This window comes from Pseudomonas sp. NBRC 111127 (genome assembly GCF_001320345.1).
Taxonomy (GTDB): Bacteria; Pseudomonadota; Gammaproteobacteria; order Pseudomonadales; family Pseudomonadaceae; genus Aquipseudomonas; species Aquipseudomonas juntendi.
The window spans coordinates 1-57,538 of the sequence record NZ_BCBD01000004.1 but is presented as its reverse complement, the minus strand read 5'-3'; the positions used below and the strand labels follow the sequence as shown (position 1 = coordinate 57,538).

Below are 57,538 nucleotides of genomic sequence, written 5' to 3'. Positions count from 1 at the left end.
CGACAACATGGCCAGCCGCCTGCGCTTGTGGGTGGACATCATCTGGCTCAAGGCACGCCCCTTGGGCCTGGGCGCCCGCCGTTATCTGGACGTCATGCGCCAGTGCTTCGAGGCAGAGCCGCCCAGGGCCTGAACGGCGGTCGCCCAGCGCCGGGCAGGCCAAGGGGTGCCGGCGGCACGGTGCGGCCTGATTCAAAAAAAAGAAAATTCTTACAGCCCGCTAAGACTCCAGTAACTGCCCACTGAAGCGATTCCTCGCTAGATTCGCGCTCGCCATCCAGAAGAAAAGGAACTTCTCATGTCGAGCCAAGCCGCACGCGGCTACCAGCAGTCGGTGGATGACTTCGCGCACCGGCACCGCCACCCCGATGAAGCCTTTTACCTGCTGCTGGCCCCCTTCGCTGGCTGCCAGAGCGGGCACCCGCTGGACATCGCCATGCTGGCCAAGGCGCTGGGCAGTGACGCCGTAACGCGCATCGACAGCAGCGGCCTGGTGCAGGCCCCTGAACGCTGGCCTGCGCTGGTGCGGCTGGCCCGCCCCGGCCAGGCATGCGGCGCTCTGGCCGCATTGAGCGCAACCTACGCCGCCCGTGAGGCTACGGCCACCTGGCACTACGTGTGTGCCTGGCTGCTCAGCGATCAACCCGCCGAAGCCATTGCCCGGCATATCAGCCAGCAGTGCCATGTGCTGCATCAGCCCGCCCCGCATGGCATCACGGCCTGGTACGAACCCGTGAGGCTGGCGTTGCTGCGCGTCACCCTGAACAATGCTGGCGCAGTACTCGGGCCGATTCGCAGCTGGCTGCATCCCGATGGTTGCGGCAGTTGCACGGTGCTCGAACGGCCATCGCCGGCTGGCGAGCTGCGCATCACCCGTGAAGTCCGCGCAACCCAGAACGTCGCGCCACAGATCATTCAGTTGCTCAGTGCCTGGCATCGCCTGGCGACCGCGCAAACTGGCGCCACCCGTGGCCAATGCCCAGGCTCATCCGGCTTGCCGGCCAACGCGCCGGTCCATGTCATGAACCTGATGATCAGGGCCTTCAGGCAGGGCCTGCGCGACCGTGGCGATATCCAGTGCATGTGCCTGCACCTGCTCATGGTCCACCCCTTGCTGCTGCAGCACCCGACCATCCAGCGCGACGTGGCACAGGCGGTGGCTGGCCAGCAACGCCTGGCCGCCTGCTTCGCCCGCTACGGCGACAGTGCCTGGGCACGCATCGTTGCCGACCTGCCGCAGGCAGGAGGCTACTCATGAGCATCAGTGCAACCATCCATGCCGCCATGCAGGAAGAAATTCCCAACAGCCACGGCGGCTGCAACGCCTGCGGGCGTATTGGCCTGCCCATCCTGCTGCTGCGCGAGGCCTATGCCCCGCGCCCCGATGCCGGGCACCTGTTTCGCTGGGCCAGTGACAGCGAAATCACCTACCACCCGATGCACACCGACCAGCTCCGACTGTTGCGCCAGGGCTACGTTTACGTACTGCTCGACCAGGCCACCTGGCAGGCCTACGCAGTGGCGGCCGATGCCACCTTGCAGCGGTTTCCGGTATCGCAGATGCCGCTGGGGCCGCCCAGGCCATTGCCCAAATGGTGTGCCACCGCAGGCCATGACGTCATCGCCTCGTTCATCAACATCGACACGTCGCTGTACCGCACCGCTTGGGTTGCCTTCGCCAACGATCCGTGGCCGCGCACCGTGCTCGACCGCTACCGCAAAGGCATCGCCCAGTCAGACCCGGCCACCCTCGCCCGCTTCGTCGAAGTCGACCTGCACCGTGCACGCAACGACCCCGCCAGCCTCGGCATCGCCATGACCGACAGTTTCCGCTTCGGCATGGAGGGTGTGCTCGAGTTCTCCACCTTTTCATCGGCCCGGTTCACGAGTGCTCACGGCTTCTACAGCCGTTTGGGTCGGTGGTCCGAAACCCACAACTATCTGCGTACCGTCATTGCCCGGGAACAATTGCCAAACGGTGTGCTGGCGCTGACCTTGCCCGACCCCGTCGGCATGGTGGTGGAACTGAACGCCCAGCGCACAGGTTGGGTCCAGGCCATGCAGGCATGGCGCGCGCAGCCACAGCGGCACTTCGAGTACTTCACCTCCCAGGCGTTGCTGGGCATCCAGCAACTGCACGCGGCCACGGCAGCCGCACAGGGCGCCGAGGCGGCTGAGCGTGAGGCACGCCAGGTCGAACAGTGGAACGACAGCCCCGTCGGCATCAAGGCGCACCTGCCGCCAGTGGATATCGCAAGGCAGACCCGCCGCAACACCGCCCGCAACCAGGAGCAGGCCCGGGACCGCTTGCAAGCGCGCTACGACGAAAGCGCCCGCGCGGCGTTCCAGGCTGGCTACGACCGTGAACTGAACCACTGGCAGTCGATGATCGACCAGGTTGGCCAGCTGTACGCGCTGCACTACGCCCAGCCGGCGTTTCACCAGATCGGTCGCTTCGACTACGACGCTGCCGACCCGGTCTCGGTCGAGTACTTCATCCAGATGATGGCCGACTGCCTGGCCGGGGGCCCTAGCGAACTGATGCCCGAGGAAGGTCAGCCGCTGGGTATGACGCAGCTCGTCTGGCAGCAACTGCTGGAAGACGAGCACAGCTTGTTGTACCAGGCGCTGATGGCCAGGAACCAGACGCTGCTGCAGCGCGTGATCGGCGGCTTGTCAGGCGACGACTTCGGCAAGGTCTACGACATCATCAAAGCCATCGCAGGCACCCCCGAGGGCCAGTTGCTGATGGTCAAGCCGCTGCAGGATGCCATCGGTCAACTGCTGGCCGCGACCACCAGCGCAGGGAATACGCTCGCCCAGCACCTCAGCGAACGCAGCCGCACCCTGGTCGGCCATGTGCACCGTGCGGCTTTCGCGCTGTATGCCGGGCAGCACGTAACCCCGCTGCGGGTTTCATTGACCGTCGGCGAGTACCTGAGCGTGCTCGACGAGGCCCTGCAAATCCGCACCGATGCATTTATGCAGCAGGTCGACCAGCAGTTCCGCGACCCCGTGGGGCGCAAGGTCCGCGCCATGGTGCTGAGCGGCGCAATCAATATCGCCGCGGTCGGTAACCGCAACCAGATGATCGACGTGGTGCTCTGGACCTTCGAAAGCGCCGAGCAATTACAGGCACGGTTGGTCCAGCTGAAAACGTCGACGGCCGAAGGTTTCGGCGCGCTGGTGCGCAATGTGGCGATCGGTGCAGCCTCGGTAAAGGCACAGGTGTCTGCCGGGCTGCAGATCAGTTCGATGGCGGCGCAAAGCGTGGCCAGCGATGCAATGCGTAGCCTGCGGGATGCGGCGACCGGTACGGGCAGCGTAGGCCTGCTGCTTGCGCTGGGCGGGCTGTGGTTTCAGCAGGACAGCCTGCGCAGAAATTACCGGGCGTTACAGCAGACCCATCAGCACAACCCCGAGGCGCAGGCGGCGGTCTGGTCTTCATCGCTGGGGGTGCTGGGTGCCAGTGTTGAGGCCGCAGGACTGGTTGTTGCGCAGGTATTCGCACGTACACAGCACCCTGGGCAGATACTAACGGCGGGTTTGGGCATCAGTATTGCGCGGTACGGCGGCGGCATCGCGGCGATTGCTGGTGTTATGGATGCCGTGCAGTATTGGAATGCCGGCCTTCGAACTGGCCGTGAAGGTGATGAGTCAGCGAACTTCTTATACAAAGGCGCTGCCTGGGTATCAGTAGCCTCTGCGGGCTTTGGCATTGCTTTCTTGGGAGCATCGCTCATAGCGCTAGGCTTTATCGTTTTTTTGGGACTGGCGGCCTACACGCTGGCGACGATCGCCAACAACCATGAGTCCTCATTGCTGGAGTTGTGGGCCCGACATAGTAAATGGGGAAAGCCAGAGGGGCATCGACGCTGGATCGACGAACAGGACCTTAGCAACGCGGTAAGTGCATTCAATGCAGCAGTCATTGGTCTACATGCTTACGTGTCGATCAGAACGAGGTTCCAATCCTCTCACACCGCACAAATGCCACATTCAGCAGGGGCACTGCTCAATGACGGAAATTCTGTTGCAACGGGTTTTTATCTCGACGTAGATCTTAGGCTGCCGAGTGCCACCTCCGAACTTACGAAGTACGAATGGCATCTCGCAATTATCCCGGCAGGTATTGATCGACAACGCTGTATCGCTGCTTATAGCTCGGATACTGGTAAAATCGAACACATCCCAATTGATTTGGGCGGCGTTCTCGCCGACTCTGCAAGCCTTGATAAATACTTTACTCTCAAATCCCTCGAAAGAACAATTCACATTACTGGCTCACTCCCACTTCTGGACAACCACAACATAGAGAAAGTTGAGTTGACGCTCGCCTACTGGCCCAACAGAAACGATAAATCGAGCTACGCTAAAGTGGTGATAATCGAGAACAAAATGAATTCAGCCTGGAGCATATTTTAATGTCTCGCCCGCTGCTGAACCCTCCTTGCAAAGGCTGGAAGGAAGACCTTCCATTGCCAGATACCTCAAACACAACTGCGCCTGGTTTAGGTTATCAATCTCCTAATCACCAAGATATGATCTATCTCGAAATAGCTAGGCCTTTGGGCGGAGCCAGGGAATTGATGTTATTTTTTTCACTTCCTATGATTATCTTCACTGCCACTTTACCTCTTAATATAATACAGATTTCTGAACTTCTTGATTCTGAGCTCATACTTATTAGCGTCTTGCTGCTAGCCGGCGGAATATGGGCATCTGCCTTCTTCATTCGCATTAGCCTATCCCCCCCTCGCGACGAGCCTATTCGCTTTAACCGTAAACGAAAAAAGATCTATGCCTACAACTTCAAACACTGTTGGTGGAATCCCTTCGGAACTTGGAAGGTCGAGACAGTCTGCTACGACTGGTCGCAAGTCCGTGCCGAGCGATGGTTTCAGCGCGGCATGCTTCCAAACGGTGCCCCCATTTTCAAATGGGGGGTCATGCTGTCCATCGTCGCACCCGGAACGAACAACGTCATCGACCGGTTTCCCCTGAGTACCATGGGGGCGGATCAACATGCCTGGGCTTACATCTGCACTTACATGCAGCATGGCCCCAGCGCCTTGCCCCCACCTGGGGAGCCCAAGAATCACAACGACGTACTCTGGTGTGAACTCGCTTTGCGGCTAGCCCCTAAAGTCGAGTGGCCGGCCGAAATGGATCGGGAGTCGAGAACAGCATCTCGAGGCAATTAGGCAATGAGTTAACTCGATGCTGGGATAACAACAACCTGGAGGGCATTGAGCGCTTGCTTGTGTATTCACCCTGCAGATACGACCAATCGAGCTTTGTAAAAATCGATAAAAAATTAATCGCTTCTGGAGCATCTTTCAATGTCTCGCCCGCTGCTTAATCCTCCCTGCACTTTCTGGAAGGAGGACCTCCCTCTTCCTGATGACCCGTGTACAACTGAGCCAGGCTTAGGTGACAAATCTCCAAATCATCAAGATTCAATCTATCTTGAATTATCTAGAGCTATAAGCTGGGCTAGGGAACTAGTAATCCTCTTTACATTACCTGCAATTTTCATCATTTCAACACTTCCTTTCGACATGATAAAAAGTTTTGCATACCTCGATTCTGAGCAAGTATTCATTGGCACTCTTTCGCTGATCCTCGAAACATGGGCGTGTGTTTTTTTAATTCGAAGGTGCATATGCCCCCCTCGCGACGAACCCATTCGTTTCAACCGGAAACGAAAAAAAATCTATGCCTACAACTTCAAAGACTGTTGGTGGAAGCCTTTCGGAACCTGGAAAGTCGAGCCAGTCTGCTACGACTGGTCGCAAGTGCGCGCCGAGCGCTGGCTTTACCGTGGCGTGCCGGGAAACGGTGCGCCCAGTTTCAAATGTGGGGTGGTGCTGTCCATCGTCGCACCCGGAACAAACAACGTCATCGACCGGTTTCCCCTGAGTACCATGGGGGCGGATCAACATGCCTGGGCTTACATCTGCACTTACATGCAGCATGGCCCCAGCGCCTTACCCCCACCTGGGGAGCCGAAGGATCACAACGACGTGCTCTGGTGTGAGTTCGCCCTGCGTCTTGCCCCTAAAGTGGAATGGCCAGCCGAAATGGACCTGGAGTCAAGAACAGCCCCTTGAAGTCACCCGATGCTCAATTCACCGGGCGAAGAACCTGTTCCACCCCAGGCAGCCGCGTGGTCGGCGCTGCGTGGTCCAGCCGCAACCAGCGCGACTTTCCGCTAGGCAACAGGCGCCACCAGCCTGTAACCCACACCCGCCTCGGTGATGATGAAGCGTGGCGCCGTAGGGTCATCGCCTAGTTTCTGGCGCAGGTGCCCGACCACGATGCGCAGGTAATGGGTATCCTCCACATGGCTGGGCCCCCAGATATCCTTGAGCAGTTGCTGCTGGGTCATCACTCGCCCCGGGTGCCCGGCCAATAACGCCAGCAGCGCGTACTCCTTGCGTGTCAGCGCCACCTCCACGCCCTCCAGGGTTACCCGGCGAAAGGCGAAGTCCACCGTCAACGGCCCGAAGCTGGCCTTCACTTCCGAGCCCCCGGCTTGCGGCACCTGGCGCAATAACGCACGGACCCGGGCGAGAAATTCCTGGATACCGAACGGCTTGGTCACATAGTCGTTGGCCCCACCATCCAGCGCATCGACCTTCTGCAGCTCACTGGCACGTACTGACAGCACTAACACCGGAACCGAGCTCCATTCCCGCAGCTCCCGCAACACCTGCTGGCCGTCCATGTCAGGCAGGCCAAGGTCCAGCACGACCAGGTCCGGCTTGCCCAGGGCCGCCTGGGCCAAGCCTTCGGCACCGGTAGCCGCCTCGAGCACCTTGTAGCCTTGCGAGGCCAGGCTGATACGCAGGAATTTGCGGATCTGCGGTTCATCGTCGATAACCAACAGGGTGGCGGGCTGGCTCATGGGCTTTCACTTTCGGCTGCAGGTTGCGGGGGCAGCGGCAAGCATAAAGTGATGCCGGTGCCCTGGCCATCAATGCCTTCGCCCACCAGAATCTGCCCGCCATGGGCACCGATCATGCCCTGGCAGATGGCCAGGCCCAGGCCGGTCCCCTGCCCGCCGCGATCGCCACGGGCGGCGGTGTAGAACATGTCGAAGATCTTTTCGCGGTCGCCCACGGGAATGCCCGGCCCCTGGTCGCTCACGGTCAGGCACAGCCGCTCGTCCTGCACCGCCACCCGCAATTCCAGCCGACCATTGGCCGGCGAGAAGCGCGCAGCATTCTCCAGCACATTGACCAATGCCTGCTCGATCAATGCCGCATGCACGAACAGCAGCGGCAGATCGCCGGGCACGTCGGTGTGCACGCGAAGCGGCGCCAACACCACGCGCAGGCGGTTGAGCGCACTGCCGACAATATCGGCTGGCGCCACCCAGTCGCGGGCCAGCTTGAGGCCACCGTGCCCCAGGCGTGTCATGTCCAACAGGTTCTGGATGTAGCGGTCCAGACGCTCGGCCTCGTCGCGGGTGCCCTCCAACAGCTCGCGGCGGTCGTCGAGCGGAATCGCTTCGCCCAGCGCCAGCAAGCTGTCGATGCTGCCGCGCATGGCCGTCAATGGGGTGCGCAGGTCGTGGGACACCGAAGCCAGCAAGGCACTGCGCAGCTGCTCGGTCTCGCCGTGCAAGCGCGCGGCTTCGAGTTGTTCGGCAAGGCGGGCACGGGCCAGGGCCTGGGCCAGCGGCTGGCCAAGGGCGATCAGCAGGCGCCGACGCGGGTCACTCAGCGGCTGGCCTGAACGTGGGCGCACGCCCAGCAGCGCCAGCGGTTGCTCATCCACCGCCAGTGGCCACCACCACCAGCGCCCCTCCGGCAGGGTGTCGCTGCCGTGCCCGGCGGCCTGCCCGTGTTGCCAGGCCCAATCGGCGGCGGCCCGCTCGGTGGCGCTGAAACCCTGGTGCTCGCCGCTGGCCACCTGCAGCTGGCCATCGGCAGTGCGCTGCAGCAGGCACACTTGCAGGTCGCACCAGCCGCCCAGGTGCTGCCCGGCGGCGTTGAACACGGCCTGGCGGTCAGTCGCCACCGTCAGCCTGCGCGACAGGTCGAGCAGTTGGCTGGTCTGCGCCTGGGTTTCGCGCAGCGCCTGCAACTGGCGGCGCTGGCGGGCGGCCAGGTTGCCGGTAAGGGCGGCCATCAGCAGGAAGAACACCAGCGTCAGCACATCTTCTTCGCGCTGGATGCTGAACGAGAAATTGGGCGGAATGAACAGAAAGTCATACACCAGGAACGACAGTGCCGCGCAGGCCAGGGCCGGCCCCAGGCTACTGCGTACCGCCACCAGCAGCACCGCGGCCAGAAACACCAGCGAGATGTTCGGCAGTGCCAGCACGCTCGACACGGCCCAAGCCAGGCCTGCGGCCATCCCGGTGGCCAGCAACGCCAGCAGGTAGTGCCGCCAGACCCACACCCGGCGCACCGCCGAACGCGGCGCCGAGGGCTGTACATCGCGGTCTAGCACGTTGATTTCCAGCCCATGGCTTTCACGCAACAGCCGGGCAGCCACCCCTGCACCGAACCAGCGCCGGTGCACACGGTCGCGCGACTGGCCGACCAGTACCAGGCTGGCGCGCCGCTCGGCCGCATGCTGGATCAGCGTGCGCGCCACTTCACCGGCACGCAGCAACACCACTTCGCCTCCCAGGCGCTCGGCCAGTTGCTGGGCCGCCTGCAGGCGCTGGCGGGCTGCCTCGTCACGCAAACGGCCGTTGTCCACGTGCACCAGGCTCCACGGCAAGTGGCGGCGCTGGGCCACGCGGCTGGCGTGACGCACCAGGCGCTCGGCCTGGTCATCGCCAGCCACACCGACCAGCAGCCGGCCGCGCAACGCGGGGGCTGCCTGCCCGCGCTGGCGGTAGCCGTGGGCCAGGTCGGCATCGACCTGGGCGGCGGCCGTCTGCATGGCCAGTTCGCGCAGAGCGGTGAGGTTGGTTTGCGAGAAAAACGCATCGATGGCGGCCCGCGCCTGCTCGGGTACGTACACCTTGCCTTCACGCAAGCGCTCCAGCAGCTCACGCGGTGGCAGGTCGATCAGCACCAGCTCGAAGGCTTCCTGCAGCACCCAGTCAGGCAAGGTTTCGCGCACGTGCACGCCGGTGATGTCGCGCACCTTGTCGTTGAGGCTTTCCAGGTGCTGCACATTGACCGTGGTGTACACGTCGATGCCCGCGGCCAGCAGCTCCTGCACGTCCTGCCAGCGCTTGGCGTGGCGGCTGCCGGGGGCGTTGGTGTGCGCCAGCTCATCGACCAGTGCCAAGGCTGGCGCACACGCGAGCAGGCCGTCGAGGTCCATTTCCTCAAGGGTGACCCCCCGGTACTGGCTGCGCAGCATGGGCTGCTGCAGCAAACCGGCAAGCAGCGCCTCGGTTTCGCCACGGCCATGGGTTTCGACCACCCCGGCCACTACCTGCACGCCCTGGCGTTGCTGGGCATGCGCGGCCTGCAGCATGGCGAAGGTCTTGCCCACCCCCGGCGCAGCACCGAGGAACACCTTCAGCCGGCCACGGCCGGTGCGCGGCAGGGTAGCCAACAACGCGTCTGCACGCGCGGAATCACTCATGTTTCATCCTTTGCTCTTGCTGGCGAGTTTTTCCAGGGCCCGGTTCAACGCCAGCACATTGACCACCGGCGGGCCGATCAATGGTCTGAGGGTGGCCTCTTCCTGCAAGGCTTGCAAGCGCGCCACAGGCAACTGTCGCGCCGCTGCGACCCGGGGAATCTGATAGGCCACCGCCGCCGGTGGCAGGTGCGGGTCCAGGCCGCTGCCCGAGGTGGTCAGCAGCGCCTGCGGTACCGGCCCTTGCTGGGCCTGGTACAGCAGCGCCGCATCGCCCTGGACCCGCGCCACCAGCGCCGGGTTGCTCGGCGCAAGGTTGCTGGCGCTGCTGGCCACGGTGGCGTAGGCGCCTGCCGAAGGCCGTGAATGGAACCAGCCATCGCCCTGGAAGTTCTGGGCAATCAGGGCCGAACCCCGCACCTGGCCCTGGTCATCGCGCACCAGGCTGCCGTTGGCCTGTACCGGGAAAGCCACCTGGGCGACGCCGGTCACCACCAGCGGGTATAGCGCGCCAGTGATCAAGGTCATCGTCAAGGCCAGGCTCAAGGCAGGGCGTAGATAAGCGTTCATGGTGGCCTCCTCAGACCAGGTGCAGGGCGTTGAGCAACAGATCGATCAGCTTGATGCCGGCAAACGGCACCACGATGCCGCCCAGCCCGTAGATCAACAGGTTGCGCCGCAACAAGTGGGCAGCGCTGGCCGCCTGGACCCGCACACCCCGTAGCGCCAAAGGAATCAGCACGACGATGATCAGGGCATTGAACACGATGGCCGAAAGGATCGCGCTTTGCGGGCTGGCCAGGTGCATCAGGTTGAGCACCCCCAACTGCGGGTAGATGGCAGCGAACAGCGCCGGCAGGATGGCGAAGTACTTGGCCACGTCATTGGCGATGGAAAAGGTGGTCAGCGCCCCCCGGGTCACCAGCAACTGCTTGCCGACCTGCACCACGTCCAGCAGCTTGGTCGGGTCGCTGTCCAGGTCGACCATGTTGGCCGCCTCGCGCGCCGCCTGGGTGCCGTCATTCATGGCCATGCCCACGTCGGCCTGGGCCAGCGCCGGGGCGTCGTTGGCACCGTCGCCGCACATGGCCACCAGGCGGCCGTCGTTCTGCTCCTGGCGAATGCGCGCCAGCTTTTTCTCCGGCGTGGCCTCGGCCAGCACATCATCCACCCCGGCCTCCGCTGCGATGGCAGCAGCCGTCAACGGGTTGTCACCGGTCACCATCACGGTGCGGATACCCAGCTTGCGCAATTCGGCGAAGCGTTCGCGGATGCCAGGCTTGACCACATCCTTGAGGTGGATCACCCCAAGCAGGCGCTTGTCCAGGCACACCAGCAAGGGCGTGCCACCGCTCTGGGCGATGCGTTCAACCTCACGGGCCAGCGCTGGCGGCATGTCCAGGCGCTGCATGCCGACGAATGCCAGCACCGCATCGACGGCCCCCTTGCGGTAGCGGCGCTGCTGGAAGTCGATGCCCGACAGGCGCGTTTCGGCACTGAACGCCACGGCTTCGTAGTGCCCGGCAGGGGGCTCGACAACGTCATGCAACTGACGCAGGTACTCGACGATCGACTTGCCTTCTGCGGTGTCGTCGGCCAGCGAGGCCAGCAGGGCGCCCTCCCCCAGTTCCCGCGCGGTTACCCCCGGTGCAGCGTGCAGCGCGCTGCAACGGCGGTTGCCGAAGGTAATGGTGCCGGTCTTGTCGAGCATCAGGGTATGCACGTCCCCGGCCGCTTCCACGGCACGGCCCGAGCGGGCGATCACGTTCAACCGTACAAGCCGGTCCATACCGGCAATGCCGATGGCCGACAACAGGCCACCGATGGTGGTGGGGATCAACGTCACCAGCAAGGCAGCGAGAAAGATCAGCGGCAGGCTGCCGCCGACGAAGTGGGCGAATGGCTGCAAGGTCACCACCACGATCAGGAAGATCAGCGTCAGCCCGATCAGCAGGATGTCGAGGGCGACTTCATTGGGGGTTTTCTGCCGCTTGGCACCTTCGACCAGGGCAATCATGCGGTCCAGGGTGGACTCGCCCGGGTTGCTGGTGATGCGGATCAGCAGCCAGTCGGAAACCAGCCGGGTGTTACCGGTGACGGCCGAGCGGTCGCCACCGGATTCACGAATGACCGGCGCCGACTCACCCGTGATCGCTGCCTCGTTGACCGCTGCGATCCCTTCGAGCACCTCACCATCGGCGGGGATCATTTCACCGGCCACCACACGCACCACATCGTCTTTGCGCAAGGCGCCGGCAGCTACCGTTTCATAGTGGCCGTCACGCTGACGGCGCTGGGCGGTCAAGCCTTGGCTGCCGGCCTTGAGGCTGTCGGCGCGGGCTTTGCCGCGCCCTTCGGCAAGGGCTTCGGCAAAGTTGGCGAACAACACGGTGAACCACAGCCACAGGGCAATCTGCACGGCCACGCCGCGGCTGACGCCACTGCCAGGGGCAAAACACAGTACTGTGGTCAGCAGCGCAGTCACCGCCACCACCAGCATGACCGGCGAGCGTTGCAACTGGCGTGGGTCGAGCTTGACCAACGCCTGTACCAGCGCTGGGCGCCACAGCGCCGCAAACCGGGTCTGGTCTTTGGCACTGTGCCGGGCTTTCATTTCAGGAATGGGCATATTCATGGTCGATCCTCAAAAACCCAGGCTCAAATGTTCGGCGATCGGCCCAAGGGCCAAGGTCGGCAAAAATGTCAGGCCACCGACCAGCAGGATGGTCACCAGCAGCAGGCCGGTGAACAGCGGGCCGTGGGTGGGGAAGCTGTTGACTCCAAGGGGCGCGGTCTTCTTGGCCGCCAGGCTGCCGGCCAAGGCCAGTACCGGCAGGATGTAGCCGAAGCGGCCGATCAGCATGGCCAAGCCGATCATCAGGTTGTGGTACACAGTGTTGGCACCGAACCCGGCGAACGCCGAGCCGTTGTTGGCGGCACCCGAGGTGTAGGCGTACAGCAGTTGGCTGAAACCATGCGCCCCCGGGTTGCTGACCGCCCCTGCCGGGCCCGGCAGGCTGGCAGCGATGGCGCCAAGCACCAGCACACCCAGCGGCATCACCAGCAGCGTGGCCACCAGCAGCTGCACCTCACGGGCCTGCAGCTTCTTGCCCAGGTACTCCGGCGTACGACCAATCATCAGCCCGGCCAGGAACACGGCGATCAACACGAACAGCAACATGCCGTACAGCCCCGCGCCGACACCGCCAAAAATCACCTCACCGACCATCATGTTGACCATCGCCACCATGCCAGTCAGCGGGTTGAGGCTGTCGTGCATGGCATTGACCGAGCCATTGGATGCGGCAGTGGTGGTCACGGTCCACAGCACCGAAGCGGTAGTCCCGAAGCGGCTTTCCTTGCCTTCCATGGGGCCGCTCTGCTGGACCTGTTCGCCTGCAAGCGCCGGGTTGGGCTGGTGCTCGGCCCACAGCGCCGTGCTGCCGCCAATCAGGAACAATGTGAGCATGCACGCAAGGATGGAGCGGCTCTGGCGCAGGTCCTTGACGTAGTGGCCGAAGGTGAACACCAGGGCCGCCGGAATGAGGATGATCGATGCCACCTCGAACAGGTTGCTCCAGGCCGTGGGGTTTTCGAACGGGTGCGCCGAGTTGACGCCGAAAAAACCGCCGCCGTTGGTGCCCAGCTGCTTGATGGCGATCTGGCTGGCGGCCGGGCCCAACGGGATGCTCTGGTCGGCACCTTGCAGGGTCAACGCGTGGGCATAGTCGGCAAAGGTCTGCGGCACGCCCTGCCCTACCAGCAGCAGCGCCAGCAACAGGCACAGCGGCAGCAAGCCGTAAAGGGTGGCGCGGGTCATGTCGGCCCAGAAGTTGCCCAGCGTTGCGCTGCTACGCCGGGCAATACCGCGGCACAGCGCGACCAGCACGGCCAGGCCCGTGGCGGCGCTGACGAAGTTTTGCACCGTCAGGCCAAGCATCTGGCTCAGGTAGCTGACCGACGCCTCGCCGCTGTAAGCCTGCCAGTTGGTATTGGTGACGAAGCTGACGGCGGTGTTGAATGCCAGCGACCATTGCTGGCCAGGCAGGTGCTGCGGGTTGAGGGGCAGGTAGCCCTGCAACAGCAATACCGTGAACAAAAGCAGGAAGCCGGCCAGGTTGAAGCTCAGCAACGCCAGGGTGTACTGGCGCCAGTTCTGCTCTTGGCGGGCATCCACCCCTGCCAGCCGATAGCAAGCCTGCTCGACCGGGCCGAGTACGGGTGACAGCCAGGTACGCTGGCCTTCCATGACCTTGAAATAGAAACGCCCTAGCCAGGGTGCCGGCAGTAGCACCAGGGCGAAGAATGCCAGGAGCAAGGCGTAGTCGTAACTGTGCATGGCCGCTCCTTAGCCGCGATCGGCGCGCAAAAGCGCCACCAGCAGATAAAACGCCAAGGCCACTGCCAGTAGCAGTGACAGCCCGTCGAGCATGTTCATGTGTGGTTCTCCCCGAGATGCGGCTTGGGCCGCTTTGGGGAATTGTCCGGGGAAGGGGTGTAAAGGAACGAGATGGAGGGGCAGCGAGGGGTATAAAGAATGCGTAAAGATCAGGGTGTCGAGGCGGCGGCGCGGCCCGCTTCGCGCACGCCTGCGCGAAGCGGGCCCGTACAGGCTAGTGCTGGGGCGGTTGCTCTACGGCGTTACGGCTCCAGTCCAGCAACAGGCTGTAGCCGACCGCCAGCAAGGTAGGCCCGATGAACAGGCCAATGAAGCCGAACGCCAGCAGGCCGCCGAACACGCCCAGCAGTACGATGACCAGCGGCAGGTTGCCGCCCCGGCTGATCAGGTAGGGCTTGAGCACGTTGTCCACGCCACTGATGACGAACGTGCCCCAGATACCGAGGAACACCGCCATGCCGTACTCGCCCTTCCACACCAGCCAGGCGGTGGCCGGGATCCAGGCCAGTGGCGGCCCCATGGGAATCAGGCTGAGCATGAAGGTCACCAGGCCGAGCACAATGGCCCCCGGCACGCCGGCGATCAGAAAACCGATCAACGCCAACAGCGCTTGCGCCGCGGCGGTACCAATCACCCCGTTGACCACCCGCTGCACGGTGGCGGCCACCAGCTCCAGGTAGTACGCGGCACGCTCGCCCATCAAGCGGTGCAGCAGGCGCAGCACGAACGCCGACAAACGCGGCCCGTCACGGTAGAAGAAGAACACGAACACCAGGCTGAGTGTGAGTTCCAGCACGCCGCTGCCGATTTGCGCACTGCGCGCCAGCAACCAGTTGCCAACCTGCCCCAGGTGCGGTTTGACCGAGGCCAGCAAGGCTGCCCCCTGCTGGTCCAGCGACTGCCACCAGCTGACCAGGCGCTCGCCCACGAACGGCAGGCCCCCCAGCCAGGCCGGGGCATCTGGCAGGCCGTCGACCTGCACGTCACGGACGAACGCGGTGGCATCACGGATGTGGTCGGCCAGGTTGAAACCCAGCCACACCAGCGGTAGCGCCACGATCAGGATCCAGGCCATGGTCAGCAGGCTGGCCGCCAGGGTCTCGCGCCCCCCCAGTACCCGTGTGAGCAGGCGCATCAACGGCCAGCTGGCAAAGGCCAGGATAGCGCCCCACAGCAATGCCGATATGAACGGCGCCATCACCCAAAGGCCGGCCCCCAGCAACGCCAGCAACAGAATCTGGACCAGCAGGCGATCATTGTTGACCATCGCAGCACCCGCTCAACGAATCAGTTCAAGGTGCAAGCCAGTGGTAGGCGCAGTGCCCACTTCAAGGCGACCGTTGCGCACCCCGGCCTTGATCAGCGCCTCGCGCCAGGCTTCGGCCTGAACGCCGCTGAGGCTGGCACGCAGGGTACTGTCGAGGTTCAGGCTGCGTGCCAGCAGGTGGGCCCAGGCAGGCTGGGGTGCCGCCAGGTCCGGGTAGTCGAGCTTGCCGGTATCGCGCATTTCACGCAGCACCGTGGCCGCCGTGGGCAGCAAGTCGCCCAACGGGCTGTCGGCGACGAACTCTTCCACATGCAAATACGCACGGCGGTTGCCGCGGGTAACGCTGTACAGCGCAACCAGGGTGTCGGCCTGTTCTGCCGAACGGCGCAGCAGAATGAACGCCTGTTGTTCGTCGCCCCCGTTGAGGCGGGCATTGGCAAACACCTCGTTGGCCCACAGGCTGGCCTCGCCGCAATCGCGGCCCTGGCACCAGAACAGCGGGTAGCCACCGTCGCGCTGCAGCGCTTCGCGGGCGCTGGTGAAGGCTTCGCGGGCGGTGCGTTCGACCGGCAGCTCGTAGGTGACCGAGCTGACCTGGCCACGGCTTTCGACCTTGTCGTCAACCCGCAGGCGGCCGCTGATCTTGCGCAATGGGCCCAGCGGGTAGACGCGCTCCTGCTCCACGGCCGGGCGCTGGTCGACCACGTTGGCGTCTGCAGGCACCGGCAGGCTGCCAGCCCACAGCAGCGGGCTGGCCAATGCCAGGCAGGCAGCTGCAACGGTGCGGATGGACAGGGGCGCGCTCATCGGCGACCCAGGCGGCGCCGTGCGCCGAGGTGAAGCTCCAGGTTGTCTGGCAATTGCATGGTTGTCTCCCTTTCAACCCGCCAAGCCTCGACACTTGTCCGGTGCAAGTCAAGCAAAGCCAAAGAAGCGATTGAAACAGTCTGCGACAAGGGCCGCGCCCTGCTCATCGTTCAAGTGCAGGTGGTGGCCACCCGGCAGTGTCATTTGCTCGAAGGGTAGCTGCTCCAGCAATGCGGTATGGCGCACCAGCATCCCGTCGGCGGCAATCACCAGTTGCGCCGGGCAATTCACCCGGCGCACGTAGGCCATGGCCTGGGCGTCGCTCAGGCGCAACGGCGAAGGCAGGGTCAGGCGGCTGTCGCTGCGCCAGCTGTAGCCCCCGGGCACCGGCATCAGCCCGCGCTGCGCCAGCAGTTCGGCCGCTTCCCGGCTTACCGCGACCATGCCCTTCATGCGCGCCTGCACACCTTGCTCGAGGGTGGTGTACACCGATTTGCGCTTGCCATCCAGGCGCAGCTGCGCCAGCAACGCCATGCCCAGGCGCTCACCGGCATCCTGCTCGGCGCCGGTGGGTGGGATAACGCCGTCGATCAAGGCCAGGTGGCTGACCCGCTCCGGCAACGCACCGGCCACTTGCACCGCAATGATGGCGCCGAGCGAATGGCCCAGCAGGGCGAAACGCTGCCAGCCCAGTTGCTCGGCCACCCGCAGTACATCGTGAGCGTAGTCGGCCAGGGCATAGCTGGCCCCTGGCGGGCGGTGCTCCGAATAGCCATGCCCGGCCAGGTCCAGGGCAACGATGCGCAAGCCGCGCAACAGCGGCGCCAGGCGGGCGAAGCTGTTGGCGTTGTCCAGCCAGCCATGCAGGGCGATCACCGGCAGACCGTCCACAGGCCCGAACAGATGCGCGGCCAGTTCGATGTGGCCCAAACTCAGGCGAACTTCCTCGACCTGCGCGCTCATGCCTGGCCCCAGCGGTCGAACAGGCCCTTGAGCAGGCTGGCGGTATCGGCAGGCCGCTCCAACGGGAACATGTGGCCCCCTGGCACACTGTGGTACTCCCCTTGCGGCATGCCACGCACCGCCAGGGCATGGTGGCGCCGGATGACCTTGCTGCGGTCACCGCGCACCATGGCCAGCGGCACCTGCAACTGTCGCGCCGGGGCGGGGCTGGTATGCGGGATACTGCGGTAGATGCTGATCTCGGTGGCCGGGTCGAAGCGCAGTTGCAGGCCCTGCTCCATCGCCTGCAGGCCATGCTCTATGTAAGCGTCCAGGCAGTCGGGGTCGAATTGGCGAAACAGGGACTTGCCGGCGAAGTACTCACGGGCACTGTCGCGGTCCGTGAAAAGCTGACGGCGCCCCAAGGTGCGCCCGGCCGGGGTAATGCGGTCGATGAAGCCGAAGCGCTTGGCGGTGCGCAGCAACCATTGGTCTGCACGGGTCAGCACCGGCGAGTCGAGCATGACTACCCCACGGTAGTACTCGGGGCAGCGCAACGCCGCGTGCAGGTGCAAAACCCCACCCAGCGAATGGCCTACGCCCCACACCGGCTGCTCCTGCTGCGCTAGGTGGTGCAGCAATTCATCGACCAGGCTCTGCCAATTGTCATCCACCGGAAAGCGCGGGTCATGGCCGTGCTGAGCCAGGTGCCGGACCTGATAGTCCGGCGCCAACGCGGCGAACAGCTTGCCGTAGGTGGCCGAGGGAAAACCGTTGGCATGGGCGAAAAAGATCTGCTGCGACATGGCGCCTGATCCGGACGGGAATGATGGCCCATTGTCGGCATGGCGAGCCGGTTCGGCAATGCCCGGAAAGGTCATCGGCGGCGGCTATCAGGCCATGAAGCGTGGTCGAAACTCTCCAGTGAACGGCGAAGGCAGGCCTGCATGTAGGCCAGTTGGCTCTGCAGCGCTTCACGGGCCAGGCGCTGGTCCTGGTGATCCAGCTGCAGCCGGCGCAGGGCCAGGCAGCTGGACTGCAGCAGATGGGATACCCGCAGGCAGGCATCCTGCAGGGTCTGCAGGTCGTGCTCGCTCTGTGGCCGGGCGATTGGCCCCGGCACCGTATAACCCTCGACCTTGCGCATCAGCTGGTAGAACTTGGCGTCGGCAGCCTCGCGCAGCAGGCTGTACTGGGCGAAGTCCAACGAAACGCCTTGGTCAACCTGGTCTATGGTGGGTTGCAGGTCCAGGGAGCACAGCAGCTCCCACATCGCACCGCTCATGCATCGCTCCCTGACTGCTGGTTTTCGGGCAACGCTATCAAGCAGTCGAGGCGCGCGACAACTGGCAAAAATGTCAGTTGCCATCTCGGAATGTGCGGGGGCCCCAGGCCCCCACACACTCAGGCAGGGGCGTTGAGCGCCTTCAGGGTCATCAGCCCGGCCAGGGGCCACTCCCCTTCCAGCTGGGCCAGGCTGGCCGTGCTCATGGCCGCTGGCTGTTGCAGGTGGCCATGCTGCAACAGCCCGACCAGGTTGCCCACCAGCGGCTGATGGCTGACCAGCAGCACATGCTCCAGCCCCAGCCGCTCGATTTCGCCGATGACCTGCTGCACATCGGCCTCTGGTGTGAGCCAAGGCACGGTGCGCAGCGGCTCGGCAAACCCCAGGGTCTCGTGCACCAGCGCCGCAGTCTGCTGGGCCCGCACGTAAGGGCTGGCGATGATCGCCTGCAATGGCTGCCCCAGCAGATGGGCAGCGCTGCGCACCACCTGCTCGCGACCATGCGCAGTCAGGCGCCGTTCGGCATCGCTGTTGGCCCGCAGTTCGGCCTCACCGTGGCGCAGTACCCACAGTTTCACAGCTTGGGCTCCTCGTCACGCACAGGGTGCGGGGCCGGGGCTACGGCGTGCGGCGCCTCGCCTTCCGGCGCACGCGCTGCTGGCCAATCGGCGAACGGCCAGGGTTTCTGGTCGGTATGGAAGGTGCCGAAACGGCCGATCTGCGCCAGGTACTGGCTCAGGCTGTCGCCGAAATTCATCAGGCTGGCGCTGGGTGCGCCATACACCAGGCGGTAGACCAGTTGCACCAGCACCAGGCCGCCCAACAGCAATTCAGCCAGTTGCCAAACCACCAGGAACACCAGCATCCACAGCACCCGCAGGATGATCGACTCGCGCTTGGCGCGCTCCGGGGTATCGTTCATGTACCGCTCCTTGCTCTGTTCGGCTCAGTTGAAGCCGCTGATGGAAATGAAATCGACGTCGGTCTTGGGCTCGGCACGCATCAGGTGCTCGATGACCTGGTTCAGCGTGCGGCCCTCGAACAGAATGGCATGCAGGCCCGCCACCAGCGGCATGTACACCTGCACCTCCTGGGCCTTGGCCTTGAGCACCTTGAGCGTGTTGACGCCTTCGGCCACTTCGCCCAGGCGGGTAACGGCCTCCTCCAGGCTCTGGCCCTGCCCCAGTGCGAAACCCACCTGGTAGTTGCGGCTTTTGGGGGACGAACAGGTGACGATCAGGTCACCGACCCCGGCCAGGCCCAGGAAGGTCATGGGGTTGGCGCCCAGGCTGACGGCAAAGCGGGTCATTTCGGCCAGGGCACGGGTAATCAGCATGCTCTTGGTGTTTTCGCCCATGCCCAAGGCCACGGCCATGCCGGCGATGATCGCATAAACGTTCTTCAGCGCCCCGCCCAGCTCCACGCCAAATCGGTCGGCACTGGCGTAAACGCGGAAGGTACGCCCGTGCAACACCGTTTGCACCTGCTGGCACAGCGCTTCGTGTTCGCTGGCCACTACCGTGGCAGTCAACGCGTGCTCGGCAATTTCGCGGGCCAGGTTGGGCCCGGACAACACGCCGATGCGTGCCTGGGGGGCGATCTCTTCGAGGATCTGGCTCATCAGCTTGAAGCTCTGCGCCTCGATGCCCTTGGTCAGGCTGACCAGGCCCTTGCCGCGCAACAGCTCGGCATGCGGCGCCAGCACGCTGCGCAATGCGCTGGACGGCAGGGCCACGAACACCAGCTCGCTGGCTTGCAAGGTGGCCAGCAGGTCATTGACCGGTTCTACCCCGTCGTGCAGGCGAATGCCCTTGAGGTAGCGCGGGTTTTCACGATTGACACGCATGGCCTCGGCCTGGGCCGGGTCGCGCATCCATTGGCGCACCGGCACACCGTTTTCCGCCAGCAGGTTCGCCACGGCGGTGCCGAAGCTGCCGCCGCCCAGAACTGCAACAGGTTGCTGTTCAGTCATATTCAATCCGTTAAAGCCATAAATTAAGTGGCGACCGGCGCATTATAAAGCCAAGCTGCAAGCTTCGAGCTACAGGCAGCGAGAAAAGCCTGGCACGGTGTGCTGGCAGCCAGAAGCTTGAGGCGGGTCACTGGCAATTGCGCCAAGGTCGGTTACCATGCCTGTTTCCATCCTGAGACAAGGCTGCTCTGTGTTCCCTGGCACGCCCCCTTTCCCGCGTCTGCTCATATTGACCGCCCTGCTCGGTAGCCCGGCCGTGGCCGAGGATCTGTTCATCGACAACACCGACCTGCCCCAGGTTCTGACCGCCACGCGCCTGAAACAGTCGCCGGCAGCGGTGCCGGGCAGCATGACCGTCATCGACAGCGAACTGATCCGCTCCAGCGGTGCCCGTGACATCCCCGAGCTGCTGCGCCTGGTACCGGGCATGATGATCGGCTACGGCGCCGGCAACCAGCCCACGGTCAACTACCATGGCAGCAACGCCAACGACGCGCGGCGCATGCAGGTGCTGATCGATGGCCGCTCGGTGTACCGTGCCGGCCTGGCCACGGTGGACTGGAGCGACATTCCCCTGGCCATGGAGGATATCGAGCGTATCGAGGTGTTCCGTGGCCCGAACACGGTCAGCTATGGCGCCAACGCGCTGATGGCCGTGGTCAACATCCTGACCCGCAACCCGGCCGACAGCCATGGCACGCGGATGAAACTGACCCGCGGCCAGGATGGCATCAACGACTATTACCTCAGCCACGGCTTCGGCTGGGAGGGCGGCGACATGCGCCTGTCGGTATCGGGCCAGCGTGACGACGGCTTCGACGAGAACCAGTTCGGCCAGGACTACCGCGACAGCCGCCGCTTGAACCGCTTCAACCTCAGCGCCAGTCATACCCTGGCGATCGACCAGACCCTGGAATGGCAACTTGCGGCCAAAGAAGGCAGCAATCAACGGCCCTACACCTACCAGCCGGTTTTCCAGCAGTACGAAGCCGGCAACAACGCCGACGTCAACGCCAAGGACTACGCCGGCTCGCTGCGCTGGACCAAGGAATTCAGCGCTGAACACAGCCTTTATGTTCAGGGCTCGGCGCAACATTTTGACCGCCAGCAAGTGTGGCGTGCCTGTGATGCGGTGCAGTCGTTCAGCCCCGAGCTGACCCAGCTCTGGCAACTGAACCCGGACTTCGCCGAAAGCGTGGCGCGCGGCATTGCCACAGGTGCCCCTCTGACCACGAACGACCCGGCCCTGCAAGGGCTTTTGCAGAAAGTGCAGGAGCAATGGCAGAACGGCGGCAAGCAACAGGTATGCGGCGATGTTGACCAGAGTACCCGCGAAACCCGCTACGACCTGGAAATCCAGGACACCCTGAGCCTGACCGACAGCCTGCGCCTGCTCAGCGGCATGAACTACCGCTATGACCGGGCCGATTCGCAGACCTACTTCAACGGCAGCGTCGACGACCAGACCTGGCGCCTGTTCGGGCAACTGGAATGGCGCGCCGACGAGCACTGGATCCTGCAGGGCGGCGCCATGTTCGAGGACTCGCAGCTGTCCGGCAACTCGCTGACCCCGCGTGTGGCGGTCAACTACCTGATCACCCCGCGCCATGGCCTGCGTGCGGTGTATTCCGAGGCCGTGCGCTCGCCCGACATGTTCGAGAACAACGTCAACTGGAGCTACACGGTCAAGAACCTCACGCCCAATGCGTTCGGCCTGCAAAACGGCGAATACTTCGTCAAGACCCGCGGCCCCGGCGACCTCGAGCAAGAGCGCATGCGCTCGCGGGAACTGGGCTACAACGGCTATTTCAGCGACATCGACCTGAGCATGGACGTGAAGCTGTTCTACGACGAGATCACCGGCATGATCAGCGAGCCGCTGCGCAACAACCAGTACATCGCCAGCAACGCCAACAAGGCCCGCTTCAGCGGCAGCGAGGCACAACTGGACTGGCGCCCTACCCTGCGCGACCGTCTGCGCCTGACCTACGCCTATGTCGATGCCTGGGCCAGCAACCCCGACGATCGCCGCCTCAGCGCCCGCAACAGCGGCTCGGCCGGGTGGATGCGCGACTGGGGTGCCGGCTGGTCGAGCGCGCTGTTCTACTACGGCGACGATGCCCTCAACGCGTACCGCTACGAGCGCTTGGACCTGCGCCTGGCCAAGCGTTTCCGGGTATATGGCAGCAACCTGGAGCTGGCGGCGTTGTGGCAACAGCGCCTGGACGATGAACCGACCACGGCAGCCCAGAACCGCTACGACAGCCGCCACCGCCTGAGCGTCAGCGCGGAGCTGGAGTTCTGATGAGCCTGCTGTTGCGCCTGCTGGTACTGTGCCTGTGGCCGCTGGGCCCATTGTCGGCCAGCGAGATCCTGCTGATCGGCGCCGAGGACCAGCCCGGCATCCGCAGCTTCGTGGCGGCGCTGGAAAACCGCAGGCCGCACGACCATGTGCACTTCCAGACCACCGCCGACTTGCCATCACCAGGCAAACTCAAGGCCGACCAGCGCCTGATCCTGCTCGACAACGCTGCCCTCGATTGGCGCCTGAGCGAAACCGCCGGGCCACCGGCCCTGGTCATGCGCGTCAGCCGCGTTCAGGCTGAGCAGCGCCTGGGAAAGTCGCGCCCGGCGTTTCTCACCTTCCTGTGGAATGACGCGCCACCGGCCCGTCAGTTGCGCCTGGCGCGTTACTTGCTGCCCCAGGCACGGCGTATCGGCGTGCTGTACGGCCAGCACAGCGGGTTTCTGCTCGAGGAACTGCGCCATGCGGCACGGCCGCTGGGCCTGGAAATCGTAGCCCAGGACTGGTCCGACCCACGCGACAACCGGCCATTGCAGCACCTGCTGGGCAACAGCGATGTCCTGCTGGGGCTGGACGACCCTGACCTGTACAACTCCAAGACGGCGAAGAACCTGCTGCTGAGCAGCTATGGCCGGCAGATGGCGCTGATCGGCCCCAACGCCGGTTTTGTCCGCGCCGGCGCACTGGCCAGCACCTACAGCGACCAGGACGACTGGCTGGCGGAACTCGACCAATTGCTCGACCAGCCCCCGGCGCGCTGGCCGCGCAGCCTCTACCCCAAGCGCTACAGCGTCAGCGGCAACCAGCAAGTGGCCCGGGCCCTGGGCCTTGAACCGATCGATCCGAACGCCGCCGCCCAGGTACTGGCCGAAGGAGAACCCACCCCATGAGCAGCAAACGCCTGAGTTGGGACATTCACACCCGCACCCAGATCATCAGCCTTGGCCCCGCGCTCCTGCTGACCTTGCTGCTGATCAGCTTCTTTACCTTCGTTCGTATCCAGGACCTGCGCCAGGAACTCAACCACACCGGGCAATTGATCGCCAACCAGCTGGCACCCGCGTCGGAGTACGGGGTGATTTCCGGTAACAACGAAGTGCTCGAGGGGCTCATGCGGGCCACCCTCAGCATCCCGCACGTCCGCTTTCTGGAGGTACAGGACAGCCGCAACCACATCCTGGTCTACGTGGAGCAGTCCGACGAAAGCGCCAACCGCGCGCAGCAGGTCGAAGTGTTCCAGGCGCCCATCCGCCTGCAGCAGATACGCCTGGACAACGATTTTCTGCAACAGGGCAAAGCCAACACCCCGGCCATCGGGGACGACTACCTGGGCCGGGTGATCGTCGGCATGTCCGATGACGCGTTCAGCCAGCGCCAGCAGGAAATCGTGATCAAGGCGGGCATACTCGCGCTGTTCGCCCTGCTGTTCACCTTCTTGCTGGCTCGCCGCCTGGCCCTGAGCCTGGCCAAGCCGATCAGCGACATGGGCCACGCGGTCAAGGCCATCCAGCAAGGCAAGTACAACACGCCCTTGCCGGTGGTAGACGACAGCGAGCTGGGCCACCTGGCGCGCCACATCAACAACCTGGCCAGCGCCCTGGAGCAAGCCAGCGCTGAACAGCAACAAACCATTGCCGAGCTGATCCAGGCCCGCGAAGAGGCTGAACAGGCCAACCGTGCCAAGTCCGATTTCCTGGCGATGATGAGCCACGAGTTGCGCACCCCGATGAACGGCGTGATGGGCATGCTGCAGTTGCTGGAAACCACCCCGCTCAGCAACGAACAGGCCGATTACACCGCCGTGGCCAGCGAGTCCACCGGGCACCTGCTGAAAGTCATCAACGATATTCTGGACTTCTCGCGCATCGAACGCGCCGCGCTGCAACTGGAACACATCGACTTCAACCTCGGCGAGCTGATCACCAGCAGCGTCCAGTCCTTCCAGCACAGCGCCCAGCAACGCGGCCTTGGGCTGCACCTGCAATTGCCGGCCGACATCGGCCAGTTGCAGGTGAACGGCGACCCTACGCGCATCCGCCAGATCCTGCTGAACCTGGTGGGCAACGCGCTTAAGTTCACCGAACGCGGCCAGGTGCAGGTCGAGGCCCGCTGGCAAGTGGTCGATCGGCAGTTGATCTGGCTGACCTGCAGCGTGCGTGATACCGGCATCGGTATCGACAGCGACCGCCTGGAAATGATGTTCGTCGCGTTCCAGCAAGCGGACAGCTCGATTTCCCGCCGCTATGGCGGCACCGGGCTGGGGTTGTCGATCGCCCGCACCCTGGCCGAGCGCATGGGTGGCAAGCTGCGCGGTGAGAGCCACGTGGGCCAGGGTTCAACGTTCACCCTGGAGATGCCGTTGGCCCTGGCCAGCCAGGCGCCGGCGCCACTGCCGCACCCACTCGACCCGCCAGCGGCCGCTGCAGAGCAGAAAAAGGTGCTGTTGGTCGAGGATAATCCGGTCAACCAGAGTGTCATAGAAGCCATGCTGCGCAGCCTGGGGCTGGCGGTGTGCACCGCTGCAGACGGCCTCGAGGCGGTCGACCTGGTGGGCCGCCAGCGCTTTGCCGCGGTGCTGATGGACTGCCGGTTGCCGCACATGGACGGCTATGAAGCCACCCGCCGCATTCGCCAACTGGACAACGGCACAGGCTTGCCGATCATCGCCCTGACCGCCAACGCGCTCGACGGCGACCGCGAGCGATGTATGGCCGCCGGCATGGATGACTACCTGAGCAAGCCCTTGCGCCGCAGCGAACTGCAGCGCGTGCTGCAACGCTGGTTACCCGGCCAGACAACCGCGACTGGCGATAAATGCTAAAGTGCGGCAGTCTTAAACACTGGACAGGACCTTCATCGGCCCTGAAAATAGACGTTTCAGTGCACACCTGTACTTCTTTCACCAGGTGCGCTGTGACTTTCACCACAACGCAATAGTCTACCTGTAGGCTACCGACCCGAAGCCGTTGGTTATTCGGGTCGGTCGGGAAGATTCATCCCCTGCCACAGGGGGTTATTGAGGAGCTCGCATGACCAAACAACACGCCTTTACTCGGGAAGACCTGCTGCGCTGCAGTCGCGGTGAGCTGTTCGGCCCAGGTAATGCGCAACTGCCCGCGCCGAACATGCTGATGGTCGATCGCATCACCCACATCAGCGAAGAAGGCGGCAAGTACGGCAAAGGTGAGTTGGTCGCCGAGCTGGATATCACCCCGGACCTGTGGTTCTTCGCCTGCCATTTCGAAGGCGACCCGGTCATGCCGGGCTGCCTGGGCCTCGACGCCATGTGGCAGCTGGTCGGTTTCTTCCTCGGCTGGCAGGGCCTGCCAGGCCGCGGCCGCGCCCTGGGTTCGGGCGAAGTGAAGTTCTTCGGCCAGGTTTTGCCTACCGCCAAGAAAGTCACCTACAACATCCACATCAAACGCGTCCTGAAGGGCAAGCTGAACATGGCCATCGCCGATGGCTCGGTCAGCGTTGACGGCCGCGAGATCTACACCGCCGAAGGCCTGCGGGTCGGCGTGTTCACCTCCACTGACAATTTCTAAGGGTTATTCGCATGCGCCGCGTCGTTATCACTGGTCTGGGCATCGTTTCGTGCCTGGGCAATGACAAAGCTACCGTCACCGAAAACCTGCGCAACAGCCGTCCGGGTATCCGTTACAACCCGGAATACAAGGAAATGGGGCTGCGTAGCCAGGTTTCCGGGTCCATCGACCTCAACCTCGAAGAACTGATCGACCGCAAGGTCTACCGCTTCGTGGGCCACGCGGCTGCCTACGCCTACCTGGCCATGCAGGACGCGATCAAGGATTCCGGCCTGACCGAAGAGCAGGTGTCCAACCCGCGTACCGGCCTGGTGGCTGGCTCCGGCGGCGCCTCGACCCTGAACCAGATGGAAGCGCTGGACACCCTGCGCGAGAAAGGCGTGAAGCGTGTCGGCCCTTACCGCGTCACGCGCACCATGGGCAGCACCGTTTCCGCGTGCCTGGCTACGCCGTTCAAGATCAAGGGCATCAACTACTCGATCTCGTCGGCCTGCGCCACTTCGGCTCACTGCATCGGTACCGCACTGGAGCAGATCCAGTGGGGCAAGCAGGACATCGTCTTTGCCGGCGGCGGTGAAGAAGAGCACTGGAGCCAGTCGTTCCTGTTCGATGCCATGGGCGCCCTGTCGACCAAGCGCAACGAAACCCCGGAACTGGCCTCCCGCGCCTACGACGCAGACCGTGATGGCTTCGTCATCGCTGGCGGCGGCGGCATGGTGGTGGTCGAGGAGCTGGAACATGCCCTGGCCCGTGGCGCCAAGATCTACGCCGAAATCGTCGGCTACGGTGCGACCTCCGACGGTTACGACATGGTTGCCCCGAGTGGCGAAGGCGCTATCCGCTGCATGCAGCAGGCGCTGTCCACCGTCGACACCCCGATCGATTACCTGAACACCCACGGCACCTCGACCCCGGTCGGTGACGTTGCCGAGATGAAAGGCGTTCGCGAGGTATTCAAGGACAAGGCGCCGAAGATCAGCTCGACCAAGAGCCTGTCGGGCCACTCGCTGGGCGCCGCGGGCGTGCACGAGGCGATCTACTGCCTGCTGATGATGGAAAACAACTTCATCGCCGGCTCTGCCAACATCGACGAGCTGGACCCGGAAGTGGCCGACCTGCCGATCCTGCGCAAAACCGAAGAAAACGCCAAGATCGACACGGTCATGAGCAACAGCTTCGGCTTCGGCGGCACCAACGCCACCCTGGTGCTCAAGCGCTGGGAAGGCAAGTAAGGCGCCCAGGCAGTAATCAAAAACGCCCCGACTGGTTCGGGGCGTTTTCTTTTGTATCGCCTGTACTGGCCCTGTCGCAGGCAAGCCAACTCCCACAGGTACTGCGCAAGGTTCGGAACCTGCGCAACCCCGTGGGAGCTGGCTTGCCTGCGATAGGTCAGTACTGGTAAACCCTTACTTCTGCTTGGGTAACACAGCCAGGAAGTTCTCCTTGGCTATCTTGTTCGCCACCCCCTCCGGCAACGCATCCAGAAACGGCTTGAACCCGCGCATCTGCTCGCCCAGGTTGCCAAACTGCCCCACCACATCCGACCCCAGCATGAACCGCTCCGGGTACTTCTCGACCAACGCCAGCCATTCCTTGCGCGGCACACCCTTGTCATCCAGCAGATACGGCTGCAGCACACTCCACGACAAATCGACATACAGGTTCGGGTAATCCTCCAGCAACCGCGTCAGCACTGGCAGCAAAAAGCCCATCTGCGTCTGATGCCGGTGTATCTCCATGCTGCTGCCAGCATGGGCCCAGATGAACCGGGTGTGCGGGTGATTGCGTAGCGGCTCTTCGATTTCTGCCAGGTACAGCGGGTTGCGCTCGCGCTTGGAGGTGATGTTGGAGTGCAGCAGCACTGGCAGGTCGCGCTCAGCGGCCAGGTGATAGATCCGGGTCATGGCTTCGTTGTTGGCGCGCGGCGTTTCGCCACTGGTCAACGCAGTCAGGTCATCGTGGCGGGTAAACACCTCCCCGATGCCCTGCCATAGCCCCGGGTACAGATCGAGCATACGCTCGATATGGCTGACGGCGTTCTTGTCCACCGGGTTGAACCCGCTCAGGAACGGGTGGAAGCGTTTACGCTGCTGCGGTGGCAACTGCTGGAGCGCGGCCGCCACATAGGTGTCGGTGGCGCTGTACCAGTAAGCATCGGCATCATCACCGGCGTAGTAACGCGGGCGCTTGGGCTCGTCTTCGTGCCACTTCTTGGCCACCGGAATGCCGGAAATCATCGACTGGTCAACGCCTGCCGCATCCATCGCCTTGAGCAATGCCGGCATCCCCTCGCTTTCCTGGAAGAAATCCACATAGTGCAGGTGGGCGTCACTGTAGCGGTAGTCACGCGCCTGTACCGCTTGGCACAAGCAAGCGGACAATAACGCGCAGGCCAGCGCTTTGGCATTCATGGGCAGCTCCCTTCTCCTGGTATCAGACAAGGTAGACCGGCCGGTGCAGAAGACGGTTCAGGCCCAGCAGGCAAACCGTTATGCTTGGGCATTGCCCCCTTGCCTGGAGCCCTTCTCATGAGCAGCACGCTGATCATTCGCCCCCGTGCAGAGTCGGTCGAGGGCCAGCCGATTCTGCGCCCGCTGCCAGCGGCGCAGCGCCGCAGTGTCGGCCCGTTCGTATTCTTCGATCACATGCTGAAAACCGCCTACGCCCCCGGGCGCGGCATGGACATCCGCCAACACCCGCACATCGGCCTTTCAACCCTGACTTACCTGTTCGAAGGGGCAATTCAGCACAAGGACAGCCTGGGCTCGGACCAGTTGGTGCTGCCCGGCGACGTCAGCTGGATGACGGCCGGTCGCGGCGTGGCGCACGTCGAGCGCACCCCTGCTGACGCCTTGGCCAAAGGGTCAAGCCTGCACGGCTTGCAGGTTTGGCTGGCCTCGCCACGTGAGCATGAACAAGGCGCGCCCAGCTACAGCCATCATCCTGCGGCCAGCCTGCCGGTCAGCGACAGCCTGGGGGTGCGCATCTGCATGATTGCCGGCACCGGGTTCTGCCTGGCGTCACCGGTGCCGGTGCTGTCCCCTACCCTCTATGCCCAGGTCCAGATGCAACCGGCGACTACCTTGCAGGTGCCGAACGAGCACGTGGAGCGGGCGCTGTACCTGTTGCAGGGCGAACTGCAGATAAACGACGAGGTTGTGGCGCCGTGCAGCCTGGTGGTGCTGCCGGAGGGCGAAGAGGTGACGCTGTGTGCGCAAGGTGAATGCCAGCTGGTACTGATTGGCGGCGCGCCGCTGGATGGGCCGCGGCGGATGAACTGGAACTTTGTCGCCAGTGACCCGGCGCTGATCGAGCAGGCCAGGGCCAGGTGGGCTGCGGGGGATTGGCCGGTCGTGCCGGGGGAGAGCTCGAGGATCGAGTTGCCTCGCTGATTGGGGCCGCTTTGCGCCCCTTCGCGGGCTTGCCCGCTCCCACAGGGTGAGAGTTGGGAGCGGGCAAGCCCGCGAAGGGCTGCACAGCAGCCCCACTATGCGATCAGCGCTGGAACACTTCAGTCAGCAGGTTATGCATCGAACGGAACGCCCGCTCCGAGGTGCGCCGGTCATACTGCATCTTGCCCGGCACATTGGCGCCAGGGTCGGTGAACGAATGCACGGCCCCACCATAGCTGAGCAACTGCCAGTCGACCTTGGCCGCATTCATCTCGTCCTCGAATGCCGGTAGCTGCTCTTTCGGCACCAATGGGTCCGATGCACCGTGCAGCACCAGCACCGAGCCCTTGATGCGCTTGGCATCCTCGGGGTTCGGCGTGTCCAATGTGCCGTGGAACGACACTGCCGCACGCAAGTCGGCGCCGCTGCGCGCCAGCTCCAGCGCACAGCAACCCCCAAAGCAGAAGCCGAAGGTGGCAACTTTGCCAGGCTCCAGCAGCGCCTTGGACTGCCCCAGCAACTGGGCCAGGGCCTCCTGCATGCGCTTGCGAAGTTCGCTACGGTCGTTCTTGAGCGGCATCATCGCTGCGCCCGCTTCGTCCGCATTGGACGGGCGCACCGACTGCCCATACAGGTCGGCGAGCAACACCACATAGCCCTTTTCGGCCACTTCCTTGGCGATGCGTTCGGCACCTTCGCCAATCCCCATCCAGTTCGGTGCCATGACCAGGCCCGGGCGCCCCAGCGCCCCGGGCTCGTAGACCAGGCGGCTTTCGTAGGTTCGGCCGGACAGGTGATACACCAGCGATTCGACGATTACTTTGCTCATCAGGCACTCCATTGGCACTCGTCATAAAAAAGCCCGCCGAAGCGGGCTTTCCTCTGCATCAACTCAAGCAGACAGCTCGACCAGCAGCTTGTTCAGGCGACGAACGTACGCTGCCGGGTCTTTCAGGCTGTCCCCGGCCGCCAGGGCCGCCTGATCGAAGAGGATATGCGACAGCTCGGCGAAACGGTCTTCGCTCTGCTCGTTGTCCAGCTTGTCGATCAGCGGGTGGCTTGGGTTGAACTCGAAGATCGGCTTGGACTCCGGCACTTTCTGCCCACTGGCCTCGAGGATCTGGCGCATCTGCAGGCCAAGGTCCTGCTCGCCAATGGCCAGGATCGCTGGCGAGTCTGTCAGGCGGTGTGACACACGGACTTCGGCCACGCTGTCACCCAATGCACCTTTCAGGCGCTCGACCAGGCCTTCCTTGTCCTTGGCGACTTCTTCCTGGGCTTTCTTGTCCTCTTCGGAGTCCAGCTTGCCCAGGTCCAGGTCGCCGCGTGCGACGTCGACGAAGGCCTTGCCGTCGAATTCGTTGAGGTAGCTCATCAGCCACTCGTCGATGCGGTCGGTCAGCAGCAACACTTCGATGCCTTTCTTGCGGAAGACTTCCAGGTGCGGGCTGTTCTTGACCTGCGCGTAGGACTCACCGGTGAGGTAGTAGATCTTGTCCTGGCCTTCCTTGGCGCGCGCCAGGTAGTCGGCCAGGGCAACGCTCTGCTCGCCGCTGTCGTCGTGGGTGGAGGCAAAACGCAGCAGGCTGGCGATCTTCTCTTTGTTGGCGAAGTCTTCGGCCGGGCCTTCCTTCAGCACCTGGCCGAAGTTTTTCCAGAAGCCCTTGTACTGCTCAGGCTCGTTCTTCGCCAACTTCTCCAGCATGTCCAGCACGCGCTTGGTCAGCGCGGTCTTCATCGAGTCGATGATCGGGTCTTTCTGCAGGATTTCACGCGACACGTTCAGCGACAGGTCGTTGGAGTCGACCACACCTTTGATGAAGCGCAGGTACAGCGGCAGGAACGACTCGGCCTGGTCCATGATGAACACGCGCTGTACATACAGCTTCAGGCCGCGTGGCGCTTCGCGCTGGTACAGGTCGAACGGCGCGCGGGCCGGTACATACAGCAGCGAGTTGTATTCAAGCTTGCCTTCGACCTTGTTGTGGCTCCAGGCCAGCGGGTTCTCGAAGTCGTGGCCGATGTGCTTGTAGAACTCCTGGTATTCCTCGTCCTTCACGTCGCTGCGCGAACGGGTCCACAGGGCGCTGGCACGGTTGACGGTTTCCCACTCTTCGGCCGGCTGCTCTTCACCTTCGGCAGCCGCCTGCTCTTTCGGCAACTGGATAGGCAAGGCGATATGATCGGAGTACTTCTTGACCACGTTGCGCAGGCGCCAGCCATCGGCGAACTCCTGCTCGTCCTTCTTCAGGTGCAGGACGATCCGGGTGCCGCGCTGGGGCTTGTCGACAGTGGCGACTTCGAACTCACCCTCGCCACGGGACGACCAATGCACGCCTTCGGCAGCCGGCTGGCCGGCGCGACGGCTGTACACGTCAACCTTGTCGGCAACGATGAACGCGGAATAGAAGCCCACGCCGAACTGGCCGATCAGGTGCGAGTCCTTCTTCTGGTCACCGGTGAGGTTCTTCATGAAGTCGGCAGTGCCGGACTTGGCGATGGTGCCCAGGTGGGTGATGACGTCTTCGCGGCTCATGCCGATACCGTTGTCCTCGAGGGTCACGGTACCCGCCTCCTTGTCGAAGCTCAGGCGAATCTTCAGGTCGGCGTCGCCTTCCAGCAACTCTGGCTTGGCCAGCGCCTCGAAGCGCAGCTTGTCGGCGGCGTCGGAGGCGTTGGAGATCAGTTCACGCAGGAAGATCTCCTTGTTCGAATACAAGGAATGGATCATGAGGTGCAGCAGTTGCTTTACCTCGGTCTGGAAGCCAAGCGTTTCTTTTTGAGTCTCCACACTCATGGTCTTCAAAACTCCGATCTGATTGCAATGGCGCCTGGCGGGCGGTACAGCCTGCTTTAACGGCGGATGTCATGCAGATGGGGGCTGCCCGGATGATTTCAAGGGCTTTTGCGGTTCGATCTTGAAATGCGCGCGGGCCGTGGCAATCGGCGACTGGCGGTCGCCCTGCCAGGCGGTAATGGCCACGTTGGTCACCCGTCGCCCCTGGCGCCACAATTGGCACTGGGCGTAGGTATCGCGCAACAGCCCGGCGCGCAGGTAGTCGATGGAGAAATCGATGATCTTCGGAATGCTGGCGCTGTCGCTGTAGATCAACAGGTACAGCGCTGCCGACAGCTCCATGAAGCCGGCAATCACCCCGCCATGGATAGCGGGCAAGAGGGGGTTGCCGATAGTGTCCGGATTGGCCGGCAGGCGGAACAGCAGGTCATCCCCCTCGCGCTCGCATTCGATGCCGATCAACCCCGCGTAGGGAATCAATGCCAGCAAGGGGCGGTAGTCACCTTGCGCGTGTGCTGCATTGAGTTGCTGGCGAATGGCAGGCGGAATCATGACCCGCCCTCCTTCAGGCTGCTGCCGAAGCGGATGCCGCCCTTGACCTGCGGGCCCAACCGCATGAACGTACCCACCACCTGGCAGATCGGCCGCTCGGGGTCGTCCTGGTAGGCGCTGCCTCGGGTGAAGATCACGTCGCGGGTCACCCGGTAACACTGGGCATGCCCATGGATGTCCTTGCCCGGTACCGACGGGTACATGTAGTCGATGCGCAGATCCAGGGTCGGGCATACCTCGAAGTGCGGCAGTACGCATAGCGTGGCCATGCCGCAGGTGGTGTCCATCAGCGTTGTCAGCGCCCCACCGTGTACGGCACCGGTTTGCGGGTTGCCGACAATGGCCGGCGACCAGGGCAGGACCAGCGTCATGCCAGTTTCATCGGCCTGTGCCACACGCATCTGCAACAACTGGCAGTGTTTCAATGCCGAAAGAAAACGCTCGGCCATGGACATCAAGGTCGCATCACTCATAGGCTGTTACCACGTCCCTTCCAAACGGCATAGGTGGGTTCAAAAGTCCATGTAGAACGGGGCGTTATATATCTGAAACCTTCGTTGAACTTATTCCAAGTGGCTGCACTCGAAGGAACAAGTCACTTATCACACCAAGGAGAAACACCCCCATGCGTAAACCATTTGCTTTTGCTCTGATGCTGGCTGCTGCCATGGGCCTGGCTGCTTGCGATAAAGCGAGCGAAGACAAAGCCCAAGATGCGCAGGAACATGCCGAGCAAGCCCAGGAAAAGATGGGCGAAGCTCAGGATAAAATGAACGACGCCGCCAAGGAAAACGCCGAAGCTGCCAAAGATCAGGCTGAAGCCGAGCAAAAGGCTGCCGAAGAAGCCGCCCCGGCTACTCCGGCGCCGGCAGAACCTGCCAAGCAGTAATCAGCCCGATAAAAAAACCCGACGTTGTCGGGTTTTTTTTTGCGTTGAATTCACGGTTAATCGTTTCAGTTCACTGCTACACCACCCTCTTTCAATGGCTCGCTGCTGACACTATCCGTGGGGGTAAAGACCATCACCTCCAGCACATCGGAATGGAACTCCCGACGGTACAAGATCAATACAACACCCACACTCATGCCCATGAACAACCACGGGCTGATGAACCAGCTCAACATGGCCATGCCGAAGTAATAGGAACGTAAACCAAGGTTGAACTGGTTGGCCGCCAGCGACAACACCCGTGCTGCCCGCGAGGCGAACGCCTTGCGTTCCAGTTCGCTGACCTGCCGTTCGCCAATCATCGGTGCCGAGCCAACCAGTACGGCAGCAAAGTTGTATTGGCGCATGCACCAGCTGAAAGTGAAGAAGGCGTACACGAAGACCATGGCCAGGCACAACAACTTGATCTCCGACATGCCCTGCGAAGTCTGCTGCACCAGCGGCAGGTCGGCCAGCAGCGACAGCGCCCTGTCGGAGGCCCCCAGCACGGTGAGGATACCGGCCAGGATGATCAAGGTGCTGGAGGCGAAGAACGACGCGTTGCGCTCCAGGTTACCGATCACGCTGGCATCGGCGATACGGTTATCGCGCAGCAACATGCGCCGCATCCAGTCTTCACGGTAAAGGTGCAGCACGCTGGCCAGGCACGCGGTGTCGCGCCCTTTCCAGATCGCATACCGGGTATAGCCACCCCAGCACAGGGCGAACCAGGCGACGGCCAGCAGGTTGTTGAGGTTGCTTTGGATGAAATTCATGCAGGATTCCCGAAAAGGCCAGGTGCCTGAAGGATAGGGACCGGGTTTCGACGCTGGCAAGCGGCAAAAGGCACACATTCCTGCTGAAATTCGTACTGCCGGTGTGGGCCAGAAAAAAGCCCCGCATCGTTGCCGATACGGGGCTCTGCAGCTTGCACCTTGGGCGGGCCCCCTTCGGCTTGTGGCCGGTGCCGCCCCCAAGGCTTGGCCCGGCGCGTCAGGCCAGCGCTTCGCGCGGCTTGCCCAGCATGCGGTCGCAGGCGACGGCGCCCATCAGGGTCACCACCGATGGCACCAGCCAGGCCATGCCGGCATCGCTCAACGGCAGGTGCGCCATGAAGTCCGGGAGCATATGGGCAAGGCTGCTGCCCTTGATCGCATCGACCATGCCGAACACCAGCGACACCAGCATGACCGGCGCCAGGATACGGGTCGGCGAATGCCACAGGTCTTTCACGAAACTCAGGCCGACTACCACGATGCAGGGCGGGTAGATGGCGGTAAGTACCGGGATCGAGAACATGATCAACTTGGTCAGACCAAGGTTGGAAATCAACAGCGAGAAGCCAGCCAGGATCACCACCAGGGCGCGGTACGACAGCGGCAGGATCTGGCTGAAGTACTCGGCGCATGCGCAGGTCAGGCCCACCGCAGTAACCAGGCAGGCCAGCGCGATCAGCACCGCAAGGAAGCCGCTGCCCAACGAACCGAAGGTGTGCTGTACGTAGGCATGCAGAACGGCCGCGCCATTGGTGGCATCCGCCGCGATATCGTGGCTGGTGGCGCCCAGACGGAACAGGCTGATGTAGACCAGGGCCAGGCCGACACCGGCGATCAGGCCGGCGATGATGGCATAACGGGTAATCAGCTTCGGCGACTCGACACCGCGCGAGCGGATGGCGTTGACGATGACGATACCGAACACCAGGGCCCCCAGGGTATCCATGGTCAGGTAGCCATCGGAGAAGCCTTTGGAGAAGGCGGCTGCCGCATAAGCCGGCTGCGCGTCACCCATGCCCCCTGCCGGCAGGGCAAAGGCGGCAATGCCCAGTACGGCCAGGGCGATGATCTTCAGCGGCGCCAGGAAGCGGCCCACGGTATCGAGCAACTTGCCGGGGTACATCGACACGGCCAGCACCACAGCGAAATACACCAGGCTGTAGATGAACAGCGCCAGCGGGCTTTCCCCGGTCAGCGGAGCAACACCCACCTCGAACGAAACGGTCGCCGTACGCGGGGTAGCGAACAGTGGGCCGACCGACAGGTAGCAGACAGCCGCCAGCAAGCCGCCGAAGAATTTGCCGATCGGGCTGCTCAGGGCATCCATGCCACCACCGACCTTGGCCAGGGCGACCACGGTGATGACCGGCAGGCCTACGGCCGTGACCAGGAAGCCCAGCGCCGCCATCCACACATGGGGGCCGGACTGCAGGCCGACGATAGGCGGGAAGATGATGTTGCCTGCACCCACAAAAAGCGCAAACGTCATAAAGCCAAGCGCCAGGATATCCTGGCCTTTGAGAACTTTCATTTTAAGGTAGTACCACACTGCTGAAATCGGGATTCGAGAGGGGATTTCCCTTTGGATGAGGGGAAATGCTGCCCGGCTTGATAGGCCAGACCCGTTTAGCGTGTCGTTCCCTTTTGGGGTACGGGCACAGAGTGAGCGCGTAATGTAACCGTTTTGTCAGTCAAACGCACTGGAACAGTGCTGCTTGTCCGATGTGCGTACATGTTTGTCGTCTGTGCGACCGAAGACAGAGGGAATTATCCTCGGTTTAAACGCCGCGTCTGTGTGAAAATTCCTATCAAACCCATCGAAAAATCTACAGTGCCTGTTCTGGCCTCTTCGCGGGCTTGCCCGCTCCCACAGGGATCACCACAGGTTCTGAATGTGGTGATCCCTGTGGGAGCGGGCAAGCCCGCGAAGAGTTCGGCACAGGAATACAGAACCCCACAAACGACAAAGGCCACCCGAAGGTGGCCTCTGTGCGCGTGGGGGGTGTAGCAGTATTACTTCTTGGCTTCCCAACCGGTCAGCTCGGCCAGGGCCTTGCCGATGTCGGCCAGGGAACGCACGGTTTTCACACCCGCGTCCTGCAGGGCTGCAAACTTCTCGTCTGCAGTGCCTTTGCCGCCAGAAATGATGGCGCCAGCGTGGCCCATGCGCTTGCCTGCAGGTGCGGTAACACCAGCGATGTAGGAAACGACAGGCTTGGTCACGTGGGCCTTGATGTAGGCCGCTGCTTCTTCTTCAGCCGAACCGCCGATCTCGCCGATCATGACGATCGCTTCGGTCTTCGGGTCTTCCTGGAACAGCTTCAGGATATCGATGAAGTTGGAGCCCGGGATCGGGTCACCACCGATACCGACACAGGTCGACTGGCCGAAGCCGGCGTCGGTGGTCTGCTTCACAGCTTCGTAGGTCAGGGTGCCGGAGCGCGACACGATACCGACCTTGCCTGGCAGGTGGATGTGGCCTGGCATGATGCCGATCTTGCACTCGCCCGGGGTGATGACACCTGGGCAGTTAGGGCCGATCAGGGTCACGCCCAGCTCGTCGCACTTGACCTTGGCATCCAGCATGTCCAGGGTCGGAATGCCTTCGGTGATGCAGACGATCAGCTTGATGCCGCCGAAGGCTGCTTCCAGGATCGAGTCCTTGCAGAAAGGAGCCGGTACGTAGATGACCGAAGCATCAGCGCCGGTAGCTTCCACGGCTTCCTTGACGGTGTTGAACACCGGCAGGCCCAGGTGGGTGGTGCCACCCTTGCCTGGGGTTACGCCGCCGACCATCTTGGTGCCGTAGGCGATGGCCTGTTCGGAGTGGAAAGTACCCTGCGAGCCGGTGAAGCCCTGGCAGATGACTTTGGTGTCTTTATTGATCAGGACGCTCATTACTTGCCCTCCGCAGCTTTGACAACTTGTTGAGCAGCGTCGGTCAGGCTGGTTGCCGCAATGATGTTCAAACCGCTTTCTGCCAGTACTTTAGCGCCCAGTTCGGCGTTGTTGCCTTCAAGGCGAACGACGACCGGAACCTTGACGCCGACTTCTTTCACTGCACCGATGATGCCTTCGGCAATCATGTCGCAGCGAACGATGCCGCCGAAGATGTTGACCAGAACGGCCGCGACATTGCTGTCGGACAGAATGATCTTGAACGCTTCGGTAACGCGCTCTTTGGTAGCACCGCCGCCAACGTCGAGGAAGTTGGCCGGCTTGCCGCCGTGCAGGTTGACGATGTCCATGGTACCCATGGCCAGGCCGGCACCGTTGACCATGCAGCCGATGTTGCCTTCGAGGGCAACGTAGTTCAGTTCGAACTTGGCAGCGTGGGCTTCACGGGCGTCGTCCTGCGACGGGTCGTGGAAGGTTTTCAGCTTGGGCTGACGGTACATGGCGTTGGCGTCGATGTTGATCTTGGCATCGAGGCAGTGCAGGTCGCCATCGGCCTTGATCACCAGCGGGTTCACTTCCAGCAGCGCCAGGTCGTGATCCTTGAACAGCTTGGCCAGGCCTACGAAGATCTTGGCGAACTGTTGAACTTGCTTGCCTTCCAGGCCCAGCTGGAACGCCAGCTCGCGACCCTGGAACGGCTGTGCGCCGACCAGTGGGTCGATGGTGGCCTTGAGGATTTTCTCAGGCGTTTCGTGAGCGACTTTCTCGATGTCCACGCCACCTTCGGTGGAGGCCATGAACACGATGCGGCGGCTCGAACGATCGACTACAGCGCCCAGGTACAGCTCTTTGGCGATGTCAGTGCAGGATTCGACCAGAATCTTGGAGACGGGTTGACCGTTGGCATCGGTCTGGTAGGTAACCAGATTCTTGCCCAACCACTGTGCAGCGAACGCCTTGGCGTCTTCCTTGCTGCGAACCAGCTTGACGCCGCCCGCTTTACCGCGACCACCCGCGTGAACCTGGGCTTTTACTACCCACTCGTTCCCGCCGATCTTGTCGCAGGCTTCTGCAGCTTGCTCAGGGGTATCGACTGCGAAACCCTTGGAAACTGGCAGGCCGTACTCAGCGAACAGCTGCTTACCCTGATACTCGTGAAGATTCATGCTTTTTACCGTCTTCGTTAGGTACTGCGCTTCGGCGCTGCGCCATTACTGGCGCCGCGCCACCTGTGACCGTTGACCCCGGGTTATCCCATGTGATCCGGTCCGGCGGACGTTCCGCGGTGAGTCATGCACGCAAGACTCACGACGGGCTGCCCGCCGTGGTTTCTTATGATTAACGCTTCTTACGGTTGGCCACGTGAATGGCGCCGCCATTCACAGCCAGCGCTGCTTCATGCAGCGCTTCGGACAGGGTTGGATGGCTGAAGACCATCATGCCCAGGTCCTCGGCACTGGTGCCGAATTCCATTGCGATTGCGCCCTGCTGCACCAGTTCGGCAGCCGATGGGCCAATCACGTGTACACCCAGCACGCGGTCGGTCTTGGCGTCGGCGATGACCTTGACGAAACCACCGGTGTCGTTGGCCGCCATCGCACGGCCGCTGGCCGCGAACGGGAAGGTGCCTACGTTAACCTCAACACCCTCGGCCTTCAAGGATTGTTCGGTCTTGCCGACCCACGCGATTTCCGGGTGGGTGTAGATCACCGAAGGGATCAGGTCGTAGTTCATCTGGGCCTTGTGGCCCTTGATGCGCTCAACCACCATGATGCCCTCTTCCGAGGCCTTGTGCGCCAGCATCAGGCCACGCACCACGTCACCGATGGCATAGACGCCCGGCACGCTGGTCGCGCAGTGGTCGTCGACGTAGATGTAGCCACGCTCGTCGATGGTCACGCCGCTGTCGGAGGCCAGCAGGTCGGTGGTCACCGGACGGCGGCCGACCGCAACGATCAGCTTGTCGAAGGTGATCTTCTGCTCGCCTTCGGCGTTGGTGTAGGTGACTTCGACTTCGTCGCCGTTGACTTTCGAGCCGGTCACGCGAGCGCCCAGCTTGATGTCCAGGCCTTGTTTGGTCAGGGTCTTCTGGGCTTCTTTCGACACGGCAGTGTCGGCAGCCATCAGGAAGGTGTCCAGGGCTTCCAGCACGGTGACTTCAGCACCCAGGCGAGCCCATACCGAGCCCAGCTCCAGGCCGATGACGCCAGCACCGATCACGCCCAGGCGCTTGGGTACGGCCTGGAATTCCAGGGCGCCGGTGGAGTCGACGATGACGTTCTGGTCGACAGGCGCTGGCGGAATGTCGATGGGGCGCGAGCCGGAGGCCAGGATCACGTTCTCGGCTTCGATCACTTCGGTGGTGCCGTCAGCCTTGGTGACTTCGACCTTCTTGCCCGCCAGCAGCTTGCCGTGGCCCTGGATCGAAGTAACACCGTTGGCCTTGAACAGGGTGGCCACGCCACCGGTCAGGTTCTTGACGATGCCAGCCTTGCGGCCAACCATCGCGGCAACGTCCATCTTCACTTCACCGGTGGAGATGCCATGCACGTTGAAGCTTTCTTTGGCTTCCTTGTACTTCCAGGAGCTGTCCAGCAGGGCCTTGGAAGGAATGCAACCGACGTTCAGGCAGGTGCCGCCCAGGGCCAGCTTGCCCTCGGCGTCGGTGTACTTCTCGATGCAGGCAGTCTTCAGACCGAGTTGTGCGGCCTTGATGGCAGCGACATAACCGCCAGGACCTGCACCGATTACCACTACGTCGAATTTCTGGGTCATAAAAGATTCCTTTTGAGCTTCAAGCAGCAAGCTGCAAGCTGCGAGACAGACAGGCTTCGACTTGAAGCTTGCCGCTCGCAGCTTACAGCCGCGCGATTAGATGTCCAGCAGCAGGCGAGACGGATCTTCCAGCAGGTTCTTGATGGTGACCAGGAAGGTTACCGCTTCCTTGCCATCGATCAGGCGGTGATCGTAGGACAGCGCCAGGTACATCATCGGGCGAATCACCACTTGGCCATTAACGGCCATCGGGCGCTGAATGATGTTGTGCATGCCGAGGATCGCGGCCTGCGGCGGGTTGACGATCGGGGTCGACATCATCGAACCGAAGGTACCGCCGTTGGTGATGGTGAAGGTGCCACCGGTCATCTCTTCGATCGACAGCTTGCCGTCACGGGCCTTCTTGCCGAAGGTGGCGATGCCGTTTTCGATTTCGGCCAGGCTCATCGATTCGGCGTTACGCAGTACCGGTACCACCAGGCCACGGTCGCTGGACACCGCGACGCCGACGTCGGCATAGCCGTGGTAGACGATGTCGTTGCCGTCGATCGAGGCGTTGACCGCCGGGAAGCGCTTCAGCGCCTCGGTGGCAGCCTTGACGAAGAACGACATGAAGCCCAGGCGCACGCCGTTGTGGGTCTTCTCGAACAGGTCCTTGTACTTCGAACGCAGGGCCATGACTTCGGTCATGTCCACTTCGTTGAAGGTGGTCAGCATGGCCATGCTCGACTGGGCTTCTACCAGGCGCTCGGCGATCTTGGCACGCAGGCGGGTCATCGGTACGCGCTTCTCGGTGCGGTCGCCAGCAGCGGTGACCACCGGGGCAGCAGCGGCAGCAGGCTTGGCAGCCGGCGCAGCGGCCGGTGCCGACTTCTTGTTGGCAACCGCTGCAACCACGTCTTCCTTGGTGACGCGACCACCTTTGCCGGTACCGGCAACGCTGGCCAGGTCGATGCCGTTTTCTTCGGCCAGCTTGCGCGCAGCCGGGGCGGCGACCGGGTCTTCTTCACCAGCATCGGCAGCTGCCGCAGCGGGTGCAGCGGCAGGTGCAGCGGCGGCGGCAGGTGCGGCAGCAGCGCCGCCTTCAACGATCGAACCCAGCACCTCGTCGGACAGGACGGTGTCGCCCTCGCCCTTGACGATGTCGCCCAGCACGCCGTCAGCGGTAGCCAGCACTTCCAGGACGACCTTGTCGGTCTCGATGTCGACGATCAGCTCGTCACGCTTGACGGCTTCGCCCGGCTTCTTGTGCCAGGTGGCAACGGTGCCATCGGCAACCGATTCCGGGAAGGTTGGGGCTTTGATCTCGATAGCCATTATCTGTATTTCCTTAAATTCGGTTTCAGGTGCGCGAAGGCGTTAGACAGTGAAGGCGTCTTGCAGCAGTTTTTCCTGCTGTTCGGCGTGCTTCGAAGCGTAACCACAAGCTGGCGCGGCGGAAGCGTCGCGGCCGGCGTATTCCAGGACCAGTGCCTTGTTGTGGCGGCCCAGGATACGGCGCATGTGGTGCTGGCTGCTGTACCAGGCACCCTGGTTCATCGGCTCTTCCTGACACCACACGGCATGCTTGAGGTTGGTGTACGGCGCCAGGATTTCGACCAGGTCGTCCTCCGGGAACGGATACAGCTGCTCGATACGCACGATGGCGATGTCTTCGCGGCCCTCGGCACGGCGTTTCTCCAGCAGGTCGTAGTAGACCTTGCCGCCGCACAGGACCAGGCGTTCGACCTTGGCCGGATCGAGGTTGTCGATTTCCGGGATCACGGTCTGGAACGAGCCTTCTGCCAGGTCTTCCAGGGTCGAAACGGCCAGTTTGTGACGCAGCAGCGACTTCGGTGTCAGCACGATCAGCGGCTTGCGCAGCGGGCGAATGACCTGACGACGCAGCAGGTGGTAGATCTGCGCCGGCGTGGTTGGCACGCAGACCTGGATGTTGTGCTCGGCACACAGCTGCAGGTAACGCTCCAGGCGCGCGGAGGAGTGCTCCGGGCCCTGCCCTTCATAGCCGTGCGGCAGCAGCATGGTCAGGCCGCACAGGCGACCCCACTTGTGCTCGCCGCTGGTGATGAACTGGTCGATGACCACTTGCGCACCGTTGGCGAAGTCGCCGAACTGGGCTTCCCAGATCACCAGCGCGTTCGGCGTGGTGGTCGAGTAGCCATATTCGAAGGCCAGCACGGCTTCTTCCGACAGGAAGGAGTCGTACAGCTCGAACATCGGCTGGCCCGGGAACAGGTTCTTCAGCGGTACGTAAGTGCCGGCATCCTTCTGGTTGTGCAGCACTGCATGGCGGTGCGAGAAGGTGCCACGGCCGATGTCCTGGCCGGTCATGCGGATCGGGTGACCTTCGAACTGCAGGGTGGCGTAGGCCATGGTTTCTGCATAGCCCCAGTTGATCGGCAAGCCACCGGCCTGCATCTTCTGGCGGTCTTCGTAGATCTTCGCCACCTGGCGCTGGACGACGAAGCCTTCCGGGATTTCCAGCAGCTTGGCCGACAGGTCCTGCAAGGTCTTGAGGTCGAAGCGGGTGTCGTGACGCGCAGTCCAGGCATGGCCCAGGTAGGGGCGCCAGTCGACGAACAGCTCGCGGTTCGGCTCCTTGACCAGGCTTTTCACCACGTGCAGGCCGTTGTCCAGCGCGTTGCGGTACTCGTCGATCTTCGCCTGGGCACGCTCGGCATCGATACGGCCAGCCTGGATCAGCGACTCGGCGTACAGCTCGCGGGTGGTACGCTGCTTGGTGATCTGCTGGTACATCAGCGGCTGGGTGCCGCTCGGCTCGTCGGCCTCGTTGTGGCCGCGACGGCGGTAGCAGACCAGGTCGATGACCACGTCACGCTTGAACTGCATGCGGTAGTCGATGGCCAGCTGGGTGACGAACAGCACTGCTTCCGGGTCATCGCCGTTCACGTGCAGGATCGGCGCCTGGATCATCTTGGCCACGTCGGTGGCGTACTCGGTGGAGCGCGCGTCCAGCGGGTTGCTGATGGTGAAACCAACCTGGTTGTTGATCACGATGTGCACGGTGCCGCCGGTCTTGAAACCGCGGGTCTGCGACATCTGGAAGGTTTCCATGACCACACCCTGGCCGGCGAATGCAGCGTCGCCGTGGATCGAGATCGGCAGCACCTTGTCGCCAACGGTGTCGTTGCGGCGGTCCTGACGGGCGCGCACCGAACCCTCGACCACCGGCGAAACGATTTCCAGGTGGGACGGGTTGAACGCCATGGCCAGGTGCACTTCGCCACCGGAGGTCATCACGTTCGAGGAGAAGCCCTGGTGATATTTCACGTCACCGGAGCCCAGCTCGTTCATCTTCTTGCCTTCGAACTCGTCGAACAGCTCGCGCGGGCTCTTGCCGAAGGTGTTCACCAGCACGTTCAGACGGCCACGGTGGGCCATGCCGATGACCACTTCCTTGGTGCCGTAGGAGCCGGAACGCTGGATCATTTCGTCCAGCATCGGGATCAGGCTCTCGCCACCTTCCAGGCCGAAGCGCTTGGTGCCTGGGTACTTGGTGCCCAGGTATTTTTCCAGGCCTTCACCGGCGGTAACGCGCTCGAGCAGGTGGGCCTGCACGTCAGCGGAGTATTCCGGACGGCCGCGCACGCTCTCCAGGCGCTGCTGGAACCAGCTGCGCTGCTCGGAATCGACGATGTGGGTGAACTCGGCGCCAATGGTGCGACAATATGTCTTCTGGAGTGCATCCAGGATGTCGCGTAGGCTCGCCTCCTCTTTGCCGATGAACAGGTCGCCGGCACGGAAGGTCGTATCAAGATCGGCATTGGTCAAGCCGTAGTGATTGATCGACAGGTCTACGGGCGCAGGGCGCTGCCACAACCCCAACGGGTCGAGCTTGGCAGCCTGATGGCCGCGCATACGATAGGCCTGGATCAGTCGCAGAACTTCAACCTGCTTCTTCTCGTGTTCACTGCTCACGCTCCCGGCAGATACCGGTTGGGCGCGGCGCTGGTTCTTTGCCAGCAGTACGAAATGGTCGCGGATTGTCGAGTGCGATACATCAGTAGCGGTGCTGCCGTCGGCTGGCAACTTCTGGAAGTAAGTGCGCCACTCTTCTGGCACAGCGTTAGGGTCGTGCAGGTAGAGCTCGTAGAGCTCTTCCACATATGCAGCGTTACCACCTGAAAGGTGGGCGCTATCCCACATGCGCTGCATCACGCTTTCTTGCATGCTTGGTCACCCTCGATTAGGGGACTGATCGGCGAGAGCCGAAGCAAACCTGGAAAAGTCCGAAAACAGCGACTGAACCACGCCACCTGGATCCTGCTGATTTTCCGGGTACCAGCCCGGAAAGCCCCTGCTGGTCTCATATCTTCATAGGTAATGAGCGCGGGCTTTTTGGGCCCTTGCTCGGGTTTTACCTCAGTGCGGGCTCACCGCCCGCACCTCGGCTTACTGCAGGTACAACACTGTGTATCAGGTGCCGCTTTGCAGCAGCATGTTACGTACGTGGCCGATTGCCTTGGTCGGGTTGAGACCTTTCGGGCAAACGTTCACGCAGTTCATGATCCCGCGGCAGCGGAATACGCTGAACGGGTCATCCAGGGACGCCAGGCGCTCCTGAGTCTTGGTGTCGCGGCTGTCGGCCAGGAAACGGTAAGCCTGCAGCAGCGCGGCCGGGCCCAGGAACTTGTCCGGGTTCCACCAGAACGACGGGCAGGAAGTCGAGCAGCAAGCGCACAGGATGCACTCGTACAGGCCGTCCAGCTTTTCGCGGTCTTCCGGCGACTGCAGGCGCTCGATGGCCGGGGCCGGCGTGTCGTTCTGCAGGAACGGCTTCACCTTCTCGTACTGCTTGTAGAAGATGCTCATGTCGACCACCAGGTCGCGAATGACCGGCAGGCCTGGCAGAGGGCGCAGAACCAGCTTGTTGCCCTTGACCACCGCCGACAGCGGGGTGATGCAGGCCAGGCCGTTCTTGCCGTTCATGTTCATGCCATCGGAACCGCACACGCCTTCACGGCAGGAACGACGGTACGAGAAACCTTCGTCCTTTTCCTTGATCAGGGCCAGTACGTCCAGCACCATCAAGTCCTTGCCGCCGGTATCGACGTCGAACGACTCCATTTTTGGCGCCGAATCGGTATCCGGGTTGTAACGATAAACTTCGACTTTCAACATAGCAGCCACCCTTAGTAAGTCCGGACTTTTGGTTCGAAGGCTGGAACAGTCTTCGGCGCAAAGTTGACGCCACGCTTGGCAACGCGCTTCTCACCCGGGTAGTACAGGGTGTGGCACAGCCAGTTTTCGTCGTCACGGTCTTCGAAGTCTTCACGGGCGTGAGCGCCACGGGACTCTTTACGGGCTTCGGCCGCGATGGCGGTAGCTTCGGCGACTTCCAGCAGGTTCTGCAGCTCCAGCGCTTCGATACGCGCGGTGTTGAAGGCCTGGGACTTGTCGTTGATCTTGACGTTGGCGATGCGCTCACGCAGGCCGGCCAGTTGCTCGATACCCTTCTGCATGTATTCGCCGGTACGGAACACACCGAAGTAGTTCTGCATGCAGCTCTGCAGCTCGCGCTTCAGGCTGGCTACGTCTTCACCGGAAGTACGCTCGTTGAGCTTGTTCAGGCGGTTCAGGGCAACATCGATATCGGTGTCGCTGGCGTCGAGGTGCTCGATACCGTCGCTCAGTGCCTTCTCCAGGTGCAGGCCGGCAGCACGGCCGAATACCACCAGGTCGAGCAGCGAGTTGCCGCCCAGGCGGTTGGCACCGTGTACCGATACGCACGCAACTTCACCTACGGCGAACAGGCCAGGGATGATGTGATCCTTGCCTTCTTCGTCCATGGTGATGGCCTGGCCATGAATGTTGGTGGCAACACCACCCATCATGTAGTGGCAGGTCGGAACCACCGGCACCGGCGCGACAACCGGGTCGACGTGGGCGAAGGTCTTGGACAGCTCGCAGATACCTGGCAGGCGGCTGTGCAGCACTTCTTCGCCCAGGTGGTCCAGCTTCAGCAGCACGTGGTCCTTGTTCGGGCCCACGCCGTTGCCGGCGATGATTTCCTTGACCATGGAACGGGCGACCACGTCGCGGCCGGCCAGGTCTTTGGCGTTCGGCGCGTAACGCTCCATGAAGCGCTCGCCGTGGGCGTTGATCAGGTAGCCACCCTCACCACGGCAACCTTCGGTGACCAGTACACCGGCGCCGGCGATGCCGGTCGGGTGGAACTGCCACATTTCGATGTCCTGCACCGGAACGCCTGCACGCAGGGCCATGCCGATACCGTCACCGGTGTTGATCAGGGCGTTGGTGGTGGAGGCGTAGATACGACCGGCACCGCCAGTGGCCAACACGGTAGCCTTGGACTTGATGTACATGGTTTCGCCGGTTTCGATGCAGATCGCGATCACACCAACGAAAGCGCCTTCCTTGTTTTTCACCAGGTCAACGGCGTAGTACTCGTTGAGGAAGGTGGTGCCGGCCTTCAGGTTACCCTGGTACAGGGTGTGCAGCAGCGCATGACCGGTACGGTCGGACGCCGCGCAGGTACGGGCGGCCTGGCCACCTTTACCGAAGTCCTTGGACTGGCCACCGAACGGGCGCTGGTAGATACGGCCGGTTTCGGTACGCGAGAACGGCAGGCCCATGTGGTCCAGCTCGAACACGGCAGCCGGGCCTTCCTGACACATGTATTCGATAGCGTCCTGGTCGCCGATGTAGTCGGAACCCTTGACGGTATCGTACATGTGCCAGCGCCAGTCGTCGTTCGGGTCGGCCGAAGCGATGGCGCAGGTGATGCCACCCTGGGCGGATACAGTGTGCGAACGGGTCGGGAAGACCTTGGTGACTACGGCAGTCTTGTGGCCGCCTTGCGCCAGTTGCAGCGCAGCGCGCATGCCGGCGCCGCCGCCACCGATGATGATGGCGTCGAAAGAAATGGTTGGAATGCTAGCCATGAATCAGATACCCCAGAGAATCTGCACACCCCAGACGAAGTAAGCGAACATCGCAACGCCGCATACCGCCTGGAACAGGAAACGAATCGCAGTTGCCGACTTGCCGAACGACATAGGCGTCAGGTAGTCGGTAGCAATGGTCCACATGCCGACCCAGGCGTGAGCGCCGAGGGCAACGAGGGCCAGCAAGCTGAAGATTCGCATCGCGTTGTTGGAGAACAGACCATGCCACTGGGTGTAGTCGATGCCTGGGTGGGCGACCACGTAGCCGATCAGGAAGATGAAATAAGCCGCGAGAACGACCGCAGATACGCGCTGCGCCATCCAGTCATAGAGGCCCGAACGCGACAGGTTCGTGACATTGGTTACCATACCCAAACTCCCACCAGAACGATCAGCACCACGGAGATGACGATCACGATTTTCGAGCCCAGCTTGCCGCCTTCCAGCGTCTCGCCGATGCCCATGTCCATGATCAGGTGACGAACACCTGCCACGAGGTGATAAAGCAGGGCAGACAACAGCCCCCAGGTCACGAACTTGGCCAGCGGGCTGGTCAGACACGCCTTCACCTCGCCGAAGCCTTCCTCGGAACCCAGCGATTTGCCCAGTGCATAAAGCATGATGGCAAGGCCGATGAACAGGATGACGCCGGAGATACGGTGCAGGATGGACGTGTACGCAGTGACAGGGAGCTTGATGGTCCTTAGGTCTAGGTTTACAGGTCGTTGGCTTTTCACGGCTTTTTTCACACTGAAGAGCCCCTAGCGAATCAGGGCAAAGTTGTTGGTAAGTGTACTGGTCAGGTACCCACCACCCAGGGAACGGCGACCCCCAGCAGTTCGGGCTTGCAAGCCCCTGGCGGTCGGGTGCCGAGTATAGACAGTTAGGCTGCTTATGACAACGTGACGGGGTAGCCCAAATAGCGCATTGCCTTTAATGAACAAAAGGCGTAAATGGGCGAGAATTTCGGGAAAAATCAGGCTTGAATGCCTGATTCAACAAGCCTTTAGGCAAATTGACATCTGAATTTATCCCTCTATAGTGGTGCGGGCCCTGCGTGGGGGGTCTGTCTGATGATTTCAAGCATTAATAGGAGGCCACATGGCTGACAAAAAAGCGCAGTTGGTCATCGAGGGCGCTGCCCCCGTCGAGCTGCCCATTTTAACCGGCACCGTTGGTCCTGATGTAATCGACGTCCGCGGGTTAGGGGCCACTGGTCACTTCACCTTCGACCCTGGTTTCATGGCGACCGCCTCGTGCGAGTCGAAGATCACCTACATTGACGGCGACAAAGGGATCCTGCTGCACCGCGGCTACCCGATCGAACAGCTCGCCGAGCAATCCGACTACCTCGAAACCTGCTACCTGCTGCTCAACGGCGAACTGCCGAATGCCGAGCAGAAGGCGCAGTTCGTCAGCACCGTGAAAAACCACACCATGGTTCACGAGCAGCTGAAGTCGTTCTTCAACGGTTTCCGCCGCGACGCCCACCCGATGGCGGTCATGTGCGGTGTAGTCGGCGCCCTGTCGGCGTTCTACCACGACTCCCTGGACATCAATAACCCGCAACACCGCGAAATCTCCGCGGTGCGCCTGGTCGCGAAGATGCCGACCCTGGCGGCGATGGTTTACAAGTACTCCATGGGCCAGCCGATGATGTACCCGCGCAACGACCTGTCGTACGCGGAAAACTTCCTGCACATGATGTTCAACACCCCGTGCGAGATCAAACCGATCAGCCCGGTACTGGCCAAGGCAATGGACCGGATCTTCATCCTCCATGCCGACCATGAGCAGAACGCCTCCACCTCCACCGTTCGCCTGGCCGGCTCGTCGGGTGCCAACCCGTTCGCCTGTATCGCCGCGGGCATCGCTGCCCTGTGGGGCCCGGCGCACGGCGGTGCGAACGAAGCCGTACTGACCATGCTCGATGAAATCGGCGATGTCTCGAACATCGACACCTTCATCGCCAAGGCCAAGGACAAGAACGACCCGTTCAAGCTGATGGGCTTCGGTCACCGCGTCTACAAGAACCGTGACCCGCGCGCCACCGTGATGAAACAGACCTGCGATGAAGTACTGCGCGAGCTGGGCATCAAGAACGACCCGCAGCTGGAACTGGCCATGCGCCTGGAAGAGATCGCACTGACCGATCCGTACTTCATCGAGCGCTCGCTGTACCCGAACGTCGACTTCTACTCGGGGATCATCCTCAAGGCGATCGGCATTCCAACCAGCATGTTCACCGTGATCTTCGCCCTGGCACGTACCGTGGGCTGGATTTCGCACTGGAAGGAAATGCTCTCCAGCCCGTACAAGATCGGCCGTCCGCGCCAGCTGTACACCGGCGAGCAGAAGCGCGACATCGTTGCCCTCGGCGACCGCAAGTAAGGCTTGATCGGGTAACGCTTCAGCCCCCCCGGCCAGCCCTTGGGCCGCGCGCACGCCTGGTGTCGCGCGGCCCAAGGGCTGGCTCATGCCCTCCCCCGGCGATACGCATCAGCCACCCAGGCCAACTAGCGTGCGACTTGCGCAGCACTGCCCACGATTGCCGTCGGCCCCGGTGACCAGCCACCCCCGAGCGCCTTGAACAGGTTCACCTGGTTGATCTCGCGCGCCAGCTCCAGCTCCAGCCAACGCTGCTGCGCACCGAACAGCGAGCGCTGGGCGTCCATGGTCGAGAAGTAGCTGTCCAGACCTGCCTCGAAACGCAGCCGCGACTGCCGGTAGGCTTGCTCATAGTCCTCGACCAGCTGCCGCTGGGCCGCGACCTGCGGCAGCATCTCCTGCCGCGCATTCAACGCATTGGCCGCTTCACGGAAGGCGTTGAGCACGGTCTGCTCGTAAGCAGCCACACGCTGGTCGTATTGGGCCCAAGTGGCATCAACCCCTGCACTGCGCTGGCCGGCATCGAGCAATGTCAGCGAACCGAGCGCCGCCAGGTTCCAGAACTGAGCCGGGCTTGTCAGCAGCCGCGAAAAGTCCCCACTCAGGCTACCCAGCGCGCCTGTCAACGAAAAGCTGGGGAAATAGGCGGCCCGCGCACTGCCGATTTCTGCATTGGCAGCGCGTAGCTGAGCCTGCGCCGCCCGGATATCGGGCCGCCGCTCAAGCAGGCTTGAAGGCACCCCGGCGGGTACATCGGCTGTCGCCATCTGCGCCCCAAGCTGGCCCTCCGGCAACAGCCCGGCCGGTACCGTTTGCCCTACCAGCACCCGCAAAGCATTGAGGTTCTGCGCCACTTGCATCCGGTAGGTACTGACTTGCACGGCAGCAGTGTTGGTGATGGCATCGGCTTGGTGGACATCGATGCGTGCGGTCGAACCCAGGTTGAAACTGGAACGCAGTAATTGCCCGTAATGCTGCTGGGATTCGAATGTGCGCTCTGCCAGCCCAAGCAAGCTCTGATTGGCCTTGAGCGTCAGCCAGGTCCCGGCCACTTCGCCGATCAAGGCCATGCGTGCAGCCTGGTAGTCGGCCAGCGTGGCATGAAAGCGCGCCTCGGCCGCATGGGCCTGGCTTCGCGCCCGGCCGAAGAAGTCCAGCTCATAGGCCGTGAACCCCACGGTGGCCTGGAAGGTGTTGGCCACACTACCGGCACTGGAGCCGCCCCCGGGGGTTTGCTCCAGCGCCGGCAACTTTGCGCGCCCGGCATAGGTGTCGACGCCCAGGCTGGGGTACAGCGCTGCCGCGGCGCCCTGATAGCCTGCCCTGGCCTGCGCCACGCTGGCTGCGGCTTGCTGCAAGTCACGGTTGTCGACCAGGGCTAACTCGATCAACCGGCGCAAGCGGCTGTCACTGACGAACGCTCGCCAATCCGGGTCGAAAGCGTTTCGCGGATCACAGCAGCCCGCCTCGACGCTATCCGGCCAGCCGGTGTCCATGGGGGACGCCGGTGTCTCGTAGGCAGGCTCGAGCGAACAGCCGGCCAAAGACAGTTGAGCGGCCAACATCACACACTGCAGGGGTCTAGTCATGGGCCCTTCCCTCACCAAACGCTGTTCATCAAGGCACGCAGTTGAGCCAGCACGCCGAGAGGGCCGCTGGAAGCCTGCAGGGGGGCCGGCTGGGCGCTGCGGCGTTTCACAGCCACCCGCGCGCTGGCGATGGGCGCCTGCCGCGGCCGGCGCACCAGCCGCAGGCGCCAGTCGCCTTCGCCCAGCAGCGCCCGGCGCAGCAGTGTGAAGAACGCAGTGGCGGGTTGCGCCGTGCTGGCCACATTGGGATTGGCCTGGCTGAACAGCCTGGTGATCAGCGCGCGCCGCTGCGCCTCATGCACCGCCACGAAGCGCAGCCCCAGCCGTTGGCTGCCATCCCGGCGTACCACCTCTGCCCCCAGCCAGCCCACCTTGTCCACCCATACCTGGCCACGCCTGCCGCACGGCACCTCGCCGGCCATGGCGCCTTCGAACGCCGCCCCGCTGATCGAGATATCGACCAGTTGCCCACCCAGCGTACCGGTGCCCAGGCGCAGCTGGGTGGGCCGAGCAAACGGAAAGCGCTCCTCGCCGTGTAGCCGTGGCCGATCAACGCAGGCCACCAGTGTCGCCAGGTTGTACAGCAGCACCAGCACCGTCCAGCTCAGGTTGAACAGCATATTGCCGTCCAGTCGGCTGGCAGTGCTGATCGCCGTGATTGCGCCGACCTGCGCCAACACACTCAAGGCCAGGAAAAACCCGAACAGCTTCCAGTGCACCTGGGTCTGTGAGCGGTCCAGGCCTTTGGCCGTCACCTTGAAAGGCCGCCCGAACGGGCGAATCGCAGCACTGATCAGGGTCGCGGTCACCGCCAATGCGCAAACGATCTGCGTCACCTCGGTGAAGATCGGCAGTGAACGCCGCCCGGTCACCCAGGTGCTGTAACCCCAATAGGCGATCAGCGCCGGCATACCGAAGGCCAGAAACGCTGCCGGCGTTGCATAGAAACCGGCAATGCCGAAATACCAATACAGCACCGGCGACACCAGCATCATCAGGATGAAGGGCTTGGAGCACCAATGCAGCAGGCCGTGCAGGTAATGCAGGCGATCGTTCAGGCCATAGCCGCGACCGAACAGCGGCCCCTGGCGCAGCAAGGCCACCTGGATCGTCCCCAGGCACCAGCGGCCACGCTGGTTGATGTACTCGGTCAGGCCCTCGGCAGACAGCCCGATGGACAAACGCTCGTTCAGCCAGCGGGTGATGTAGCCCACCTGCATCAGGCGGTAGGACGTGTAGATGTCCTCACAGACCGACCCCGTCGGAAAACCACCCATGCGCTCGACCAGATCACGCCGCACCACGAACGAAGTGCCCACGCAGAACGCTGCGTTCCAGGCATCCTTGGCAGGCTGGAACACATCGAAGAATACCCGTTGCTCATCCACCCAGCTGTTTGCCGACCCCAGGTTATGCTGGATGGGGTCCGGGTTGTAGTAGAACTGCGGGGTCTGCACCAACCCGACCTTAGGGTCCTGGAACAACCCCAAGGTCCGCAGCAGAATCGGCCGCTGCGGGGCGAAGTCTGCATCCAGCACCAGTATGTACGGCGCGTTGGTACTGGCTGCCGACTGGCGCAGGCCGTTGTTCAGGTTGCCCGCCTTGGCGTGCAGGTTGTCATCGCGCCGCGTGTAACGCACCCCCATGCTCGCGCAGTAGTCGCGCAGCCAGTCCCGCCGCGTGTCATCCAGCACCCAGAGGGTGAAGTTGGGGTAGTCCATGGCCTGCGCGGCAATGATGGTCTTCTCCAGAACCTCGAGCCCTTCGTTGTAGGTGCAGATGAACACATCGACCGCTGGCGCCTCGGCCCCCATCGCGCGCAAGCGCTGCTCGCCAGCGTCCGCGGCGTAGCGGTGATCGCTGCGCCGGCACATCACCACGATCGAAAACAAGGTATAGGCAATGCCCAACAACTCGAAGAACAGGAAGCCATAAGCCCATACCGTGGCGAACCCCGCGCGGCTGTCAGGCAAGGTGTCGGCGAACCGCCAGGCCACGTACCTGACCAGCAGTGCCGCGGTCAGCGCGCCAAACAGCAGGCGCGCCAGCCATTGCTCGCGGTGGGCCATGCAACTCAGCAGGACCACGATGGCCAGCGTCCACAGGTTGATTTGCAGCAGTTGTGTCGCGTCCAGTGCTTGCATGTCAGTGGGCCTTGTAATCGCCAGTGAAAGGGTTGACGCCGGTGGCAGCGATCGCCGCCCATGCCGTGGCGCCCAAATGGGGCAGGTGGAAGTACAGGAAATCGTCATGGGTCGAGTCCGGCCCCACGCTCAGCCCCGTGCTGACCTGTGCCTCCGGGGTGGCGTACAGCCAGCCATCGCCAGCCTGTTGCGCCAGCAACAACGGCCACAATGGCTGCGCCAGGGGCACCAGGCCGCGAAGGCTGGCAACGGCCGCCACCTGCGCCGTGCCTTCGGTCCAGATACCGTCAGGGTCCTGCTTGAAGCCATAGCCCTGAGCGAAACCATGGGCCCGCTCCACGAACGTCAGTGCCTGCAGCCACTGCTGCGGTGCGTCGGCAATGGCAATCAGCGGCCAGATCTGCGCATCCAGGCCAGACTGCTGCGTCTGCGGTGTTCGGCCATCGGGCAAGGTACCGATCAGGAACCGGCCTTGGCCGGCATCCCAGTGGGCCTCGACGAAGCCGCGGGCGATGCGCGCCTGCCGGCCAGCTTCGCTATCGTTGTCCAGCCGCGCCAACGAGGCCCAGGCTGCCGCCAGATCGACGTTATGCTCAGTGGACTTCCAGGTTTGCACCTGCGGGGCAGCGGCGAACCCGTAAATGCCTCCGTTGAAGCCTGCCGGTGGCCCCTTGTCGAAGGTGGTGCGCCGGGCCCAGTCGAGCACCTTTCTGCTCGCCTGCAAATAACGCGCTTCACCGCTGTGCCGATAAGCCTCCAGCAACGCCAGCGCTGCCCACGCCTGATTACCGGTCGCACTGCCCACCTGGTACGCATCCTGGCTCCATGCAGCACGCTCATCGCTCCAGTAGCCCGGCAGCCGCACAGGCGCGGCCTGCAGCGGGCCAGCGGCGTAGGCATTGCGCACCCGGCCATCGCGGTACTCAGGGTCGTGATCGATGGCATAGGCCAAAGCGTCGGCAATTTGTCGGGCAGCTGGCGCATTGCCGCAGGCAAACAAGGCGATGCTGGCCAACGCGTTGTCGTAGGTGAATGCCACGCCTTGCAGCACGCCTGGCACGGCAGGCTGCCCCGGTTGCTGCGGATAGCTGGCCAGCAACAACGGCCCTTGGCCTTGAGCCGCCACCGCCTGCCCGATGCCTGCGCAGGTCATGTGCTGCAGGCGGGCCCGAGGCTCCAGGGCCACGGCCTGGCTGCCCAGCACCAGCCCGAGCACCCCCGCAAAAAGCACCCAGCCGTTCATCGCGATACCGTCGCGGTCACCCAGTTGCCAGGGTTGCAGGTCAACAGGCGTTCATCGGCCGGCAAGTTGTTGTCGAACGTACCTACCACATAGACCGAGTTCTGCTCGGCATAAGGAAACGGCACACTGTAATTGCTGCTTTGTACATCGGTCGGGCTTGACAGCAACTGCACGACTTTGGCTTTCAGCGGTTGCGCGACACCGCGGATCGATACTTGCAGTTCGCTATCCCGGTCGATCCGACTGGCCATTCGCTCCGGGAATACCGCAATAACATAACTTTGACTGCAATTGGTAGCGCGCAATAGCGTTGCACCCGCCCGTACTTGCGTGCCTTGCGGGGCGATCAACTCTTGCACCGTGCCGGATGCATACGCCACCACATTATAAGCCGCCATCATCCGCACCCGGTTTTGCTCACTTTCTATCAACTGGTCGAGGTGGGAAAGTTCTTCTTCGAGGGTTACCCGGTTGCGTTCCAGATTATCCAGGCTAAGTTTCAGCGTGGTCATCTGCGACTTGAGGTCGAACATGCGCAATTGCTCGGGGTCCAGGTAGACCTGGTCCTTGGCCGCATTAAGATCACCATCGTTGATGTGTACCCGCGAGCGAATGGTCTCGGCATCGGCCTGCAACGAGGCCAGTTGCGCCCGGGAACTGGCCACGACGGCCTCGCTCACCGCGCCTTGGCGAAACAGCTCAAGGTTACGTGCCAGTGTTTCCCGGGCATCGGCAAGGCGTGCGCCAGCAGCCCCGCTCTCAGCCTTCAGGGCCTTCTGCGCGTAGCGCTTGCGCACCTCATAGGCATCCTGGTACTGCTGACTGGTGATCTCCAGCGCGTTGTAGTACTTGCGGTCGTGTTCGGCCTGGCTGGCCATGGCCGCCAATTGCTGCTGCAAGGTGAGCCGGCGTGTCTGCAAGCCCAGCAGCGTTTCCTGTTCCGCCCGGGGGTTCTCGATGGTTGCGATATCCTGGCCCGTGGTGAACGTGGTGCCTGGCTGAATGTTCAAGGTACGCACCACGCCATCGATGGGCGTGGTCAGCAGAATGACCGGTGCGTTGAGAATGGCCCGGGTTGCCGATGACGACAATAACGGCATGAACAATGTCGAAAACAGCAACCAGCCCATGAAAGCCAATACACCGTACCCGGCGATCCGGGGCAATAACGAAAGTCGATTAGCATGCACGATGATATCTCCCACACACGCGGCGGATGAAAATCAATAGGCAAGTGCTCGCCCTTGCACAGACCGAGGACAAAACGGCCCGCAAGCGCAGAGGTACAAGTGGGTAAGGCGTAGGTCTTGAAGTTATAAAGCAGAAGAAAAACGCAGCACGTTTTTTATAGTTGGCGTGAGCACGAGAGGGGGGCAGGAAATGGCTCACTGAGTTTGAATCTAAGCCCAAAAATTTATGCTGTCAAACTTCCAGCAACGCTCAAATAATGGCGTTCTTTTATTGACGCTGGTGCCCGCTGTAGCGCCATCACCTGAAGGCGCTACAGGCAGTGCGAGGCCTCAGTTCTTCTCAGCCCGTTCACGCAGCTGTTTGAGGGTATTGAACGGCGAATCCACCACAAACTTGTTGGCGACCATCGCCGGCACGCTGCCACCCGGCTCGGTATGCACCTGGTAGGTCACTTCGGTGGTGTCGCCCTTGGGCACCAGCTTCCAGAACCCTTCGACTTTAGCCACCCGCACGAAGCCCTTCTCTTCCGGCAGGTAGGTCGGCTCTTCTTTCAGGTTGCGGGTGACGCTGCCATCAGCCTCCTTGACAGTGGTGATATGCAGCACCGAATCGCGCGGCGTCACCGGCCATGGCGTATTGAACTGGGTGTAGGTCCAGCTCTGGTTACCTTCATGCTTGAGCAGCTTCTGCGATTTGCATTCGTGGATCCATGCACATGCCCCGGCCGCGTCTTCCTGCAGTGCCTCGACCTTGGCCAGCGGCGCCTTGATCACGGTCACCCCGCGATAGGCCTTGTACTTGGAGCCAGCGACTTCGCTGAGGGACACCTTGATGCCCTCCTCGTCCTTGGCCACTTGCCAGTTTTCGGCCCAGGCCGCCGGCGAAAGCAGAACACCCACGCCACACAGCAGTGCAATACGCTTTAACGATCTCATCATGTTTATCCTTGTTGTCGAAGATCCAGCCTTTCACGCCGCCGTCATCTGCTCCCACCAGCCAAGAATCCTGATCGCTTCGTCACGGTCACTGCCACACACCTCGACATCTGCCTTGAACCCGCCACACACTGCTGGCCGCTCAGGCTTGCCGAACAGGTCGCAGAGGTTGGCCGCCGTCAGGTGCAGGCAGCGCTCGCCAGCTGGCTTGCCATTGGGCATGCGCGGCATGGCAGAGGTGATGGACGGGGCAATGCAGCAGGCACCGCAGCCCTCACGGCAGTTCATGGCGATTCACCAAACTCAGGACTCCCTGAAACAAGTAACGGGACGAACGCCCCTGGATAGTACCCGCCCAAACAGGTGTTTGAAATTGCTGGCACGATGAAAAATGACATGACCCGGCAGTCAGTTTGCCCCTTACTGCCGGTACTCGAAATCGATGGCCGCACCTTCCACTTCACGCCGGCTGTCATTGCGCAGTTGCAGCTGCATTTCATTGTTGATCAAGCGGCCATTGAGCTGGAACGGGCTGTCGTCGGCTTCCGGCTTGTCCCGGAACATAGGGGGCAGCAGCGGTTTGCGGCGCTGGATCGGCGAAGGTGTCCCTACGTCTGGCTCAAGGTTGTCGACCAGGTCGGTGGGCAGGCTCAGGTCCAGCTTTGCCTTGGGCAGCGGCTTGGCAACTGCCTTGCTTGGCGGTTGCGCTTTCTTGGCAGGGGCTTTGCGGGTCACCGGCTTCTGCGCAGGCTTGGCGGCGTTTTTTGTCTGTGCCTGCTGGGCCTGCGCCGGCTGCGCAGCGAAGGCCAGGCCCGCGGCGGCGCAGCACGGGGCCGCAAGGCACAGAATCAGAACAAAACGACGTAATGCATTCATGGCAAATGGACAGACCCGCTGTAAAGGCTCGTATGCTCCCTGTTC

At 62.7% G+C, this 57,538-nt stretch carries 50 protein-coding genes (1 of these 50 cut by a window edge); 13 read left to right on the top strand and 37 right to left on the bottom strand.

The annotated features are described in order from the left end of the window. The 5 genes from APH30_RS01680 to APH30_RS29385 form a co-directional block, all read left to right on the top strand. Positions 1–133, top strand: partial view of a LysR family transcriptional regulator gene (locus tag APH30_RS01680; RefSeq protein WP_047149926.1) — the end only. 773 nt of this gene lie to the left of the window's left edge; the window shows 133 of its 906 coding nt (coding positions 774–906); its start codon lies off the left edge, out of view; the stop codon is at positions 131–133. A gap of 165 nt (positions 134–298) precedes the next feature. Further along, on the top strand, positions 299–1,258 hold the full coding sequence (locus tag APH30_RS01675; RefSeq protein WP_054911511.1) for a hypothetical protein: 960 nt from the start codon (positions 299–301) through the stop codon (positions 1,256–1,258). 26 nt (positions 1,259–1,284) lie between these two features. After that, positions 1,285–4,425: a T6SS effector BTH_I2691 family protein gene (locus APH30_RS01670; protein WP_177333702.1), complete on the top strand. Its 3,141-nt coding sequence runs from the start codon at positions 1,285–1,287 to the stop codon at positions 4,423–4,425. Then, positions 4,425–5,204, top strand: a complete 780-nt coding sequence (locus tag APH30_RS29390) for a DUF6708 domain-containing protein (RefSeq protein ID WP_236184262.1) — start codon at positions 4,425–4,427, stop codon at positions 5,202–5,204. Before APH30_RS01670 ends, APH30_RS29390 begins: the two co-directional genes overlap by 1 nt. Positions 5,205–5,342: 138 nt before the next feature. After that, positions 5,343–6,113, top strand: coding sequence for a DUF6708 domain-containing protein (locus tag APH30_RS29385; protein ID WP_249121914.1), 771 nt, complete (start codon positions 5,343–5,345; stop codon positions 6,111–6,113). A 101-nt stretch (positions 6,114–6,214) separates the two neighbouring features. On the opposite strand, the gene APH30_RS01660 is transcribed toward APH30_RS29385, so the two are convergent. From APH30_RS01660 to APH30_RS01600, 14 genes are all read right to left on the bottom strand, one after another. Next, positions 6,215–6,910: a response regulator gene (locus APH30_RS01660; protein ID WP_009683157.1), complete on the bottom strand. Its 696-nt coding sequence runs from the start codon at positions 6,908–6,910 to the stop codon at positions 6,215–6,217. Then, positions 6,907–9,561 (bottom strand): sensor histidine kinase KdpD, encoded by a 2,655-nt coding sequence (locus APH30_RS01655; protein WP_054911509.1) that lies wholly within the window; start codon positions 9,559–9,561, stop codon positions 6,907–6,909. The genes APH30_RS01660 and APH30_RS01655 overlap by 4 nt, the downstream gene beginning before the upstream one ends. A gap of 3 nt (positions 9,562–9,564) precedes the next feature. Then, complete coding sequence (gene kdpC / locus APH30_RS01650; RefSeq protein ID WP_047149930.1) at positions 9,565–10,128, bottom strand: potassium-transporting ATPase subunit KdpC; 564 nt, start codon at positions 10,126–10,128, stop codon at positions 9,565–9,567. Positions 10,129–10,138: 10 nt separating this feature from the next. Beyond that, a complete protein-coding gene (gene kdpB / locus APH30_RS01645) occupies positions 10,139–12,193 on the bottom strand; it encodes a potassium-transporting ATPase subunit KdpB (protein WP_033690476.1) in 2,055 nt (684 codons plus the stop codon). A 9-nt stretch (positions 12,194–12,202) separates the two neighbouring features. Next, positions 12,203–13,897, bottom strand: a complete 1,695-nt coding sequence (gene kdpA / locus APH30_RS01640) for a potassium-transporting ATPase subunit KdpA (RefSeq protein ID WP_054911508.1) — start codon at positions 13,895–13,897, stop codon at positions 12,203–12,205. Positions 13,898–13,906: 9 nt separating this feature from the next. Continuing rightward, entirely contained in the window at positions 13,907–13,996 is a 90-nt protein-coding gene (kdpF, locus tag APH30_RS27435; protein ID WP_033690477.1) for a K(+)-transporting ATPase subunit F, read from the bottom strand. A gap of 175 nt (positions 13,997–14,171) precedes the next feature. Then, on the bottom strand, positions 14,172–15,224 hold the full coding sequence (locus tag APH30_RS01635; protein WP_054904242.1) for an AI-2E family transporter: 1,053 nt from the start codon (positions 15,222–15,224) through the stop codon (positions 14,172–14,174). Positions 15,225–15,236: 12 nt separating this feature from the next. Then, entirely contained in the window at positions 15,237–16,031 is a 795-nt protein-coding gene (locus APH30_RS01630) for a DUF4892 domain-containing protein (protein ID WP_054911507.1), read from the bottom strand. A gap of 108 nt (positions 16,032–16,139) precedes the next feature. Beyond that, entirely contained in the window at positions 16,140–16,994 is an 855-nt protein-coding gene (locus APH30_RS01625) for an alpha/beta hydrolase (RefSeq protein ID WP_009683168.1), read from the bottom strand. Continuing rightward, positions 16,991–17,779: an alpha/beta fold hydrolase gene (locus tag APH30_RS01620; RefSeq protein ID WP_054911506.1), complete on the bottom strand. Its 789-nt coding sequence runs from the start codon at positions 17,777–17,779 to the stop codon at positions 16,991–16,993. Before APH30_RS01620 ends, APH30_RS01625 begins: the two co-directional genes overlap by 4 nt. A gap of 71 nt (positions 17,780–17,850) precedes the next feature. Continuing rightward, positions 17,851–18,258: a hypothetical protein gene (locus APH30_RS01615; protein WP_371262761.1), complete on the bottom strand. Its 408-nt coding sequence runs from the start codon at positions 18,256–18,258 to the stop codon at positions 17,851–17,853. 119 nt (positions 18,259–18,377) lie between these two features. Beyond that, on the bottom strand, positions 18,378–18,836 hold the full coding sequence (gene sixA, locus APH30_RS01610) for a phosphohistidine phosphatase SixA (protein WP_054911504.1): 459 nt from the start codon (positions 18,834–18,836) through the stop codon (positions 18,378–18,380). After that, positions 18,833–19,180 (bottom strand): DUF4389 domain-containing protein, encoded by a 348-nt coding sequence (locus APH30_RS01605; RefSeq protein WP_054911503.1) that lies wholly within the window; start codon positions 19,178–19,180, stop codon positions 18,833–18,835. Before APH30_RS01605 ends, sixA begins: the two co-directional genes overlap by 4 nt. Positions 19,181–19,204: 24 nt before the next feature. Continuing rightward, a complete protein-coding gene (locus APH30_RS01600; protein ID WP_009683173.1) occupies positions 19,205–20,230 on the bottom strand; it encodes an NAD(P)H-dependent glycerol-3-phosphate dehydrogenase in 1,026 nt (341 codons plus the stop codon). 157 nt (positions 20,231–20,387) lie between these two features. Between APH30_RS01600 and APH30_RS01595 the strand changes: the two genes are divergently transcribed. The 5 genes from APH30_RS01595 (at position 20,388) to fabB (ending at position 27,312) form a co-directional block, all read left to right on the top strand. Continuing rightward, positions 20,388–22,535: a TonB-dependent siderophore receptor gene (locus APH30_RS01595; RefSeq protein ID WP_177333701.1), complete on the top strand. Its 2,148-nt coding sequence runs from the start codon at positions 20,388–20,390 to the stop codon at positions 22,533–22,535. After that, complete coding sequence (locus APH30_RS01590; RefSeq protein ID WP_054911501.1) at positions 22,535–23,425, top strand: hypothetical protein; 891 nt, start codon at positions 22,535–22,537, stop codon at positions 23,423–23,425. Before APH30_RS01595 ends, APH30_RS01590 begins: the two co-directional genes overlap by 1 nt. Then, positions 23,422–25,356, top strand: coding sequence for an ATP-binding protein (locus APH30_RS01585; RefSeq protein ID WP_029887742.1), 1,935 nt, complete (start codon positions 23,422–23,424; stop codon positions 25,354–25,356). Before APH30_RS01590 ends, APH30_RS01585 begins: the two co-directional genes overlap by 4 nt. 208 nt (positions 25,357–25,564) lie before the next feature. Next, positions 25,565–26,080 carry a 3-hydroxyacyl-[acyl-carrier-protein] dehydratase FabA gene (gene fabA / locus APH30_RS01580; protein ID WP_008089108.1) on the top strand — a complete coding sequence of 172 codons (516 nt, stop codon included), beginning with the start codon at positions 25,565–25,567 and terminating at the stop codon, positions 26,078–26,080. Positions 26,081–26,091: 11 nt separating this feature from the next. Further along, positions 26,092–27,312 carry a beta-ketoacyl-ACP synthase I gene (gene fabB, locus APH30_RS01575; RefSeq protein WP_029887743.1) on the top strand — a complete coding sequence of 407 codons (1,221 nt, stop codon included), beginning with the start codon at positions 26,092–26,094 and terminating at the stop codon, positions 27,310–27,312. A gap of 174 nt (positions 27,313–27,486) precedes the next feature. Here fabB and APH30_RS01570 read toward each other — a convergent pair whose 3' ends face one another. After that, positions 27,487–28,491: an amidohydrolase family protein gene (locus tag APH30_RS01570; RefSeq protein WP_054911500.1), complete on the bottom strand. Its 1,005-nt coding sequence runs from the start codon at positions 28,489–28,491 to the stop codon at positions 27,487–27,489. Between the two features lie 117 nt (positions 28,492–28,608). Here APH30_RS01570 and APH30_RS01565 point away from each other — a divergent pair, with 117 nt between their 5' ends. Beyond that, entirely contained in the window at positions 28,609–29,472 is an 864-nt protein-coding gene (locus APH30_RS01565) for a pirin family protein (RefSeq protein ID WP_054911499.1), read from the top strand. A 103-nt stretch (positions 29,473–29,575) separates the two neighbouring features. Here the strand turns inward: APH30_RS01565 and APH30_RS01560 are convergent, their stop codons facing one another. From APH30_RS01560 to APH30_RS01545, 4 genes are all read right to left on the bottom strand, one after another. Next, complete coding sequence (locus APH30_RS01560; protein WP_054911498.1) at positions 29,576–30,301, bottom strand: dienelactone hydrolase family protein; 726 nt, start codon at positions 30,299–30,301, stop codon at positions 29,576–29,578. 63 nt (positions 30,302–30,364) lie between these two features. Further along, entirely contained in the window at positions 30,365–32,269 is a 1,905-nt protein-coding gene (gene htpG / locus APH30_RS01555; protein WP_029887686.1) for a molecular chaperone HtpG, read from the bottom strand. 69 nt (positions 32,270–32,338) lie between these two features. Beyond that, positions 32,339–32,821, bottom strand: a complete 483-nt coding sequence (locus tag APH30_RS01550) for a PaaI family thioesterase (RefSeq protein WP_054911497.1) — start codon at positions 32,819–32,821, stop codon at positions 32,339–32,341. Then, the gene (locus APH30_RS01545; protein WP_054911496.1) at positions 32,818–33,294 is read right to left on the bottom strand and encodes a PaaI family thioesterase; all 477 of its coding nucleotides are present in this window, start codon (positions 33,292–33,294) and stop codon (positions 32,818–32,820) included. The genes APH30_RS01550 and APH30_RS01545 overlap by 4 nt, the downstream gene beginning before the upstream one ends. Positions 33,295–33,446: 152 nt before the next feature. On the opposite strand from APH30_RS01545, the gene APH30_RS01540 reads away from it, so the two are divergent. Beyond that, complete coding sequence (locus APH30_RS01540; protein ID WP_009684700.1) at positions 33,447–33,710, top strand: hypothetical protein; 264 nt, start codon at positions 33,447–33,449, stop codon at positions 33,708–33,710. A 65-nt stretch (positions 33,711–33,775) separates the two neighbouring features. Here APH30_RS01540 and APH30_RS01535 read toward each other — a convergent pair whose 3' ends face one another. The 11 genes from APH30_RS01535 to sdhC all read right to left on the bottom strand — a co-directional run bounded on the left by APH30_RS01535 (position 33,776) and on the right by sdhC (position 47,876). Further along, positions 33,776–34,525, bottom strand: coding sequence for a DUF599 domain-containing protein (locus APH30_RS01535; RefSeq protein ID WP_054911495.1), 750 nt, complete (start codon positions 34,523–34,525; stop codon positions 33,776–33,778). A 217-nt stretch (positions 34,526–34,742) separates the two neighbouring features. Continuing rightward, entirely contained in the window at positions 34,743–36,056 is a 1,314-nt protein-coding gene (gene brnQ / locus APH30_RS01530) for a branched-chain amino acid transport system II carrier protein (protein WP_054911494.1), read from the bottom strand. Between the two features lie 482 nt (positions 36,057–36,538). After that, positions 36,539–37,423 (bottom strand): succinate--CoA ligase subunit alpha, encoded by an 885-nt coding sequence (gene sucD / locus APH30_RS01525; protein ID WP_003254203.1) that lies wholly within the window; start codon positions 37,421–37,423, stop codon positions 36,539–36,541. Next, positions 37,423–38,589, bottom strand: a complete 1,167-nt coding sequence (gene sucC / locus APH30_RS01520; protein ID WP_003254205.1) for an ADP-forming succinate--CoA ligase subunit beta — start codon at positions 38,587–38,589, stop codon at positions 37,423–37,425. Before sucC ends, sucD begins: the two co-directional genes overlap by 1 nt. Before the next feature lie 172 nt (positions 38,590–38,761). Then, the gene (gene lpdA, locus APH30_RS01515; RefSeq protein ID WP_009684703.1) at positions 38,762–40,198 is read right to left on the bottom strand and encodes a dihydrolipoyl dehydrogenase; all 1,437 of its coding nucleotides are present in this window, start codon (positions 40,196–40,198) and stop codon (positions 38,762–38,764) included. A 96-nt stretch (positions 40,199–40,294) separates the two neighbouring features. Beyond that, complete coding sequence (odhB, locus tag APH30_RS01510; RefSeq protein WP_054911493.1) at positions 40,295–41,515, bottom strand: 2-oxoglutarate dehydrogenase complex dihydrolipoyllysine-residue succinyltransferase; 1,221 nt, start codon at positions 41,513–41,515, stop codon at positions 40,295–40,297. A gap of 42 nt (positions 41,516–41,557) precedes the next feature. Then, positions 41,558–44,389: a 2-oxoglutarate dehydrogenase E1 component gene (locus tag APH30_RS01505; protein ID WP_029886713.1), complete on the bottom strand. Its 2,832-nt coding sequence runs from the start codon at positions 44,387–44,389 to the stop codon at positions 41,558–41,560. Positions 44,390–44,635: 246 nt separating this feature from the next. Then, positions 44,636–45,340: a succinate dehydrogenase iron-sulfur subunit gene (locus APH30_RS01500; protein WP_009684708.1), complete on the bottom strand. Its 705-nt coding sequence runs from the start codon at positions 45,338–45,340 to the stop codon at positions 44,636–44,638. An 11-nt stretch (positions 45,341–45,351) separates the two neighbouring features. After that, positions 45,352–47,124 (bottom strand): succinate dehydrogenase flavoprotein subunit, encoded by a 1,773-nt coding sequence (gene sdhA, locus APH30_RS01495; protein ID WP_009684709.1) that lies wholly within the window; start codon positions 47,122–47,124, stop codon positions 45,352–45,354. A gap of 3 nt (positions 47,125–47,127) precedes the next feature. Next, the gene (sdhD, locus tag APH30_RS01490; RefSeq protein ID WP_008091903.1) at positions 47,128–47,496 is read right to left on the bottom strand and encodes a succinate dehydrogenase, hydrophobic membrane anchor protein; all 369 of its coding nucleotides are present in this window, start codon (positions 47,494–47,496) and stop codon (positions 47,128–47,130) included. Further along, the gene (sdhC, locus tag APH30_RS01485) at positions 47,490–47,876 is read right to left on the bottom strand and encodes a succinate dehydrogenase, cytochrome b556 subunit (RefSeq protein WP_008091902.1); all 387 of its coding nucleotides are present in this window, start codon (positions 47,874–47,876) and stop codon (positions 47,490–47,492) included. Before sdhC ends, sdhD begins: the two co-directional genes overlap by 7 nt. Positions 47,877–48,228: 352 nt before the next feature. On the opposite strand from sdhC, the gene gltA reads away from it, so the two are divergent. Beyond that, positions 48,229–49,518 (top strand): citrate synthase, encoded by a 1,290-nt coding sequence (gene gltA, locus APH30_RS01480; protein ID WP_029886714.1) that lies wholly within the window; start codon positions 48,229–48,231, stop codon positions 49,516–49,518. Between the two features lie 125 nt (positions 49,519–49,643). On the opposite strand, the gene APH30_RS01475 is transcribed toward gltA, so the two are convergent. The 7 genes from APH30_RS01475 to APH30_RS01445 all read right to left on the bottom strand — a co-directional run bounded on the left by APH30_RS01475 (position 49,644) and on the right by APH30_RS01445 (position 57,493). After that, the gene (locus APH30_RS01475; protein WP_156326355.1) at positions 49,644–51,104 is read right to left on the bottom strand and encodes an efflux transporter outer membrane subunit; all 1,461 of its coding nucleotides are present in this window, start codon (positions 51,102–51,104) and stop codon (positions 49,644–49,646) included. An 11-nt stretch (positions 51,105–51,115) separates the two neighbouring features. Next, entirely contained in the window at positions 51,116–53,248 is a 2,133-nt protein-coding gene (locus tag APH30_RS01470) for a glycosyltransferase family 2 protein (RefSeq protein WP_054911491.1), read from the bottom strand. Position 53,249: 1 nt separating this feature from the next. Continuing rightward, positions 53,250–54,491 carry a hypothetical protein gene (locus APH30_RS01465; protein WP_054911490.1) on the bottom strand — a complete coding sequence of 414 codons (1,242 nt, stop codon included), beginning with the start codon at positions 54,489–54,491 and terminating at the stop codon, positions 53,250–53,252. Beyond that, the gene (locus APH30_RS01460; protein WP_256221931.1) at positions 54,488–55,681 is read right to left on the bottom strand and encodes an HlyD family secretion protein; all 1,194 of its coding nucleotides are present in this window, start codon (positions 55,679–55,681) and stop codon (positions 54,488–54,490) included. The genes APH30_RS01465 and APH30_RS01460 overlap by 4 nt, the downstream gene beginning before the upstream one ends. 330 nt (positions 55,682–56,011) lie before the next feature. Then, complete coding sequence (locus APH30_RS01455) at positions 56,012–56,617, bottom strand: START domain-containing protein (RefSeq protein ID WP_009684717.1); 606 nt, start codon at positions 56,615–56,617, stop codon at positions 56,012–56,014. Between the two features lie 33 nt (positions 56,618–56,650). Beyond that, positions 56,651–56,905: a YkgJ family cysteine cluster protein gene (locus tag APH30_RS01450; RefSeq protein WP_009684718.1), complete on the bottom strand. Its 255-nt coding sequence runs from the start codon at positions 56,903–56,905 to the stop codon at positions 56,651–56,653. A 132-nt stretch (positions 56,906–57,037) separates the two neighbouring features. Beyond that, positions 57,038–57,493, bottom strand: coding sequence for a hypothetical protein (locus APH30_RS01445; RefSeq protein ID WP_054911489.1), 456 nt, complete (start codon positions 57,491–57,493; stop codon positions 57,038–57,040). Positions 57,494–57,538: the final 45 nt, after the last annotated feature.

Bases quoted from the DNA above. Each gene is read 5' to 3' on its own strand.
- APH30_RS01545 (WP_054911496.1), bottom strand. From the start codon at position 33,294: ATGAGTGATGCGACCTTGATGTCCATGGCCGAGCGTTTTCTTTCGGCA.
- fabA (WP_008089108.1), top strand. From the start codon at position 25,565: ATGACCAAACAACACGCCTTTACTCGGGAAGACCTGCTGCGCTGCAGT.
- brnQ (WP_054911494.1), bottom strand. From the start codon at position 36,056: ATGAAAGTTCTCAAAGGCCAGGATATCCTGGCGCTTGGCTTTATGACG.
- APH30_RS01570 (WP_054911500.1), bottom strand. From the start codon at position 28,491: ATGAATGCCAAAGCGCTGGCCTGCGCGTTATTGTCCGCTTGCTTGTGC.
- APH30_RS01470 (WP_054911491.1), bottom strand. From the start codon at position 53,248: ATGCAAGCACTGGACGCGACACAACTGCTGCAAATCAACCTGTGGACG.
- APH30_RS01450 (WP_009684718.1), bottom strand. From the start codon at position 56,905: ATGAACTGCCGTGAGGGCTGCGGTGCCTGCTGCATTGCCCCGTCCATC.
- APH30_RS01500 (WP_009684708.1), bottom strand. From the start codon at position 45,340: ATGTTGAAAGTCGAAGTTTATCGTTACAACCCGGATACCGATTCGGCG.
- APH30_RS01535 (WP_054911495.1), bottom strand. From the start codon at position 34,525: ATGAATTTCATCCAAAGCAACCTCAACAACCTGCTGGCCGTCGCCTGG.
- APH30_RS01600 (WP_009683173.1), bottom strand. From the start codon at position 20,230: ATGACTGAACAGCAACCTGTTGCAGTTCTGGGCGGCGGCAGCTTCGGC.
- APH30_RS01465 (WP_054911490.1), bottom strand. From the start codon at position 54,491: ATGAACGGCTGGGTGCTTTTTGCGGGGGTGCTCGGGCTGGTGCTGGGC.
- APH30_RS01550 (WP_054911497.1), bottom strand. From the start codon at position 32,821: ATGATTCCGCCTGCCATTCGCCAGCAACTCAATGCAGCACACGCGCAA.
- APH30_RS01670 (WP_177333702.1), top strand. From the start codon at position 1,285: ATGCAGGAAGAAATTCCCAACAGCCACGGCGGCTGCAACGCCTGCGGG.
- APH30_RS01585 (WP_029887742.1), top strand. From the start codon at position 23,422: ATGAGCAGCAAACGCCTGAGTTGGGACATTCACACCCGCACCCAGATC.
- kdpA (WP_054911508.1), bottom strand. From the start codon at position 13,897: ATGCACAGTTACGACTACGCCTTGCTCCTGGCATTCTTCGCCCTGGTG.
- APH30_RS01455 (WP_009684717.1), bottom strand. From the start codon at position 56,617: ATGAGATCGTTAAAGCGTATTGCACTGCTGTGTGGCGTGGGTGTTCTG.
- fabB (WP_029887743.1), top strand. From the start codon at position 26,092: ATGCGCCGCGTCGTTATCACTGGTCTGGGCATCGTTTCGTGCCTGGGC.
- APH30_RS01560 (WP_054911498.1), bottom strand. From the start codon at position 30,301: ATGAGCAAAGTAATCGTCGAATCGCTGGTGTATCACCTGTCCGGCCGA.
- kdpB (WP_033690476.1), bottom strand. From the start codon at position 12,193: ATGAATATGCCCATTCCTGAAATGAAAGCCCGGCACAGTGCCAAAGAC.
- APH30_RS01615 (WP_371262761.1), bottom strand. From the start codon at position 18,258: ATGAGCGGTGCGATGTGGGAGCTGCTGTGCTCCCTGGACCTGCAACCC.
- APH30_RS01590 (WP_054911501.1), top strand. From the start codon at position 22,535: ATGAGCCTGCTGTTGCGCCTGCTGGTACTGTGCCTGTGGCCGCTGGGC.
- APH30_RS01565 (WP_054911499.1), top strand. From the start codon at position 28,609: ATGAGCAGCACGCTGATCATTCGCCCCCGTGCAGAGTCGGTCGAGGGC.
- APH30_RS01635 (WP_054904242.1), bottom strand. From the start codon at position 15,224: ATGGTCAACAATGATCGCCTGCTGGTCCAGATTCTGTTGCTGGCGTTG.
- APH30_RS01630 (WP_054911507.1), bottom strand. From the start codon at position 16,031: ATGAGCGCGCCCCTGTCCATCCGCACCGTTGCAGCTGCCTGCCTGGCA.
- sdhA (WP_009684709.1), bottom strand. From the start codon at position 47,124: ATGGCTAGCATTCCAACCATTTCTTTCGACGCCATCATCATCGGTGGC.
- APH30_RS29390 (WP_236184262.1), top strand. From the start codon at position 4,425: ATGTCTCGCCCGCTGCTGAACCCTCCTTGCAAAGGCTGGAAGGAAGAC.
- sucC (WP_003254205.1), bottom strand. From the start codon at position 38,589: ATGAATCTTCACGAGTATCAGGGTAAGCAGCTGTTCGCTGAGTACGGC.
- lpdA (WP_009684703.1), bottom strand. From the start codon at position 40,198: ATGACCCAGAAATTCGACGTAGTGGTAATCGGTGCAGGTCCTGGCGGT.
- APH30_RS01595 (WP_177333701.1), top strand. From the start codon at position 20,388: ATGCCTGTTTCCATCCTGAGACAAGGCTGCTCTGTGTTCCCTGGCACG.
- APH30_RS29385 (WP_249121914.1), top strand. From the start codon at position 5,343: ATGTCTCGCCCGCTGCTTAATCCTCCCTGCACTTTCTGGAAGGAGGAC.
- kdpC (WP_047149930.1), bottom strand. From the start codon at position 10,128: ATGAACGCTTATCTACGCCCTGCCTTGAGCCTGGCCTTGACGATGACC.
- APH30_RS01655 (WP_054911509.1), bottom strand. From the start codon at position 9,561: ATGAGTGATTCCGCGCGTGCAGACGCGTTGTTGGCTACCCTGCCGCGC.
- APH30_RS01505 (WP_029886713.1), bottom strand. From the start codon at position 44,389: ATGCAAGAAAGCGTGATGCAGCGCATGTGGGATAGCGCCCACCTTTCA.
- kdpF (WP_033690477.1), bottom strand. From the start codon at position 13,996: ATGAACATGCTCGACGGGCTGTCACTGCTACTGGCAGTGGCCTTGGCG.
- APH30_RS01475 (WP_156326355.1), bottom strand. From the start codon at position 51,104: ATGACTAGACCCCTGCAGTGTGTGATGTTGGCCGCTCAACTGTCTTTG.
- sdhD (WP_008091903.1), bottom strand. From the start codon at position 47,496: ATGGTAACCAATGTCACGAACCTGTCGCGTTCGGGCCTCTATGACTGG.
- APH30_RS01660 (WP_009683157.1), bottom strand. From the start codon at position 6,910: ATGAGCCAGCCCGCCACCCTGTTGGTTATCGACGATGAACCGCAGATC.
- APH30_RS01625 (WP_009683168.1), bottom strand. From the start codon at position 16,994: ATGAGCGCGCAGGTCGAGGAAGTTCGCCTGAGTTTGGGCCACATCGAA.
- odhB (WP_054911493.1), bottom strand. From the start codon at position 41,515: ATGGCTATCGAGATCAAAGCCCCAACCTTCCCGGAATCGGTTGCCGAT.
- APH30_RS01675 (WP_054911511.1), top strand. From the start codon at position 299: ATGTCGAGCCAAGCCGCACGCGGCTACCAGCAGTCGGTGGATGACTTC.
- sucD (WP_003254203.1), bottom strand. From the start codon at position 37,423: ATGAGCGTCCTGATCAATAAAGACACCAAAGTCATCTGCCAGGGCTTC.
- htpG (WP_029887686.1), bottom strand. From the start codon at position 32,269: ATGAGTGTGGAGACTCAAAAAGAAACGCTTGGCTTCCAGACCGAGGTA.
- APH30_RS01605 (WP_054911503.1), bottom strand. From the start codon at position 19,180: ATGAACGATACCCCGGAGCGCGCCAAGCGCGAGTCGATCATCCTGCGG.
- APH30_RS01620 (WP_054911506.1), bottom strand. From the start codon at position 17,779: ATGTCGCAGCAGATCTTTTTCGCCCATGCCAACGGTTTTCCCTCGGCC.
- APH30_RS01445 (WP_054911489.1), bottom strand. From the start codon at position 57,493: ATGAATGCATTACGTCGTTTTGTTCTGATTCTGTGCCTTGCGGCCCCG.
- gltA (WP_029886714.1), top strand. From the start codon at position 48,229: ATGGCTGACAAAAAAGCGCAGTTGGTCATCGAGGGCGCTGCCCCCGTC.
- APH30_RS01540 (WP_009684700.1), top strand. From the start codon at position 33,447: ATGCGTAAACCATTTGCTTTTGCTCTGATGCTGGCTGCTGCCATGGGC.